This window comes from Vibrio cyclitrophicus, from assembly GCF_024347435.1.
GTDB classification, from domain to species: domain Bacteria; phylum Pseudomonadota; class Gammaproteobacteria; order Enterobacterales; family Vibrionaceae; genus Vibrio; species Vibrio cyclitrophicus.
In genome coordinates this window covers 173,014-230,684 of the sequence record NZ_AP025480.1, presented here as the reverse complement: position 1 = coordinate 230,684, position 57,671 = coordinate 173,014, and the positions used below count along the sequence as shown (strand labels likewise).

Annotated in this window: 45 protein-coding genes (2 of these 45 only partly in view); 33 read left to right on the top strand and 12 right to left on the bottom strand. The window is 45.0% G+C overall.

What is annotated here, in order from left to right:
• Both OCW38_RS01025 and OCW38_RS01020 read left to right on the top strand, forming a co-directional pair.
• Window positions 1-152 carry the 3' end of a superoxide dismutase gene (locus OCW38_RS01025; RefSeq protein ID WP_016767973.1) on the top strand. It extends 466 nt beyond the left edge of the window, so the window shows 152 of its 618 coding nt (coding positions 467-618); the start codon falls outside the window, past its left edge; the stop codon is at window positions 150-152.
• Between the two features lie 83 nt (window positions 153-235).
• On the top strand, window positions 236-715 hold the full coding sequence (locus tag OCW38_RS01020; protein WP_010435387.1) for a tRNA (cytidine(34)-2'-O)-methyltransferase: 480 nt from the start codon (window positions 236-238) through the stop codon (window positions 713-715).
• A gap of 205 nt (window positions 716-920) precedes the next feature.
• On the opposite strand, the gene OCW38_RS01015 is transcribed toward OCW38_RS01020, so the two are convergent.
• Window positions 921-1,445: an FxsA family protein gene (locus tag OCW38_RS01015; protein WP_010435390.1), complete on the bottom strand. Its 525-nt coding sequence runs from the start codon at window positions 1,443-1,445 to the stop codon at window positions 921-923.
• Between the two features lie 284 nt (window positions 1,446-1,729).
• Here OCW38_RS01015 and aspA point away from each other — a divergent pair, with 284 nt between their 5' ends.
• The 12 genes from aspA to OCW38_RS00955 all read left to right on the top strand — a co-directional run bounded on the left by aspA (window position 1,730) and on the right by OCW38_RS00955 (window position 18,048).
• The gene (aspA, locus tag OCW38_RS01010) at window positions 1,730-3,181 is read left to right on the top strand and encodes an aspartate ammonia-lyase (RefSeq protein ID WP_010435392.1); all 1,452 of its coding nucleotides are present in this window, start codon (window positions 1,730-1,732) and stop codon (window positions 3,179-3,181) included.
• Between the two features lie 180 nt (window positions 3,182-3,361).
• Complete coding sequence (locus tag OCW38_RS01005; RefSeq protein ID WP_016767972.1) at window positions 3,362-4,669, top strand: anaerobic C4-dicarboxylate transporter; 1,308 nt, start codon at window positions 3,362-3,364, stop codon at window positions 4,667-4,669.
• A gap of 544 nt (window positions 4,670-5,213) precedes the next feature.
• The gene (locus OCW38_RS01000; protein WP_016767971.1) at window positions 5,214-6,662 is read left to right on the top strand and encodes a YfcC family protein; all 1,449 of its coding nucleotides are present in this window, start codon (window positions 5,214-5,216) and stop codon (window positions 6,660-6,662) included.
• 807 nt (window positions 6,663-7,469) lie between these two features.
• Window positions 7,470-8,693 (top strand): arginine deiminase, encoded by a 1,224-nt coding sequence (arcA, locus tag OCW38_RS00995; RefSeq protein ID WP_010435401.1) that lies wholly within the window; start codon window positions 7,470-7,472, stop codon window positions 8,691-8,693.
• Window positions 8,694-8,766: 73 nt separating this feature from the next.
• A complete protein-coding gene (arcC, locus tag OCW38_RS00990; protein ID WP_010435403.1) occupies window positions 8,767-9,678 on the top strand; it encodes a carbamate kinase in 912 nt (303 codons plus the stop codon).
• A gap of 178 nt (window positions 9,679-9,856) precedes the next feature.
• Window positions 9,857-10,867, top strand: coding sequence for an ornithine carbamoyltransferase (locus OCW38_RS00985; RefSeq protein WP_261894794.1), 1,011 nt, complete (start codon window positions 9,857-9,859; stop codon window positions 10,865-10,867).
• 274 nt (window positions 10,868-11,141) lie between these two features.
• Window positions 11,142-12,548, top strand: a complete 1,407-nt coding sequence (gene tnpC, locus OCW38_RS00980; protein WP_038224876.1) for an IS66 family transposase — start codon at window positions 11,142-11,144, stop codon at window positions 12,546-12,548.
• A 367-nt stretch (window positions 12,549-12,915) separates the two neighbouring features.
• Window positions 12,916-13,845 carry an aspartate carbamoyltransferase gene (gene pyrB / locus OCW38_RS00975; protein WP_261894793.1) on the top strand — a complete coding sequence of 310 codons (930 nt, stop codon included), beginning with the start codon at window positions 12,916-12,918 and terminating at the stop codon, window positions 13,843-13,845.
• Window positions 13,846-13,860: 15 nt separating this feature from the next.
• Entirely contained in the window at window positions 13,861-14,325 is a 465-nt protein-coding gene (pyrI, locus tag OCW38_RS00970) for an aspartate carbamoyltransferase regulatory subunit (RefSeq protein ID WP_004729721.1), read from the top strand.
• A 327-nt stretch (window positions 14,326-14,652) separates the two neighbouring features.
• A complete protein-coding gene (locus tag OCW38_RS00965) occupies window positions 14,653-15,141 on the top strand; it encodes an arginine repressor (RefSeq protein WP_010435410.1) in 489 nt (162 codons plus the stop codon).
• Between the two features lie 174 nt (window positions 15,142-15,315).
• Window positions 15,316-17,166 carry a protein-disulfide reductase DsbD gene (locus OCW38_RS00960; RefSeq protein ID WP_261894792.1) on the top strand — a complete coding sequence of 617 codons (1,851 nt, stop codon included), beginning with the start codon at window positions 15,316-15,318 and terminating at the stop codon, window positions 17,164-17,166.
• Between the two features lie 252 nt (window positions 17,167-17,418).
• A complete protein-coding gene (locus OCW38_RS00955) occupies window positions 17,419-18,048 on the top strand; it encodes a response regulator (protein ID WP_016767965.1) in 630 nt (209 codons plus the stop codon).
• Here the strand turns inward: OCW38_RS00955 and OCW38_RS00950 are convergent.
• The gene (locus OCW38_RS00950; RefSeq protein WP_261894790.1) at window positions 18,045-19,796 is read right to left on the bottom strand and encodes a potassium/proton antiporter; all 1,752 of its coding nucleotides are present in this window, start codon (window positions 19,794-19,796) and stop codon (window positions 18,045-18,047) included. The genes OCW38_RS00955 and OCW38_RS00950 overlap by 4 nt on opposite strands.
• 413 nt (window positions 19,797-20,209) lie before the next feature.
• Here OCW38_RS00950 and OCW38_RS00945 point away from each other — a divergent pair, with 413 nt between their 5' ends.
• From OCW38_RS00945 to OCW38_RS00930, 4 genes are all read left to right on the top strand, one after another.
• Window positions 20,210-20,476 (top strand): DUF4212 domain-containing protein, encoded by a 267-nt coding sequence (locus OCW38_RS00945; protein WP_010435433.1) that lies wholly within the window; start codon window positions 20,210-20,212, stop codon window positions 20,474-20,476.
• A 10-nt stretch (window positions 20,477-20,486) separates the two neighbouring features.
• Window positions 20,487-22,190: a sodium:solute symporter family protein gene (locus tag OCW38_RS00940; protein WP_261894788.1), complete on the top strand. Its 1,704-nt coding sequence runs from the start codon at window positions 20,487-20,489 to the stop codon at window positions 22,188-22,190.
• A 208-nt stretch (window positions 22,191-22,398) separates the two neighbouring features.
• The gene (locus OCW38_RS00935; RefSeq protein ID WP_010435452.1) at window positions 22,399-22,782 is read left to right on the top strand and encodes a hypothetical protein; all 384 of its coding nucleotides are present in this window, start codon (window positions 22,399-22,401) and stop codon (window positions 22,780-22,782) included.
• Between the two features lie 12 nt (window positions 22,783-22,794).
• Window positions 22,795-24,180, top strand: a complete 1,386-nt coding sequence (locus OCW38_RS00930) for a class II fumarate hydratase (RefSeq protein WP_261894786.1) — start codon at window positions 22,795-22,797, stop codon at window positions 24,178-24,180.
• A 127-nt stretch (window positions 24,181-24,307) separates the two neighbouring features.
• Here OCW38_RS00930 and OCW38_RS00925 read toward each other — a convergent pair whose 3' ends face one another.
• Window positions 24,308-27,739 carry a hybrid sensor histidine kinase/response regulator gene (locus OCW38_RS00925; RefSeq protein ID WP_261894783.1) on the bottom strand — a complete coding sequence of 1,144 codons (3,432 nt, stop codon included), beginning with the start codon at window positions 27,737-27,739 and terminating at the stop codon, window positions 24,308-24,310.
• 117 nt (window positions 27,740-27,856) lie between these two features.
• Entirely contained in the window at window positions 27,857-29,053 is a 1,197-nt protein-coding gene (locus tag OCW38_RS00920) for a 3-phenylpropionate MFS transporter (RefSeq protein ID WP_261894781.1), read from the bottom strand.
• Window positions 29,054-29,283: 230 nt separating this feature from the next.
• Between OCW38_RS00920 and OCW38_RS00915 the strand changes: the two genes are divergently transcribed.
• The 9 genes from OCW38_RS00915 (at window position 29,284) to fis (ending at window position 39,096) form a co-directional block, all read left to right on the top strand.
• Window positions 29,284-31,116 carry a DUF294 nucleotidyltransferase-like domain-containing protein gene (locus OCW38_RS00915; protein WP_016787678.1) on the top strand — a complete coding sequence of 611 codons (1,833 nt, stop codon included), beginning with the start codon at window positions 29,284-29,286 and terminating at the stop codon, window positions 31,114-31,116.
• 12 nt (window positions 31,117-31,128) lie between these two features.
• The gene (locus OCW38_RS00910) at window positions 31,129-31,761 is read left to right on the top strand and encodes a 3'-5' exonuclease (protein WP_010435468.1); all 633 of its coding nucleotides are present in this window, start codon (window positions 31,129-31,131) and stop codon (window positions 31,759-31,761) included.
• A 218-nt stretch (window positions 31,762-31,979) separates the two neighbouring features.
• Window positions 31,980-33,929 (top strand): acetate--CoA ligase, encoded by a 1,950-nt coding sequence (acs, locus tag OCW38_RS00905; protein ID WP_261894777.1) that lies wholly within the window; start codon window positions 31,980-31,982, stop codon window positions 33,927-33,929.
• A gap of 323 nt (window positions 33,930-34,252) precedes the next feature.
• Window positions 34,253-34,702: a type II 3-dehydroquinate dehydratase gene (aroQ, locus tag OCW38_RS00900; RefSeq protein ID WP_010435475.1), complete on the top strand. Its 450-nt coding sequence runs from the start codon at window positions 34,253-34,255 to the stop codon at window positions 34,700-34,702.
• A 74-nt stretch (window positions 34,703-34,776) separates the two neighbouring features.
• The gene (gene accB, locus OCW38_RS00895) at window positions 34,777-35,232 is read left to right on the top strand and encodes an acetyl-CoA carboxylase biotin carboxyl carrier protein (protein ID WP_016769213.1); all 456 of its coding nucleotides are present in this window, start codon (window positions 34,777-34,779) and stop codon (window positions 35,230-35,232) included.
• Window positions 35,233-35,247: 15 nt separating this feature from the next.
• The gene (gene accC / locus OCW38_RS00890) at window positions 35,248-36,591 is read left to right on the top strand and encodes an acetyl-CoA carboxylase biotin carboxylase subunit (RefSeq protein ID WP_010435495.1); all 1,344 of its coding nucleotides are present in this window, start codon (window positions 35,248-35,250) and stop codon (window positions 36,589-36,591) included.
• A 188-nt stretch (window positions 36,592-36,779) separates the two neighbouring features.
• Window positions 36,780-37,667, top strand: coding sequence for a 50S ribosomal protein L11 methyltransferase (gene prmA / locus OCW38_RS00885; RefSeq protein ID WP_010435498.1), 888 nt, complete (start codon window positions 36,780-36,782; stop codon window positions 37,665-37,667).
• A gap of 140 nt (window positions 37,668-37,807) precedes the next feature.
• Complete coding sequence (gene dusB, locus OCW38_RS00880; RefSeq protein WP_261895625.1) at window positions 37,808-38,776, top strand: tRNA dihydrouridine synthase DusB; 969 nt, start codon at window positions 37,808-37,810, stop codon at window positions 38,774-38,776.
• Between the two features lie 23 nt (window positions 38,777-38,799).
• A complete protein-coding gene (gene fis, locus OCW38_RS00875; RefSeq protein ID WP_004729744.1) occupies window positions 38,800-39,096 on the top strand; it encodes a DNA-binding transcriptional regulator Fis in 297 nt (98 codons plus the stop codon).
• Between the two features lie 89 nt (window positions 39,097-39,185).
• On the opposite strand, the gene zntR is transcribed toward fis, so the two are convergent.
• Window positions 39,186-39,626, bottom strand: a complete 441-nt coding sequence (gene zntR / locus OCW38_RS00870; RefSeq protein WP_010435509.1) for a Zn(2+)-responsive transcriptional regulator — start codon at window positions 39,624-39,626, stop codon at window positions 39,186-39,188.
• Between the two features lie 324 nt (window positions 39,627-39,950).
• On the opposite strand from zntR, the gene purH reads away from it, so the two are divergent.
• Both purH and purD read left to right on the top strand, forming a co-directional pair.
• The gene (purH, locus tag OCW38_RS00865) at window positions 39,951-41,543 is read left to right on the top strand and encodes a bifunctional phosphoribosylaminoimidazolecarboxamide formyltransferase/IMP cyclohydrolase (RefSeq protein WP_010435512.1); all 1,593 of its coding nucleotides are present in this window, start codon (window positions 39,951-39,953) and stop codon (window positions 41,541-41,543) included.
• Between the two features lie 85 nt (window positions 41,544-41,628).
• The gene (purD, locus tag OCW38_RS00860; protein ID WP_016783684.1) at window positions 41,629-42,918 is read left to right on the top strand and encodes a phosphoribosylamine--glycine ligase; all 1,290 of its coding nucleotides are present in this window, start codon (window positions 41,629-41,631) and stop codon (window positions 42,916-42,918) included.
• A 170-nt stretch (window positions 42,919-43,088) separates the two neighbouring features.
• Here purD and OCW38_RS00855 read toward each other — a convergent pair whose 3' ends face one another.
• Window positions 43,089-43,787 carry a DUF1481 domain-containing protein gene (locus OCW38_RS00855; RefSeq protein WP_010435517.1) on the bottom strand — a complete coding sequence of 233 codons (699 nt, stop codon included), beginning with the start codon at window positions 43,785-43,787 and terminating at the stop codon, window positions 43,089-43,091.
• A gap of 46 nt (window positions 43,788-43,833) precedes the next feature.
• Complete coding sequence (gene hupA / locus OCW38_RS00850; RefSeq protein ID WP_004729753.1) at window positions 43,834-44,106, bottom strand: nucleoid-associated protein HU-alpha; 273 nt, start codon at window positions 44,104-44,106, stop codon at window positions 43,834-43,836.
• Between the two features lie 270 nt (window positions 44,107-44,376).
• Between hupA and OCW38_RS00845 the strand changes: the two genes are divergently transcribed.
• Complete coding sequence (locus OCW38_RS00845) at window positions 44,377-45,534, top strand: CNNM domain-containing protein (RefSeq protein WP_016783683.1); 1,158 nt, start codon at window positions 44,377-44,379, stop codon at window positions 45,532-45,534.
• Window positions 45,535-45,613: 79 nt separating this feature from the next.
• Here OCW38_RS00845 and OCW38_RS00840 read toward each other — a convergent pair whose 3' ends face one another.
• Window positions 45,614-46,201, bottom strand: a complete 588-nt coding sequence (locus tag OCW38_RS00840) for a YjaG family protein (protein ID WP_016769208.1) — start codon at window positions 46,199-46,201, stop codon at window positions 45,614-45,616.
• A gap of 71 nt (window positions 46,202-46,272) precedes the next feature.
• On the opposite strand from OCW38_RS00840, the gene OCW38_RS00835 reads away from it, so the two are divergent.
• Both OCW38_RS00835 and OCW38_RS00830 read left to right on the top strand, forming a co-directional pair.
• On the top strand, window positions 46,273-47,199 hold the full coding sequence (locus OCW38_RS00835; RefSeq protein WP_016783682.1) for a D-2-hydroxyacid dehydrogenase: 927 nt from the start codon (window positions 46,273-46,275) through the stop codon (window positions 47,197-47,199).
• Entirely contained in the window at window positions 47,199-47,792 is a 594-nt protein-coding gene (locus OCW38_RS00830; RefSeq protein ID WP_010435536.1) for a uracil-DNA glycosylase family protein, read from the top strand. The genes OCW38_RS00835 and OCW38_RS00830 overlap by 1 nt, the downstream gene beginning before the upstream one ends.
• A 91-nt stretch (window positions 47,793-47,883) precedes the next feature.
• Here OCW38_RS00830 and hemE read toward each other — a convergent pair whose 3' ends face one another.
• Entirely contained in the window at window positions 47,884-48,951 is a 1,068-nt protein-coding gene (gene hemE, locus OCW38_RS00825) for a uroporphyrinogen decarboxylase (RefSeq protein ID WP_010435538.1), read from the bottom strand.
• A 299-nt stretch (window positions 48,952-49,250) separates the two neighbouring features.
• The gene (gene nudC, locus OCW38_RS00820) at window positions 49,251-50,060 is read right to left on the bottom strand and encodes an NAD(+) diphosphatase (protein ID WP_261894773.1); all 810 of its coding nucleotides are present in this window, start codon (window positions 50,058-50,060) and stop codon (window positions 49,251-49,253) included.
• A gap of 165 nt (window positions 50,061-50,225) precedes the next feature.
• Between nudC and OCW38_RS00815 the strand changes: the two genes are divergently transcribed.
• Entirely contained in the window at window positions 50,226-50,723 is a 498-nt protein-coding gene (locus OCW38_RS00815; protein WP_010435542.1) for an Rsd/AlgQ family anti-sigma factor, read from the top strand.
• A gap of 388 nt (window positions 50,724-51,111) precedes the next feature.
• Here the strand turns inward: OCW38_RS00815 and rpoC are convergent, their stop codons facing one another.
• The gene (gene rpoC, locus OCW38_RS00810) at window positions 51,112-55,314 is read right to left on the bottom strand and encodes a DNA-directed RNA polymerase subunit beta' (RefSeq protein WP_010435544.1); all 4,203 of its coding nucleotides are present in this window, start codon (window positions 55,312-55,314) and stop codon (window positions 51,112-51,114) included.
• Between the two features lie 86 nt (window positions 55,315-55,400).
• Window positions 55,401-57,671, bottom strand: partial view of a DNA-directed RNA polymerase subunit beta gene (rpoB, locus tag OCW38_RS00805; RefSeq protein WP_261894771.1) — the 3' portion only. The gene runs 1,758 nt beyond the window's last position; the window shows 2,271 of its 4,029 coding nt (coding positions 1,759-4,029); its start codon lies off the right edge, out of view; it ends in the stop codon at window positions 55,401-55,403.

Sequence of the window (57,671 nt, the reverse complement as noted above, 5' to 3'; positions counted from 1 at the left end):
GAGAACCGGTTCTTGCGCTCGACGTTTGGGAGCACGCCTACTACATCAGCTACCAAAACCGTCGCCCTGATTACATCAATGCATGGTGGAACGTGGTGAATTGGAATGCGGTATCTGAAAACTACGCACAAGCACTAGCGAACCAAGCTTAAGCAAATGGTGACGGTGGCGAACTGTACTCACTCTGCTTGCCACCGTATACTCTGGCTATCTTTGATTATTCTTGTGAACCAACATGTTTGATATCGCTCTATACGAACCAGAAATTGCACCCAATACGGGTAACATCATCCGCCTATCTGCTAACTGTGGCGCGAACCTACACCTAATTGAACCGCTTGGTTTTGACTTTGAAGAGAAGAAAGTACGCCGTGCCGGTTTGGACTACCACGACCTAGCGCGAGTAAAACGCCACAAGAATCTAGAAGCCTTTCTTGAGTACTTAGAGAATGAACGTGAAGGTGACTTCCGTATCTTCGCATGTACCACAAAAACCACAGGCCACCACGTTGATGCTAAATTCCAACAAGGTGATGTATTGATGTTTGGCCCTGAGACACGCGGCCTACCTGCTGAGCTCATCGAAAGCATGCCAATGGAACAACGCATTCGTATTCCAATGATGCCAGATGCGCGCAGCCTAAACCTATCTAATGCTGTGGCAATCATTGCTTTTGAAGCATGGCGTCAAATGGGTTTCGAAGGCGCGGTATAACTGAGCGCTCAAACTTATTTGTTATCTGTTATCTGTTATCTGTTATCTGTTATCTGTTATCTGTTATCTGTTATCAATAATAAACAGTAAGTAACAACAAGCGACACGCAATAAAAAAGGCTCTTACCATTATCGCTTTCATGTGAAAGATAAAGGTAAGAGCCTTTTCTGTTTTTCCCTCTATATAAAGAAGAGAGAAAACGGATTAGTTTAGTCGGTTACGATCGTTGTCGTCGTCTTTCTTTTCAAACTCACCCTCAAAGGTGTTGCCGTCTTTTGATTGATCAGATGGATCTCGATTGAATGGGTCTTGTCCAAATGGGCTCTGCCCAAAACCACCTTGTCCACCTGCTTGGAAACCACCAGACATATTGGTAACCACCATTTTTTCCATCATTTTCTTAGCAATCATCGCTCTTGGTGCAGGCAGTAATACCAACATACCAAGTGCATCCGTCATAAAGCCCGGAGTCAGCAGCAATACGCCTGCAACCGCAAGCATCACGCCTTCAAGAATCTGTTGAGCTGGCATTTCGCCTTGTTGTAATCGGCCTTGAACAGACATTAATGTTTGAATGCCTTGGCTACGAACAAGTGATGCACCGACAAATGCAGTGATCAGAACCAACGCAATCGTTGGCCACAACCCTAAGAAGCCACCAACTTGAATAAATAGTCCAATCTCAATGATCGGTACGAAGATAAATAGTAATAATAAGATAGGAAACACACGCACTCCTTTGTTACATCCAGTTTACGCTGAAAGCCCTACCAATCTCAAATTTATCCTGTAAATAAGCGTGTTTATTGACCCGGAATAAGTTTGCTAAATATTGACGAAACAAAAACGAAAAAGGTGATCAACTTACTATTTTTATGCGCTAAGTACAGTATCATGTGCCACATAAGTCAGGACGGATTTATCAGCCCAATATTCTAGCGAACGGAGTATTTGCACACAGAATAGGCTAATAACTAACTATATAATCAGAATAATTATCTAAGGATCCTGTTATGGCTACTCTATCAGAAGCTCAAGTTGATGCTCCTCAAGCTACTCGTCTCGAAGAAGATCTTTTAGGTCAACGTCATGTTCCAGCTGATGCTTACTACGGCATCCACACCCTACGCGCAGTTGAAAACTTCAACATCTCAAATGTAACGATCTCAGATGTACCTGAATTCGTTCGCGGTATGGTGATGACTAAAAAAGCTGCGGCTTTAGCAAACAAAGAGTTAGGTGTAATTCCAAGCGAAGTGGCTAAATACATCATTCAAGCTTGTGACCTAATTCTAGATACTGGCAAGTGTATGGATCAATTCCCATCGGATGTATTCCAAGGTGGTGCAGGTACTTCTGTAAACATGAACGCAAACGAAGTGGTTGCGAACGTGGCACTTGAACTTATGGGCAAAGAAAAAGGTCAATACGAGTTCATCAACCCAAATGACCATGTAAACCGCAGCCAATCGACAAACTGCGCCTACCCAACGGGCTTCCGTATCTCTGTTTACAACAGCGTACTGAAACTGATCGATGCGATTGAATACCTAAAAGGTGCATTCGAACTTAAGAGCCAAGAATTCAACACCATCCTGAAAATGGGTCGTACTCAACTTCAGGATGCAGTTCCAATGACGGTTGGCCAAGAGTTCCACGCTTGGGCGGTAACCATCAATGAAGAAATCAAAAACCTAGAATACACTTCAAAACTACTGCTTGAAGTTAACCTAGGCGCAACAGCTATCGGTACTGGTCTGAACGCAGCACCGGGTTACCAAGGTCTAGCAGTTAAACACCTAGCTGAAGTAACTGGCCTAGAATGTGTTCCTGCGGAAGACCTAATCGAAGCAACATCTGACTGTGGTGCCTACGTAATGACGCACGGCGCACTTAAACGCTTAGCGGTTAAGCTGTCTAAAATTTGTAACGATTTGCGTCTGCTTTCTTCAGGTCCACGCACTGGTTTCAACGAGCTAAACCTACCGGAACTGCAAGCGGGTTCTTCAATCATGCCTGCTAAAGTAAACCCAGTTGTACCTGAAGTAGTGAACCAAGTTTGCTTTAAAGTTCTAGGTAACGACAACACGGTTTCTTTCGCTGCAGAAGGCGGTCAACTTCAACTGAACGTAATGGAACCCGTTATTGCACAAAGCATGTTTGAGTCTCTAGACATTCTAACTAATGCATGTGTGAACCTACGCGACAAGTGTGTAGACGGCATTACGGTCAACAAAGAAGTGTGTGAATCTCACGTATTTAACTCTATCGGTATCGTGACTTACCTAAACCCATACATTGGCCACCACGAAGGTGACATCGTTGGTAAGATCTGTGCTGAGACAGGTAAGAGCGTTCGTGACGTGGTTCTAGAGCGTGGTTTATTAACCGAAGAAGAACTTGATGACATTTTCTCTGTTGAAAATTTGATGCATCCTCAGTATAAAGCAAAACGCTACGAGTAAATCTAGCAAATAGGGCTCCAAACGGAGCCCTTTTTTAGGCTCCAATACGGTTAACCATGTTTATTTTGTGGGCTTATGTTGGTTGCACTTTTGCTCAATAGAATCTAAACAATAGAACTATTATGTGAACATTCCATCGGTGAATGTTCACATAATAAAATCTAAAATGAGGTGTTACTTATGATTGCAGTAGAACTATTTGTCGTCCTACTCTTTATCTTTTTGGGGGCTAGAATTGGCGGTATCGGTATCGGTTTTGCCGGTGGTGCTGGTGTTATTGCCCTTTCACTTATTCTTGGTGTTCCAACAAGCCAATCTTTCATTCCGATCGATGTCATCTTGATCATCATGTCGGTAATCACTGCAATTGCTGCGATGCAAGTTGCCGGTGGTATGGATTGGTTAGTACAAATTGCAGAAAACTTTTTACGTAAACATCCTGAACGCATTACCTTCTATGCGCCTATCGTTACTTTTGTAATGACATTAATGGCAGGTACAGGTCACACAGCATTCTCTACACTGCCTGTTATCGCTGAAGTAGCGAAGGGCCAAGGTGTTCGTCCTTCTCGTCCTCTTTCTATTGCAGTTGTGGCATCTCAAATTGCTATCACAGCTTCGCCAATTTCGGCAGCAGTTGTGGCTTTCGCTGCGATGCTTGCACCATTTGGTGTTGATTACCTAACGCTACTCATGGTTTGTATCCCAACAACCTTCATCGCTTGTATGGTTGGTGCGGTTGTTGCTAACTACATGGGTAGCGAACTGAAAGACGATCCAGTTTACCAAGAGCGTCTTGAGAAAGGTCTAATCAAGCTAGCAACTGAAGAGAAACGCGAAATTCTACCAACGGCAAAGAGAGCGACTTACATCTTTCTAGCAGCGATTGGTTTTGTGGTTTGCTACGCAGCGGCTATCTCTAGCTCTGTCGGCCTAATTGAAAACCCAGCTCTAGGCCGTAACGAAGCGATCATGTCTGTGATGCTGGCAGCAGCAGCGGCAATTGTTATGTTCACTAAAATTGATGCTGCGAAGATTTCTTCTGCACCAACATTCCGCTCAGGTATGACAGCATGTGTATGTGTACTGGGTGTGGCCTGGTTAGGTTCAACGTTTGTAAACGCACACGTTGCTGAGATCAAAGACGTAGCAGGCGCTCTATTGGCTGACTACCCGTGGATGCTAGCGCTTGTTCTGTTCTTCGCTTCTATGCTGCTTTATTCTCAAGGTGCAACAACGGTTGCACTGATGCCTGCCGCTCTGGCGATTGGCGTGGCACCATTAACAGCTGTCGCTTCTTTTGCTGCAGTAAGTGCGTTGTTCGTACTTCCAACTTACCCAACGCTACTGGCAGCAGTTGAGATGGACGACACAGGTTCAACGCGTATTGGTAAGTATGTATTTAACCACCCATTCTTCATTCCTGGTGTGGCAACAATCAGTACTGCGGTAGCACTCGGCTTCGCATTCGGCGGTCTGTTTATCTAACATTCGCTGATGATTAAAACTTTAAAAGGAAGCTTCGGCTTCCTTTTTTGTTTTCTACTCAATGTGTTATTTGATACACATCAAATAACTATTATAAACTTTAAAATCCGCCCAAAAATAAAATTTGAATAAAATTCCAAGATTATTCAACCCAACTAATAACAACACTTACCAAATCAATCCCCCCTCGCTTCCACCTAATCCACATCGAATATTAATCCAAGCTAACTAACCAAAAAACCTTGCTGCTTTTATGCCACTTTCAAGCCATCTTATTGGCCACTATTTTTGTGAACAGCACCAAACTTAAATGCTTACTTAAGGCATAAAATAACCGTAGTTAAATTGGATCTATATTCATTCGGACATGTAAATATATAAACATTTTTAGTTTAAATTCGGAAGTTTTATATAGTTAACTGCTTAATAATGGCAATAGTTTTATATCTTTGAATACTTTATAAATGTCACTGTGTTTACAATCTATAAATCATTAGTCGCTAATTCACATCAATTCTATTTAAGATGGTGTAAGGAGATAGCTATGACGACTCAGACGATACCAAGCGAAACAAAAAAGGGTGGCTTCTTTGCCAACTTTAAATTCCCTTCTGCCTACACCATTCTATTTATTCTAATTGCATTCGTAGCCCTGCTTACCTGGGTTGTTCCAGCAGGCCAATACGACCGAGCAATGAATGAAGAGTTAGGTCGAGAAGTACCGGTAACCGGCACCTATCAAGCAGTAGAAGGTAATCCTCAAGGTGTGATTGACGTACTACTCGCGCCTATTGACGGTTTCTACGACCACAATAGCTATGAAGCTGCAGCAATCGACGTTTCACTGTTCATCTTAATCATTGGTGGCTTCTTAGGGCTAGTAACCAAAACTGGCGCCATTGATGCCGGTATCGAACGCGTCACCGCCCGCCTAGAAGGGCGAGAAGAGTTGATGATACCGATACTGATGGCATTGTTTGCTGCTGGCGGTACCGTTTACGGCATGGCGGAAGAATCACTGCCATTCTATACATTGCTAGTGCCTGTAATGATGGCGGCGCGTTTTGACCCGCTTGTCGCCGCTGCGACCGTACTGCTTGGCGCAGGGATTGGGGTGCTAGGTTCCACCATTAACCCATTCGCAACCGTGATCGCTGCCAACGCCTCTGGTATCCCATTTACTGACGGTATCGTGCTGCGTATTGCCATGTTGATTATTGGTTGGGTTATTTGTGTCGCTTACGTCATGCGCTACGCCAGAATGGTTCAAGCAGATCCTTCGAAATCCATTGTGTTCGACAAATACGAAGAGAACAAAGCGCACTTCTTAGGTAATGCGAGCGGCGAAAAACTTGAATTCACCATGACTCGTAAACTGATTCTGACTATTTTTGGTGGCTCGTTCGCTGTGATGATTTACGGCGTATCCGTTGCTGGATGGTGGATGGCTGAAATCTCAGCGATGTTCCTAGCTGCAACTATTATCGTTGGTATTGTGGCTCGCATGAGCGAAGAAGAGTTTACCACGAGCTTCATTGACGGTGCCCGTGATCTACTGGGTGTTGCGCTTATCATAGGTATTGCACGTGGTATCGTGGTCGTAATGGACCGCGGTATGATCACCGATACAATTCTATTCTCTGCAGAACAAATGGTTACCGGACTTTCTTCAGTTATCTTTATTAACGTGATGTTCTTCTTAGAAATTCTATTGTCATTCTTAGTGCCATCGACCTCTGGCTTAGCGGTACTCACCATGCCAATCATGGCACCACTGGCTGACTTTGCAGGTGTAGGTCGAGACCTAGTGATTACCGCTTACCAATCCGCATCAGGCTTGGTAAACCTAATCACCCCAACCTCTGCGGTTGTGATGGGTGGCTTAGCGATTGCTCGCGTTCCATATGTACGCTGGGTTAAATGGGTGATGCCATTAGTCGGCATCTTAATGGTATTTTGTATTGTGGTACTGAGTATTGGTGCTCTGATCTAACTCAAAACGCTTCACTCTGTTCTCATCCAAAGCCGCTTCCCATAGCGGCTTTTTTATTAATCCCTCTCCCAATGTGACCCTCTGCTGCTAAAATAGGTCCTCAAAGCCATACACGCGACATTCAAGACACCTCCTGCTCCTACTAAGGCTCAGCGTAACCAAAAGTACTCATCACTAAAGAAACACCCTACTTATAGACATCAAATTAGCTTGATGAAATAACACTCAATTAGCAGCCATGATATTTATCCAGATAGTTAGTCACTTATTAGAGCTAATTATATTTAAAGTAATTTACAGTCTAATAAACAGACGAGGATTAACGCTCTTTTTTATCAAAAAACACACTTAAACAGACGATTTTAAAATGTGACCACAACAGCTTTATTCTAATTTATTTTGTTAAAATTTAATTAATTTCACATCCAAAATTAAATATATAAATAGAAACTCTGCATACTTCCAATCTAAGTACATTCTTATCAATAAAACTATTCTGCATATAATCCCTCATAAATTAGATTCTAGTAAGTTGAGTTAAAAAAGCATGCATAATATTCCCAAGGAGTTAACTATTTAGAAAAGGTTGGCAATAGTTGAAAGTGCATAAAGTTTGTTAAAACCCTTGATTTTAAAGGGCTGCGGGATAAAAAACGATTTGTGATAGATCTCTAAGAATACCTGACTAGCAGGCGTAATATTAATTCCAGACAAGAGACATGAATAAATAATTCATTCTTCTCAACTGAAAATAAATAATTACTCTTAGCGATAAAAGTAATTCAAATATATAAGAGAGAGACGATCATGAGTAAGTTCTATGTAGGTTCTGAAATAGGTCAATTACGCCGCGTTCTAGTTCACCGCCCAAGACGCGCACTGACTCACCTAACACCCTCTAACTGTCACGATTTGCTGTTTGATGACGTATTGGCTGTTGAGCGTGCGGGTAAAGAGCATGACGCATTTACTCAAACGCTACGTGATCAAGGTGTAGAGGTTCTTCTTCTTACAGACCTGCTAGCAGACACGCTAGCCGTGCCAGAAGCGAAAGATTGGCTACTAAACTGCCAAGTATCTGATTACCGTTTGGGTAAAACATTCGCCAATGATGTGCGCTGCTACTTGGGCGATTTACCAACCCTAGAGTTAGCAAAAATCTTAACGGGCGGTTTGTCTTACGCTGAGATGCCAATGAAATCATCTTCAATGATGCAAGGCATGCACGCACCAACCGACTTCATAATCGAGCCTTTACCAAACCACCTATTTACTCGCGACACATCTTGCTGGGTATACGGTGGCGTATCTATCAACCCAATGGCGAAACCCGCTCGTCAACGTGAAACCAACCACGTTCGTGCTATTTATCGCTGGCATCCAACATTCGCAGGTCAAGACTTCATTAAATACTTTGGCGATGAAGAAAACATCAACTACGACAACTCAACAATTGAAGGTGGTGACGTTCTTGTTATCGGTCGTGGCACGGTGCTTATCGGTATGTCTGAGCGTACAACAGCACAAGGTGTTGAGCACTTAGCATCGAACCTATTCAAACACGGTCAAGCGAAACAAGTTATCGCAATGCAGCTACCAAAACACCGCTCTTGCATGCACTTAGACACCGTTATGACGCACATGAACGAAGATACGTTCTCTGTTTACCCTGAAGTGGTGAGTAAGGATGTGCAGTGCTGGAACCTAACTGGTGATGAGTCAGGCGCTGTGAAAGTGAAAGAAGAAGGCTACTTCGTAACGGCTATCGAAAAAGCACTTGGCGTAGACAAGCTAAACCTAATCACAACGGGTGGCGACAACTTCCATGCAGAACGTGAACAGTGGAACGATGCAAACAACGTTCTAACGGTTAAACCTGGCGTCGTTATTGGCTACGAAGGCAACACATACACCAACGAAAAATACGACAAAGCAGGCATCACGGTTCTTCCGATTCCAGGAGACGAACTTGGTCGCGGTCGCGGTGGCGCACGCTGCATGAGCTGCCCAATTGAGCGTGATGGTATTTAATCACTAAGACGAAACGGCCAGGTTGAATGAATCTTAAATCACCTCAGCTTGGCCAAAATGAGAGAACACAATTATGACTAAGCAAACTGTTGTTGTTGCACTCGGCGGTAATGCCCTACTTCGTCGCGGTGAGCCGTTAGAAGCCGATGTTCAACGCCGTAATATTGAAACCGCGGTTAAAACCATCTCTGAAATCGCAAAAGTGTACAACGTGGTGTTAGTGCACGGTAATGGCCCACAAGTTGGTTTACTTGCTCTGCAAGGCTTGGAGTACAAGAAAGTAAATCCGTACCCGCTGGATGTATTGGGCAGTGAGACTCAAGGCATGATCGGCTACATGCTGATGCAAGAGTTCAAGAACTATCTTCCCAACCGCAACATCTCATGCATGTTGACGCAAATGACAGTCGATCCAAACGATCCTGCATTTGCGGATCCAACCAAACCGATTGGCCCGATCTACAAAGAAGCAGAAGCGCGTGAATTGGCAGAGAAATTCCACTGGATCGTAAAACCCGACGGCCAACATTTCCGTCGCGTAGTACCAAGCCCACGCCCTACCGGGATTGTTGAACACGACGCGATCACCCAACTTATCGATGCAGGTCATCTCGTGATTTGTACTGGCGGTGGTGGCATCCCAGTGAAAAAAGAAAATGGCAAATTAGTGGGTGTTGAAGCGGTTATCGACAAAGACATGTCAGCGGCTTTCTTAGCAAAACAATTGGATGCAGATGCACTGCTTATTCTGACTGATGCTGACGCTGTATACCTTGACTGGGGCAAACCAACTCAACACGCACTGCGCAGCACCACACCAAGCGAATTGGCGAAATTCACATTTGACGCAGGCTCTATGGGGCCAAAAATTGAAGCATCGTGCGAATTCATTCAGCAAGGCGGCAAAGTTGTAGGTATCGGTGCACTCGAAGATGGCTTGCAAATTCTGCAAGGCCAAGCGGGCACCAATATCACCAAAGGTTAACGTACTAGCGAGCTTTATCATCTTGAGAACCTTAAACCTTGAGAGCTTTTAAAGCTTGCGAAAACAGATTAAACGAAACAAACCGAACCGAACAAATTTAACTAAAAATTGAATCGCGCTTTCTTGAATTTTCTTTCCCTGTAACAGGAAAGCGCCTAAATCTAAGAAGGAATACATCATGGCTTTTAACCTACGCAATCGTAACTTCCTAAAACTACTAGATTTCACTCCACGCGAAATTCAACACTTGTTAGATCTTTCTATGGAGCTAAAAAAAGCGAAGTACAACGGTTACGAACAGCCAACACTGACTGGCAAAAACATTGCGCTTATCTTTGAGAAAACCTCAACTCGTACTCGCTGTGCATTTGAAGTTGCTGCATTCGACCAAGGTGCTCGAGTTTCTTACTTAGGCCCATCTGGCTCTCAAATTGGCCACAAAGAATCAATGAAAGACACCGCTCGCGTTCTAGGTCGTATGTACGATGGCATCGAATACCGCGGCTTCGGTCAAGAAATCGTTGAAGAACTAGGCGCTTACGCTGGCGTTCCTGTATGGAATGGTCTGACTAACGAATTCCACCCAACACAAATCCTGGCTGACTTCCTAACCATGACGGAATACAGCCGTGGTAAACAACTGCATGAAATCAGCTTTGCTTACCTAGGTGATGCTCGCAACAACATGGGCAACTCTCTGATGATTGGCGCGGCGAAAATGGGCATGGACATTCGCCTTGTTGCTCCAAAACAATTCTGGCCACAAGAAGAGCTATTGGCTCAATGTCGTGAAATTGCAGAGCACACTGGCGGCAAAATCACACTGACTGAAGATGTTCAAGAAGGCGTGCAAGGTTGCGACTTCCTATACACCGACGTTTGGGTATCCATGGGTGAAGCAAAAGAAGCATGGGCTGAGCGTATTAACCTAATGATGCCTTACCAAGTCAACATGGACATGATCAAAGCGACCGGCAACCCACATGTAAAATTCATGCACTGCCTACCCGCTTTCCACGGCGAAGACACAACAGTAGGCAAACAGCTTGCTGCTGAATACCCACAACTAAAAGACGGCGTTGAAGTAACAGATGAAGTGGTTGAGTCTGAATACTCTATCGTGTTCGATGAAGCTGAAAACCGCATGCACACCATCAAAGCAGTAATGGTTGCGACATTAGGCAGTTAATAAGCTGAACAACTAAGAATCTAGATAACTAATAATCTAAATAGTTAAGCACTCACTTGTTCGCAAGACATTAACAAGTTAAGTGTAATAGCAGGGAAATGCGGGTGGCATACTTGGGATTTAACCCTTGGATAAAGCCCGTATTTTTTTTCATTCGACTGAAGAAGTTATGTAACTATTCACCCGCGAGGCCTTGACACTAAAGTTATGTGACCGGGTTAACTTGATCCCACATTCAACTTGAGTGATCTTTTTTCGGTGGCAACCTGGAGGTATGAATAAGAAAACATTACCACCTCCGCCAGATTTCGATTCGCCTGAAGAAGCGAAAGATATCATCCATTTTTTATGGAATAAGTTGGCTGAACTTGAAGACCGACTAAATCAAAATAGTCGAAACTCTTCTGTGCCATCATCACAGCAGCCTTTGCATAATAAAGCTAAGAATACTTCACCTAATCGGAAGAAATCAGGAAAAAAGCAAGGAGCTCAACCAGGTCATAAAGGCCATCGCCGACTGCTTCACCCCGTTGAAGACAGTGCCTCGGTTGAGCAATACTTACCAAACAAGACATGCCATTGCGGTGGCTGTGTTGTTCCAAATCGACATCCCTACAAACGACATCAAATCTTCGATTTGCCTGATATTTCGTACACACTTATTGAGCATCAAGTCTTTAAAGGCGAGTGCTCATGGTGTGGTGATAAGCATCAAGCGGAGCTTCCAGAGTATGTGCCTGATGTTCAAATGGGGCCAAATCTACATAGCTTTATCGGAATCCAAGCAACCCAGCACCACCAAAGCATAGGTAAAATACAATCTATGTTGAAAGACGTCTTCCAACTTAACTTCTCAACTGGTGCAATATCAGCGGCACAAGGGCGAGTCACGGAATACTTAGCCGATACGCATGCTCAAATCCATGAAACAGTCAAAGCATCTAAACTGATTATGGCTGATGAGACTTCGCATCAGCGCAATAAGGATAAAAGCTGGATGTGGGCCGCACTAAGCAATGATGTCGCCTTTTTCCAAATTAACAGCGGAAGAAGCCAACATGCAGCCAAACGACTACTTGGTGAAGCGGTTTTACACCTTTTAGTGACGGACCAATATTCTGCCTACAAATATATCGACGAATCTAAGCGGCAATTATGCTGGGCTCACATATTAAGGAACGTCATTGCAATCGAGGAGAGCGTTTGTCCTGAAAACCAAAAAATCGGAGAAAAACTCGCTTTAATCGCTCATAGCGTATTCAGGTGTCACCACCGGTATATCGAAGGAAAAGTTACCGAAAGCCAGTATTACCGCCGACTCCGGCGGTTACGAAAGAGTTGGCTTCATTGGCTCAAATTGGGCAGTTATCAATGCTCAAAACGATATCGAGGTAGATGTCGAAACCTCATCGCTGATGACACTATGGTCTGGCGTTTTATGGATGACTCCGAGTGCCCGTTAACAAACAACGCTGCAGAGCGAGTCCTGCGTAATTATATATTGATGAGAAAGTGCTGTTACGTGACTCGCTCATATCGAGGAGATCTGTTCCGTGAGCGAATGTTCTCACTGATAGAAACCGCCAAGCTTCAGAAAATCTCAGCTTATAAGTGGCTACGTAAAATCGTCGAGCACCATATGCTTAAAGAGGACTATCAGACGCCAGTATTCTTAGCATAAACCGACGTCAATAGCTCGCGGGTGAATAGTTACGAAGTTATCACCCCAAAAAACACAAGTTTTTCTGTTTCAACAAAGGCTTAAATAGAAGTTAAAAACGGACATCATTTCGCATAAAAATCCCTTAAATGAATACTTTACAGAAAGTATTGCATGGCGTTTTTATCTGAGTATAATCCTCCGCAATTTGTCTTAAGAGAGCAAAAAATGAACCGCAATTCTGTCGCACATTATTGTCAAACTACACGCCAAAGAGTGGCGGTGGTGTCATTTTTATTTTGCTCTATTGATCGTTTCGAAGCCTCCTATTTTTAGGGGGCTTTTTTTTGTCCGCAATTTGACTGTATGCATAGAAGGAAGACCCGTTATGGCGCATTCGTTATTTAACAAGCACATCATCTCCATACCTGAGCTCACTCGTAATGAACTGGAGCTTATCGTCGACACCGCAGCAAGGCTCAAGGCAGAGCCAAACCCTGAGTTGCTGAAAAATAAAGTCGTTGCGAGCTGCTTCTTTGAGCCTTCAACTCGAACTCGCCTCTCATTCGAAACCGCGGTTCAGCGCCTTGGCGGCACCGTCATCGGTTTTGATAATGGCGGCAACACCTCACTAGCGAAGAAAGGTGAAACGCTTGCCGATTCGGTGCAGGTTATTTCATCTTATGTCGATGCCTTTGTGATGCGTCACCCACAAGAAGGCGCAGCACGTTTGGCCTCAGAATTTTCAAACGGTGTTCCGGTGGTGAATGGCGGCGACGGTGCCAACCAGCACCCAACTCAAACCTTGTTGGATCTGTTCTCGATTTACGAAACACAAGGTACGCTTGATAACCTCAATGTGGCGTTCGTCGGCGACCTAAAATATGGCCGAACTGTGCACTCATTGACGCAAGCACTATCAAAATTCAATAACGTGCGTTTCTTCTTTATCGCGCCAGAAGTGTTAGCGATGCCAGATTATATCTGTGAAGAATTAGAAGAGATGGGTATCCAATACAGCACCCACAGCAGCATTGAAGAGGTGGTGCCTGAACTGGATGTCCTGTACATGACTCGCGTACAGAAAGAGCGCTTTGATGCATCGGAATACGCACACATGAAGTCGGCTTACATCCTAACCGCCGATACATTGAAAAACGCTCGTCAAAACATGAAGGTACTTCACCCACTGCCACGCGTCGACGAAATCACCACTGACGTTGATAAAACGCCACACGCTTACTACTTCGAACAAGCTGAAAACGGTGTGTATGCACGTGAAGCTTTATTAGCCCTAGTTCTAAACGACACTTTATAAGCAGGAGATACAGTCATGGTTAAACAAACTCAGCTACAAGTAGAAGCGATCCGTAACGGCAGCGTGATTGACCACATCCCTGCTCATCTTGGGATTAAAATTCTCAAACTGTTCAAGCTGCATAAAACAGAGCAACGCATCACCATGGGGTTAAATCTGCCATCATCAGCGCTCGGCAACAAAGACCTAATCAAGATTGAGAACATCTTTCTGACCAAGGAACAAGCCAATCAATTGGCTCTGTACGCTCCACAAGCGACTGTGAATCAGATTGAAGAGTACAAAGTGGTCAACAAGCTCACACTTGTTCTGCCAGAACAAATCAACAGTGTGTTCGCCTGCCCAAATAGCAACTGTATTTCACACGGTGAACCTGTCGAAAGTAGCTTTAAAGTGCAGCTAAAACACGAAAACGTACAGCTAAAATGTCACTATTGTGAAAAAGTATTCTCTCGCGAGATCATGAGTGAAATTCGCTAACCCTTAGCGCTACTACCTCCGCAACAAAAACCATTTAAAGTTTATGGATATTTATTCCCAACACGGAATAAATATCCATTTAGTCAAAGAATAAAACCCCACAAAAAAAGCAATTAACCAGAATTTTGTTTGGTGATCACCTTCAAAAAGATAACTATTCTTTAGTGGTAGACTCAATGTATAGATGATCATACATCTCGCATACCCTTCCTTCTCTACTTCGGGATTCATCGGTAAGCCTAATTAATCATCGTACTCTACGGCTTTGGGAGTGCGCTCAGCGCTATGGACAAGCGATATCCACAGTTTGACCTTAAGGAGTTGTTCATGAACGAAATCACTGAGCACGGTTGCTTGTATTCAGCTGAAGATAAAACACTGACTGCCGCGTGCAAACGCTTACTACAACAACAAAGCTTCTCGACCCAGAACCAACTGCGCGAGAAACTGGTCGACATTGGCTATACAGGTATCAGCCAATCGACCGTCTCTCGCATTTTGTCACAGCTTGGCGTTGTCAAAATTCAGAATGCCTGTGGTAAAAAGGTTTACTGCATCACGGTTGAAAGCGCGCCTGTGCGTGTCGATGCCTCAATCTCATCACAAATCGAATTAATTACTCACAACCAAGCGATGGTGATCGTAAAAACAAACCCTGGCTGCGCACAGTTGGTCGCAAGATTAGTCGATATCGACCCACATACCGAGATTATCGGTACGGTTGGCGGCAATGACACCGTGCTAATTATCCCGAAAGACACGATGAACATTGATGCTTGTGAACAAGTAGTAAGAGCACGCTTAGGTGTTGCCTAAATGTCTTATTGGCAAGGGCTGTTACTGCAGTTGCGCAGCTAACCCTCTCTCGACAGCCTAAAAAAGTGGCTCACCCGCCCTAGCGGATATTTGCTGGTCGATGAAACTAATCACAAACTATTACGGTCTGATTGAGTTAAGATACCTTCAACTCCATTTTGATGACTAAATAGTATGCGACGACTTGCCACATTACTTTTTGTTTGTGTTTCCCTGTACACCCAGCCTGCGTGGGCGCTTTTTGGAAACAACAACGCCGAGCCAAGCTTCGGAGGCAATAACAACGGTTTTGTCCCTGTAGACCAGGCTTTCCCTTTCAATTACTACCAGCAAGACGGTAAGGTCCTTCTAGACTGGCAAGTAAAAGAGGGCTACTACCTCTATCAACACAGCCTATCGTTCACTGGCCAGAATCTCGCTATCGGCAATGTTGAAATGGAAGATGGCCAACCACACCAAGATGAATTCTTCGGTGAGGTGAGCATTTATACTCAGCCGTTATTCGTGCAAGTTCCTCTACAGAGTTACCAAGATGGCTCAAAGCTGGTCGTTAAGTATCAAGGCTGTGCGGATGCGGGTTTCTGCTATCCACCCGAAACTCGAATCATCGACATTGAGCCATTTACGGCTTCAGGTTCAAGCGACTCTCAAGCCAATGCCGTGTCGCAAGAGTCATCGGCTGTTAACAATGAGGCCGATGCTTCAATGCAACAGGCTTCTCCAAAAGCAGACGTTGCCAATAACACCACTCCACAATCAAGCGCACCCGTTTCAAAAGAAGCGAGCCTAGCCGATAAGCTCGGTGACAGTTGGTGGACGCCATTATTATTCTTAGCACTTGGTGTTGGCTTAGCCTTTACACCGTGTGTTCTGCCGATGTACCCAATTCTAACGGGTATCGTATTAGGTGGTGGCAAGCTCAGCCAAGGCCGTGCACTGATGCTGTCCTTCATCTATGTGCAAGGTATGGCGTTAACCTACACCTTATTAGGTCTAGTGGTTGCCTCTGCGGGTATGCAGTTCCAAGCTGCCATGCAACACCCCTATGTGCTAATCGCGCTAAGCGTTCTGTTCGTGGCTTTAGCGATGTCGATGTTTGGCGTTTATAACCTGCAACTGCCAAGCAGCATCCAAACCTGGCTCAACAACCAAAGTAACAAGCAACAAGGTGGTAATACCTTGGGCGTGTTCGCGATGGGTGCTATCTCTGGCTTGGTGTGTTCACCTTGTACCACGGCTCCATTGTCAGGTGCGCTGCTGTATGTCGCTCAAAGTGGTGACCTATTAACGGGTGCGATTGCTCTGTATGCCTTAGCGATGGGTATGGGTATCCCACTGATCTTGGTTGCGGTGTTTGGTAATAAGCTGCTGCCGAAAGCGGGTAGCTGGATGGACAAGGTGAAGGTAGTATTTGGCTTTATCTTGCTGGCTGCACCTATCTTCCTACTAGAGCGTATTATCCCTGAGTTGTGGGCAACCGTGCTTTGGTCTGGCCTTGGCTTCATCGCCTTTGGTTGGCTTTACCACAGCAAGAATGCACTGCCATTCGGCGACTGGAAACAGAGCGCAGTGGGCATCATCGCGATGCTCGGCCTGTTCGCTTCAGCGCAACCAGCATTGAATTACTGGTTCGCAGAAAAGAGCGTTGTGGTTGAACAACAAATCCAATTTGCACGCGTCAACACGGTTGAAGAGTTAGAAATCCAGATCATCGAAGCCAAGAAACTCGGAAAGCCAGTGATGCTCGATTTCTACGCCGATTGGTGTGTGGCATGTAAAGAGTTTGAGAAGTACACCTTCCACCGAGCTGATGTTGAGAACAAGCTTTCTGATTTCGTCCTGCTTCAGGCTGACGTGACGAGAAACATGCCTCAAGACATTGAACTGCTTAAACAATTACAAGTGCTCGGTTTGCCAACTATAGAGTTCTGGGATGGCGAGGGTAACCATGTTCCAAATGCTCGTGTCACTGGCTTTATGCCTGCAGATGTATTCTTAAAACACATGCAAGACCACCAGCTATAACCTTGCTAAAGCAGTAACGAAAGCAATAACTGACCACTTCTAAGCTATTCAGTTATATAAAGTAAACCTGAAAGCCGAGTAAACTTCTCCCTAAGTGGGATGGTTGCTCGGCTTTTTTGTTAATGAAAGCAACGGATTCCTGTTCTGGCAATAAAAGTCGATATGGTTCAGACTTTTAATGCATAAATATTGTCCACATACTCAATCAGGATGATAATAAATATTAACTAAATTGTTAAAAGTATGAACGTCATGGACTCGACCTATACCATCATCATTGCTGATGACCACCCTCTTTTTCGCAACGCCCTATTTCAGTCAGTTCATATGGCGATCAGTGGTGCGAACCTGCTTGAGGCTGATTCTCTCGATGCCTTACTGACTCTACTAAAAAAAGAAGATGAACCCGATCTGTTGCTTCTCGACCTTAAAATGCCCGGTGCGAATGGGATGTCAGGCTTGATTCAACTGCGCGCAGAATACCCCGACTTACCTATAGTCGTGATTTCAGCCAGTGAAGAAGCGAGCGTCGTCAGCCAAGTGAAGAGTCATGGTGCTTTTGGCTTTATTCCAAAATCGAGTGATATGCGCGAATTAGTGAGTGCACTCAATCAAGTGCTCAATGGCGACCCGTTCTTCCCTGAAGGACTGATCACCAATAATGCTGCCTGCACCGACCTTGCAGAAAAGATTTCCACACTGACACCTCAGCAATACAAAGTATTGGGGATGCTTTCTGACGGCTTACTTAACAAGCAAATCGCGTATGAACTAAATGTTTCGGAAGCGACCATCAAAGCACATATGACAGCCATCTTCCGTAAATTGGATGTGAAAAACCGAACTCAAGCAGTTATCTTGCTACAAGAAGTCCACAATTAAACTTCGTCAATATCCTTTCCTAAAGTCGTCTTGGGCAAACATAAACCCAACTTGACGACTTTATAATCATTTATCTCTGCCACCACCCAATTAATGCCATTCCACTTGAAGTTATCGCCCAATACAGGGTGTGCACCAAGCTCTTGAACAACCAATTGTTTTAGCGTCATTTCTCGCTCCTGCTCGGAACCCAACTCTATACCATAACAATCACTGACGGCAGCGACCGATAGCCCAACATCTAAGAAGAAGTCGCCAAAGAATCGAGCGGTATCTTCAGCCAAAGGAGCCTCACTGAACAGTTCGCTTAAGCTATCTAGGTCTTTATCTTGCCCAAGTACACATAAGATATCATTCGCCTCTAACACGGTACTGCCCGATGGGTGGAGCAAAGCATCTTTTCTAAATAACGCGGTAATTCGCGTCCCTTCAGGCATAGACAAGCGTTTAAGCGGTTCGCCAATACACCACTTGTCCTCTTTCAACTTATAGACAAACATCTCCCACTCACTGGTAGGGTAGATCTCAATGCCGGTACGAGAAATCGGTGTCGGCGTTGGCGGTAAGGTCACTTTCGCGAGTCTAGCGACTTTCATTAAGCTGCCGCCCTGAACAATCAGCGAAACCATAACCACGAAGAAGGCAATATTGAAATACAACTGAGCATTTTGCAGGCCTGCCATCATCGGGAAAACCGCCAAGATGATCGGCACTGCACCGCGTAAACCCACCCAAGAAACAAACCAGCGCTCTTTGGTGGTAAAACGTCGAAACGGCAATAAACCGAGCCAAACAGAGATTGGACGAGCAAACAAAATCATACCGAAAGCAAGCGCAAGCGCCGGTATCGCAATGTCCATTAGTGTCGATGGTGTCACCAACAAACCTAACACTAAGAACATCACGATTTGGCTAAGCCACGTCATGCCATCAAGAACATTGAGAATAGAGTGTCGAGAGCGAGTCGGACGATTTCCGATGAACAAGCCCACTAAGTAAATAGATAAAATACCGCTGCCGCCAAGCATGTTGGAGAACGCAAACAGCGCTACGCCACCACTCAGCACCAAAATAGAGTAGAGACCATCAGCCAACTTAACTCGATTGATTAGGCTCCATAAAACCCAGCCGCCACCGATACCTACAAGGGTGCCGATACCAAACTGCATTGCGAAACTTTTCAGTAGGAAATTCATTCCCATTTCAGGTTCGGGGTTACCTAACAGCGCGATTAGGGTTACCGTAAGGAAGACGGCCATTGGATCGTTGGTACCCGATTCAATCTCTAGGGTTGAGCCTACACGCTCATTGAGACTTTGCCCTTTAAGTAAAGAGAATACCGCCGCAGCATCGGTTGAGCCTACAATGGCCCCAACCAAAATCCCCTGCATCAGTGACAGCTCAAACAGCCATGCGGCCATTAAGCCCGTTAAGGTTGCAGTACATGCCACGCCTATCGTTGCTAGGGAGAGCGATGGCCAAAAAGCAACCTTGAAACTCGCCACCTTAGTTCGCATACCGCCATCTAGCAAGATCACGGCAAGAGCCAAGTTACTCACTAAGTATGTCAGAGAGTAATCATCAAAATTGATGCCACCGGGACCATCTTCACCGGCTAACATGCCAACGAAAAGGAAGATCAAAAGAATAGGTACGCCCAATCGAGAGGACACTTGCGAGAAGAGTACACTGATGGCGATGAGTACAGCACCAGTTAAGAATAAGTGGTTGATAGTTATTGCGTCCAATTCGTTCCCCCAAATAATAAACCCGAGCTTTAAGCCTGTTGATCTTCTGCCGTTTAGCAGAGCACGGTCGGTGAAAGTGCCTTAGATACTATAACAAACTTATGTTTCGCTTCGTGTCATATGCAGGACTAAATACCATTTATCGGTGATTTAGTTGTTAAATTTTATGACTCGCACTCTAATTCGCTCTATTTTGTTAGACCTTTGGCTAATTTAACAACATTGCAACATCACACTTTTCTATGGTTATGCCCTCTAGCCCCCATATTTCAGCACTTTAGTCTCAATACCGTCCAGACTAAAGTTGCACAGATCCCTTGACTTATCCTTGCTACATTCTAAATCGTAACATTACGTTAACACGGCTATTTTACAAAAACGGTTTCTACGAAAACGGAATAAAGGAGAAGGCAATGGCGTTCGAATCTACGGAACATGCTCAAGCCTACTGGAAGGAAAACTTGGGAATTATGGGAACACTGCTCGCGGTTTGGTTTGCAGTGTCTTACGGCGCTGGCATCTTATTTGTGGATGCCCTCAATACCGTTCAGTTTGGCGGGTTCAAGCTAGGCTTTTGGTTCGCTCAGCAAGGTTCGATATACACCTTCGTGGCGCTGATATTTATTTACGTTGTTCGCATGAATGCGCTCGACAAAAAATACAACGTACAGGAAGACTAGAGGCTAGAACATGGATATTCAAACTTGGACGTTTATTCTCGTCGGTATTACTTTTGCAGTATATATCGGCATCGCAATCTGGGCTCGTGCAGGGTCAACCAGTGAGTTCTACGTAGCCGGCGGCGGTGTACACCCAGTAGCCAATGGTATGGCGACAGCGGCTGACTGGATGTCGGCAGCATCATTCATCTCAATGGCAGGTATCATCTCATTTGTTGGTTACGACGGTGCAGTTTACCTAATGGGTTGGACAGGTGGTTACGTACTGCTTGCACTATGTTTAGCACCTTATCTACGTAAATTCGGTCAGTTTACGGTTCCTGATTTCATCGGCGAACGTTACTACTCGAAAACGGCACGTATGGTAGCGGTATTCTGTGCAATCTTCGTATCATTCACATACGTTGCTGGTCAAATGCGTGGGGTTGGTGTTGTATTCTCACGTTTCCTAGAAGTCGACATTAACCTCGGCATCATCATCGGTATGGGTATTGTGTTCTTCTACGCAGTACTTGGTGGCATGAAAGGCATCACTTATACGCAGGTAGCTCAATTCTGTGTCCTCATTTTCGCCTTCCTTGTTCCAGCTATTTTTACTTCGATCATGATGACAGGTAACCCGCTTCCACAGGTTGGTATGGGTTCAACTCTCTCTGGCACCGACGTTTACCTACTTGATAAACTGGATGGTCTAACCGAAGAGCTCGGGTTTACCGCCTATACCGAAGGTAACAAGAGCATGGTAGATGTATTCTTCATCTGTGCGGCTCTAATGGTAGGTACAGCAGGTCTTCCACACGTAATCATTCGTTTCTTCACTGTGCCAAGAGTACGTGATGCTCGTATTTCAGCGGGTTGGGCACTACTGTTCATCTCATTGCTATACACAACAGCACCTGGCGTTGCAGCATTCGCTCGTGTAAACATGATCGAAACCATTAACGGCCCAGACATGCAAGGTGTCGCAGCAGCAGACGCACCAAGCTGGTACAAAAACTGGGAAAGCACTGGCCTTGTAGGTTGGGAAGATAAGAACGGCGATGGCAAAATGTTCTACTCGGGCGATGAACGTAACGAGATGAAGATTAACCGTGACATCATCGTACTGACTTCTCCAGAGCTAGCAAAACTACCAAACTGGGTTGTCGCACTACTTGCAGCTGGTGGCCTAGCAGCCGCACTATCAACAGCCGCGGGTCTACTATTGGTCATCTCAACGTCGATTTCACATGACTTATTGAAGAAAGGCTTCAGACCAAACATGACCGACAAGCAGGAGCTATTAGCCGCTCGTTTAGCCGCTATGGTCGCCATTGTCGGCGCGGGTTACTTAGGTATTAATCCACCAGGCTTCGTAGCACAGGTAGTCGCGTTTGCCTTCGGCCTAGCCGCAGCATCCTTCTTCCCTGCCATCATCCTAGGTATCTTCTACAAGAAGATGAACAAGGAAGGCGCTATTGCAGGTATGTTGTCAGGTATTGCCTTCACAGCAAGCTACATCATCTACTTCAAGTTCATTAACCCAGCAGCAAGCACACCGGAAAACTGGTGGTTTGGTATCAGCCCAGAAGGCATCGGTACGCTAGGTATGTGTCTAAACTTTGTAGTATCAATTGCAGTGAACAAAGTGACCGCTGAAGTTCCTGAAGATGTACAAGAGATGGTTGAGTCTATCCGTTATCCTAAAGGTGCTGGTGAAGCTCACGACCACTAAGAAGCTCGCGACTTAGTGACTAGGATAAGAAGTACTTAGAAAATGAATCAGTGCTTACATTGTAGGGATTAGGTACTGACTCCAAGAAAGCCGATGCATTCATGTATCGGCTTTTTCTTTTCATTTTATAGAAAGATAAACAAAGGGTTGTTTTTAAAATCTCATTTGATAATAATTATCATTAACATCCAATAAAGAGATGCAGATTATGATGAAAGAACAGCAAAGTCTCTATTCGAGATTTTACAAAGCACAGGATCGCTTTGCTTCATTAGAACAAGTACAAGGCCATGAGCCTTTTGTGATTAGAGAGTATATAGAGTGTGCACTCACGCTTTCTGCTTACTATGAAAAACACGCCGCCCAAGAAAACATCTTGTTGTGCGAGCTTTACCTGCGCCAAGTTTTCTTCCATTTAATTGAAGCGATTGAGTCTCCTGAGCGCAGTTTCGCCTTTCGTCATATCTGCCTAGACTCTATTCACTCACCGCTATTTTATCTGAAACGCCACTACTGCCAGCTACCTCAAGGCCAAGCGCGTTTTTTGAATCTCAGCCAAACACTACAACAAGTCCAAGCCCCACTTGGCTAACAAGGATAGAAGATGACCCTACAATATCGAATTGAGAAAGACAGCATGGGAGAAGTGAAAGTCCCTGCCGATGCGCTATACCAAGCACAAACTCAGCGTGCAGCAGATAACTTTGCTTTTAGTTCACACAAAATGCCAATTAGCTTCATTCAAGCACTAGCATTCATTAAGCAGGCCGCCGCTGACACCAACGCTCAGTTAGGTTTATTGGAAGGTGATATTGCCAACGCGATTTCCGAAGCAAGCCAAGAGATCATTGATGGTAAATACCTCGATCAATTCCCAATCGATGTCTACCAAACCGGCTCTGGCACTAGCTCCAATATGAATGCCAATGAAGTGATTGCAACGCTCGCTTCAAGAAGTTTACAAGGTGACGTGAACCCGAATGACCACGTCAACATGGGCCAAAGCAGCAACGATGTGGTACCAACCGCCATTCAAGTGAGCGTTGCTTTGATGGCAGAAAACAAGTTGTTGCCAGCACTAACTCACCTTGCTGAAGCTCTCACTATCAAGCAACAGGAGCTTGCTGAGGTAGTGAAGACAGGCCGCACTCACCTAATGGATGCGATGCCAATTACCTTTGCTCAAGAGCTAGGTGGTTGGAAGTTTCAGATTGAGCATGCCAAGCAAGCCATTGAAAGCAGTTTGCCAGCAACCAAGGCACTTGCTCAAGGTGGCACAGCGGTAGGAACAGGGATCAATGCTGACCCGCGCTTTGCCGATAAATTTGCGAGTAACCTTTCTCAATCGACAAAGATCAGTTTTACCTCGAGTGAAAACTTCTTTTTTAACCTCAGCAGCCAAGATGCGATCGTCGCATTGTCTGGCCAGCTTAAAACTGCAGCAGTTGCGATCATGAAGATCTCAAACGATCTTCGCTGGATGAACTCCGGGCCGTTGGCGGGCTTAGGTGAGATTGAATTACAGGCGCTACAGCCAGGGTCGTCTATCATGCCTGGAAAAGTAAACCCAGTGATTCCAGAAGCCGCAGCAATGGCTGCAGCGCAAGTGATAGGAAATGACACCACCATTACGCTGGCTGGGCAATCTGGTAACTTCCAACTGAATGTGATGTTGCCGGTGATTGCTCATAACGTGTTAGAAAGTATTGAATTGTTAGCAAATAGTTCTGTCGCCTTGGCAGACAAAGCCATCGTTTCCTTCGCTGTACGCCAAGACAATCTCGATTTGGCACTGTCAAAGAATCCGATTTTAGTCACAGCGCTAAACCCTGTGATTGGTTACCTAAAAGCGGCAGATATTGCCAAGAAGGCCTATAAAGAAGGTTTACCGATCCTCGATGTTGCAGAGCGAGAAACAGACCTAAGCCGAGAAGAACTCAGCAAGCTGCTTGATCCAAGCACACTGACGCAGGGCGGCATTGCGGGCTAGCTCGTTAGCAAATTATTAAATTAGTAAATAAATAGGTATTAACGAGCCTTACTGAAACAAAAAAGGCCTCACCCGAGGCCTTTTTACATCCGTTCATTAATTAGGAATTAGAGCTTATTATTCCTAATTAACTCACCCGATTTAAGACTGCTCTGAGTTTTAGCGGTTTCACTGGCTTAGCAATAAAGCTGAAGCTGTTAGCCTTTATCGCAGCCAACATGTCATCGGTTCTATCAGCACTGATGATGACACCTTCAAAAGAGTCGCCAAGACGTAAACGACACTGTTGCAAAACTTCCAGCCCCGTTCGGCCATTATCGAGGCGATAATCAGAGAAAATTACATCCGGATGCCAATCATCATCGAGACACTTCAAGCTTTCGACTAAGTCGACGGCCGTCTTAACCTCACAGCCCCAGCGACCAATCAAGTTCTCCATCCCGACCAAAATCTCGCGCTCATTATCGACACACAATATTTTCAGGTGTTCGATGTCGCTGGTCGCCATTGGCGCTGAAACTTGTACAATTGGAGTAACGTGTTCGGCTCTAGCCAAGGTGATAGAAAAAACACTGCCTTGCCCTGGCCATGATCGCATTGATATTTGGTGACCTAAAACATGAGCGATGCCTTTAGAAATCGCGAGCCCTAACCCCAAGCCTTGATCGGCACGAACTTGGCTACCACGAGTAAACTCTTCAAAGATCTCTTGCTGCTTATCTTCGTCGATACCCGTTCCGTTATCCCACACATCAATTCGCACCTGGCCGTTAACTCGTCTCGCACCCAGTACTACTTTCCCTTCCGGGTTGTAACGAAAAGCATTGGTCAAAAAGTTCTGAATAACACGCCTTAACAATTTGGGGTCAGAATGAATAAACAGAGATGAAGGGATCATCTTGAACTGGATTTTTTGTTGTGTCGCCAAAGCACTAAATTCAGCATTCAAATGGATAAGAACATCATGCACGGCAATCGCATGAACATTGGTTTCTAACTTTCCCGACTCCAATCGAGAGATATCTAATAAATCACCAATCAAGTCCTCAGCAGCACCAAGTGCACTTTCGATATGGGATGAAAGCTGCTTCACCTCTTGTTCCTTTGCCACTTCAGAGAGTGAAGAAGCAAACAAACGAGCAGCATTCAGTGGTTGCATTAAATCATGGCTAACCGCTGCTAAAAAACGACTCTTAGATTGTGATTCTTGATCAGATATTTGCGTTGCTTTTACTAAGCGATGGTTAAGTTTTTCGAGCTCTTGGGTTCGTTCATGGACTCTTGATTCTAAACTTTCATTGGCATCTTTCAGCGCTTGCTCGGCTTGTCTAAATACCGTGATGTCAGTAAAACTCATGACGAAGCCACCACTTGGCATCGGGTTACCTTGAACTTCAATGACTCGACCATCAGGACGAATACGAGAAGATGTATGTCGAGTGCCTTGCTCAAGGTGATAAACACGACGTCGAACGTGATCCTCTGGGTCGCCTGGACCACACAAACCTTGTTCAGCATTATGACGAATGACATCAGCGATTGGTCGACCGACTTGAATCAACCCCGCAGGAAATTCAAACAATTCTAAATAGCGCTGATTCCATGCCACCAGCCTCATCTGTTTATCTACCACCGCAATACCTTGGCCAATATGCTCGATTGCACCTTGCAGTAAGCCACGACTAAAGTCATATAGCTCAGAGGCTTCATCAACGATGGTCGCCACTTCTTCAAGCTGCATATTTCTGCCTTGTAAAGCGGAAGTAAGTACTAACTTAGCTGAAGATGCACCAAACACACCCGCAAGCACGCGTTCTGCATGTCGAATCAAACTTGCAGGCGCTTGTTGATTCGGAAGTAGCGGTTGACCATGTTGTTGCCAGTAACTGTGTAAGGCACTTTTTGCCCGTTTACGACCGACAAAACGAGACGCCAACATCTCCAATTCAGCTACCGTGACACGGCTCTGATAGAGGCTTATATTTTCATTTTCAGGCAGCGGAGTGCCAACAAATGCCGCTGATTGTAAGCGCTCACTTAGGCTTGGTCTGGTCGTCATTGACACCACGGTATAACACAAAGTATTGAGCGTAATACTCAATACAATACCCCAGTTTGAGCTACTGATATCCCAGCTACTGAGCAATTCGGGTGGCGTGATTATCCATAACAATAGGTTGCTTTCGCTATCACCTGCCAACATGCTGGTTTGGCTCATCAAGGTAATAAGCCAAACGACTGACCCGACTAACAAACCGACATAGACACCTTTGCGATTACCTGGACGCCAATACAAACCACCTAATAATGCCGGTGCAAATTGCGCGATAGCAGCAAAGGAGAGAAAACCGATCGCCGACAAAGAATGGATCGTATCTAGCGCCTGATAGAACACCCAAGCGCCAAGTAAAAGCAGTAGAATTAACCCACGACGAATCACCAATAACAGGCCAGAAAAATGCTTATGGGTTCTTTGAGTCAAACGCATCCGGCGCAGCAGCAATGGCATCACTAAGTCGTTCGACACCATAATCGCTAGTGCAATAGTCGAAACAATCACCATACCACTGGCCGCTGAAGTACCGCCAAGAAAGGCTAACAAGGCAATGTGATTCGCTCCTTCAGCCATTGGTACACTGATGACATAAGTATCGGCAGGCATGTTGGTGAGTAACCCCTGACCCGCCCAAGCAATGGGCAGAACAAACAGCCCCATCAAGATTAGGTAAACCGGGAATAACCAACGAGCGGTATGTAAATCCTGTGGGCGCTCGTTCTCAACAACCATGGTATGGAACTGACGAGGTAAGCAAACAATCGCCAGCATGGTTAAAACGGTATGAATGATTAAGGTCGGAATGTTAGGTGATTTATAGGTGGAGGCTGCAACATCAAGTAGGTCGATTTTATCGCTACTCATCGCCAGATAAATAATAAACAGACCGACAATTAAAAAAGCCGCGAGCTTAACGATGGATTCAAATGCCACCGCCATCATCATGCCACGGTGATGCTCTGTGTTATCGATGTGCCGAGTACCAAACAGCATCGTAAAAATAGCCAAAGCACCAACCACAAACCAAGACACGTGATAATCTTGATAGCCGAAATCAGCCGCCAGATTTGGGGCAACAATATCTAACCCCATGGTAATACCGCGAAGTTGTAATGCGATATAAGGAAGAATACCGACCACAGCAATGATGGTCACGGCAACCGCTAGCCCTTGAGATTTGCCATAACGAGCCGCAATAAAGTCAGCAATTGAGGTGATATGTTCACGTTTCGCAATGAGTATCAGCCGCGCTAAGATCCGCCACCCAAGTGTAAATACCAAAATAGGCGCGAGATAAATGGGTAAAAAGGACCAAGGGTTATTGCTGGCCTGCCCGACCGTTCCATAGAATGTCCACGAAGTACAATACACCGCAATTGAGAGGCTATAGATCCACGGGCGCCAACTCGATAGCCAACGAACCTGCCTGTCTCCATACCAAGCGATCAGAAATAACACACCCAAGTAGGCTAAAGAGACTGGAATTACTATCCATCCTTGCATTAAAAACCCTTTTTCATCCATAAAAAAACCTCTCCATAAGGGAGAGGTTTTATTTAACTAAGGATGGGGCATTAACTCAATCGCATCGCTTAAATTCTGTGCTTCAGACTCTAATTATCAGCATTTGCTTTGAGATTCTGACTGTTCCGAATCTAATTGATTAATCTCAACCACTGAACTTCTCTCATCCAACTTAATGAATAGAGCAAGTGCACCCATAGCAGCCATACCCCAGAAAATATTGGCGCCCCAAAGCTCGTAGCCCCAACCACTAAAGGTGGTCATTAGTGCGATAAAAGCACCTAATGGAATCGCGTTATACAGAGCCTGTAGTGCGACCATCTTATTCGGTTCTTCAGACTGGATGTATTGAATCGCTGCGATGTGTGCCATCGCAAACGTCACACCGTGCAGCAGTTGCACCATAACCAGTGCAAAAATCGCTGTCGTTGATGCTGTAATACCCCAACGAGCCATCACACCGAATGCAGCAATCACAAACAGAGTGCGAAGAGTAAGACCAGAGAAAAGTCGCTTACTTAAAGCAAACACCGCAACTTCTGCGACAACACCTAAACTCCACAAATAACCAATAACCGCTTCCGAATGCCCTGCTTCTTTCCAATAAATAGCACTAAAGCTGTAATAAGCGGCGTGGCTACCTTGTAGCAGTGCCATCAAAGCCAAAAACTTAACCACAGATGATTCACGCAACAGTTCAGCTAATTTAGGTCGTTCCGCTTGTTGTTCCGATAACGTCACTGGCATCACGTTAGGATTTCTCATCGCTAAAACTAATGACAGCAGCACACCCGCAAGAGCCGTATACAGAATCATATCAGTGCCAAATTTGGCCACTAGGAAACCAACCACGGTTGAACCTGCAATAAAAGCAATCGACCCCCACAAACGAGTACGGCCGTAGTCGAGCATTTTCAAGCAGCTGTAATGGTTCGCCATCGCATCAGAAAGAGGAATGATCGGCCCACAACATAGATTGAACAATACTGTGGCTAGCAACATCAATAAGAAGCTACCACCAGTAAAGAAATGGAAACCGACAAACAATAAGGCTGCAAAGCTCAAACAACGCAGAGCTGGCATTAGATGTTCCACTTTATGGATTCGTGGAGTAATCACTAGGTTGGCAACACAACGCGTCGCAAAACCGATACCAATTAATACGCCAATATCACCAGCAGACACGCCCTGGTCTTCAAACCACAATGCCCAAAATGGCAAGTACACGCCATACGCAAAAAAGAAACCAAGAAAATACTGAGAGATCCAGCCATAAGGGGAAGGGCTAAACATAAATAACCTATAAAAATGTGCGGAAAAAGGCAGCACTAATTATGCCTATCTCGCATACGATGAAAAAGGGAATTATTACTGGGATAGTATTCCCATATTCAATTAGTTTGAATGTCGCATTTCAATGAAATATCTCACTCTCATCGATACCCATTCTCGCATTTAGACTAAAGTCGTCTGGAGCTTCGCTGGTAATTTGCCAGACTAAGTAAAGACTCCCAATTGTTTCGATGCTTATGCCTGATAAATTTAATATGCAGCACCCACCTTTCGATAGCCTGTCCGATACGGAGCAGTTAACACTGCGTTCGTCATTGGATGTGGTTTACTACCGAGCGCACGAGGTGATTTTGGAAGCTGACCAACCAAGTCGTCACCTGCATATTCTGATTAAAGGCGCAGTCGAAGAGCGGGCAAGCAGTGATGGTGAGATCTATGCTCACTATGCCAATGACGATATTTTTGATGTCCGCAGCCAATTCGACGCGCATACCAAACACCAATATATCGCGCTAGAAGATACTTTAAGCTACCTACTACCAACCGATGTCTTTCTCGAGCTGTACCACGCCAATGGCCAGTTTGCCGCATACTTTGATAACAACCTTTCGACAAGAAAAGCGCTAATTGAAGCCGCTCAACAGCAACAGAATCTTGCCGAGTTCATACTGACCAAAGTAGACGAGTCGATCTATCACCCTCCACTGATACTTGAACCAAACCAACCTATCAACCAAGTCACTCAAACCCTTAAAGAACAAGGGCTGGACTCGGCCTTGGTTCATTTAGAACATTATGATCAAAAAGCTTTTAGATCATCATGTACCTTACCGTATGGAATTGTCACAAGAACCAATTTATTACATGCTGTAATGTTAGATAACCGCCCTCTGGATACGCCTGTTGGTGACATAGCGACCTTTCCAGTGATGAATGTCAATCAAGGTGACTTCCTGTTTAATGCCATGATTACCATGACCAGAAATCGCGTAAAAAGGTTGATGGTTTGTGATGGTTTAAATGCAGTTGGTATGGTGGACATGACTCAGATTCTTAGTGCGTTTTCCACTCATTCACACGTTCTCACTTTACGTATTGCGCGAGCTACCAGCGTTGAAGAATTGGCAATGGCCTCCAACAAACAACGTCAATTGGTCGAAAGCCTGCTCGGTAATGGCATTCGCACGCGCTTTATCATGGAGCTCATTTCAGCGGTCAACGAGCAGATAATTGAGAAAGCCTTTGAACTCACGATTCCACCCGCGCTGCATAATCACTGCTGTCTAATTGTTCTGGGGTCAGAAGGCCGTGGAGAGCAGATTCTCAAAACCGATCAAGATAATGCGCTCATCATTCAAGATGGCTTGGAGTGGCATCAATGCCAAAGTGCCATGAACGAGCTCACCCACACTCTGCAACAATTAGGTTACCCACTGTGCCCAGGCAACGTAATGGTCAACAACCCTAAATGGGTGCACTCTCAGCAAGAATGGAAACAAACCCTCACGAGTTGGGTAAGAAAAGCCACGCCAGAAACCGTCATGGATATTGCTATCATGGCGGATGCACACGCCGTTGCGGGTAACAGAGAACTTTTAAAACCGGTCAAGCAGCACCTGAGTAATTTGATGTTGGGACAGGAGTTAATCCTCACTGAGTTTTGTCGCCCTGCCCTTAGCTTTTCGGTTCCCCTCACTTTGTTTGGCAATGTTAAACAGTCCAAGTCAGGGCTCGATATCAAACGAGGCGGTATTTTTCCTCTAGTCCATGGTATTCGGGCACTCAGCCTTGAGCATGGAGTCACCGTAAACAACACCTTTGAGCGTATTGAACAGCTCGTCAATAAAAATGTATTAGAACAAAGCACCGCTGACAACCTTAACGAGGCACTCAAGCAGTTCTTTAAGTGGCGGTTATCTCAGCGACTATCCCAACAGCACAGCAGCAATAAAATTAACGTTAAATTGATGGAGCGAGCAGATAGAGATCTGCTTCGCCATAGCCTGCATGTGGTCAAAAAGTTCAAGCAATGGCTCGGCTATCATTATCAGATAAGAGATTGAGGCAATTGAGCGATGAATAGATTGGTTCGTTATTTCTGGCACCACAAACTCAAAGGGTCCCCTTATCAGCCTCTGTTTGTTGCGCCTGCCCATAATGAATACGTATCTTTAGATTGTGAAACCACCAGCCTCGACCCCAATCAGGCCGAATTAGTCACCATTGCCGCCACAAAAATCATTGGCAATCGAATTATTACCAGTGAGCCTTTTGAAGTTAGGCTTCGAGCGCCACAATCGCTCGATTGCAATTCCATCAAGATTCACCGTATTCGTCACCAAGATTTAAAGCACGGTCTAGAAGAAAAACAAGCCCTGATTGAGCTACTAAACTTCATCGGAAATCGTCCTTTAGTCGGCTATCACATTCGTTATGATAAGAAAATCCTCGATCGTGCCTGTTTAAAACAGCTTGGATTTCCACTGCCTAACCGATTAGTCGAAGTGAGCCAACTCTATCAAGACAAACTCGAAAGACAGCTACCCAACGCTTATTTCGACCTCAGCATGGATGCGATTTGTCGCCAGCTCGATTTACCTATCCCGGTCAATAAACATGATGCATTACAAGACGCTATCTCCGCAGCACTGATCTTTGTCCGCCTTAAGCACGGCGACTTGCCCCGCTTCAACTCTTCTTATTCGTAATTCAACTGCAAGCTTTCCACATAGAGAGCAACATCTCAAAAATGAACTTAACTTGCTATTTTGTAAGTGAAAAGCGGCGTCTCATCCTAAAGTCTAATTGTGGAAATCGTCGTCCTAGCCGAGAGTGATAACACAACGACAGTCCTGTAATAGACTTAAAAACTGAACACAAAGGAAGTTGCCAGTTCATTTAGAATGTAGGCACAAGGAGAGATGCAATGAGTGAAGCCCACGTTTATCCGGTAAAAGAAAATATTAAATCAACCACACACGCGGATAATGACACTTACCTAGCCATGTACCAGCAATCTGTTTCTGACCCTGAAGGCTTTTGGGGTGAACACGGAAAAATCGTTGATTGGATCAAGCCTTTCACACAGGTAAAAAATACTTCTTTCGACCCTGGCCACATTGATATTCGATGGTTTGAAGATGGCACGCTTAACGTTTCGGCTAACTGTATCGACCGTCACCTTGCTGAACGAGGTGATGAGGTTGCTATCATCTGGGAAGGCGATGACCCTACTGATGATAAAACCCTAACCTTCAACGAACTGCACAAAGAAGTGTGCCTGTTTTCTAATGCTTTAAAAGAGCAAGGCGTACGCAAAGGGGATGTGGTTTGTTTATACATGCCAATGGTTCCAGAAGCTGCAGTTGCCATGCTGGCATGTACCCGTATCGGTGCGGTTCACACAGTGGTATTTGGCGGTTTCTCACCAGAAGCACTGTCCGGTCGTATTATCGATTCCAACTCTAAAGTCGTTATCACTGCCGATGAAGGCGTGCGTGGCGGCCGTGCGGTTCCACTGAAGAAGAATGTCGACGAAGCACTGACTAACCCTGAAGTGAAAAACATCGAGAAGGTTGTTGTATTCAAACGCACTGGCGGTGATGTTGCATGGCACGAACACCGCGATGTGTGGTGGCACGATGCTATTGCTAATGTATCTACAGATTGCCCACCAGAAGAGATGAACGCAGAAGATCCACTATTCATTCTTTATACGTCAGGCTCAACAGGTAAACCTAAAGGCGTTATGCACACTACAGGTGGCTACCTTGTTTATGCAGCAATGACCTTCAAATACGTATTCGACTATCAAGAAGGCGAGACTTTCTGGTGTACTGCCGATGTGGGTTGGATTACCGGTCACACATACCTTGTTTACGGACCACTAGCCAATGGTGCAAAAACAATCCTATTCGAAGGTGTGCCTAATTACCCTAATACCAGTCGTATGAGCGAAGTGGTTGATAAGCACCAAGTCAATATTCTTTATACTGCGCCAACCGCGATTCGTGCATTAATGGCGAAAGGTAATGAAGCCGTTGAAGGCACCTCTCGTGACAGTTTACGAATCATGGGGTCAGTGGGTGAACCTATTAACCCTGAAGCGTGGGAGTGGTACTACAAAACAATCGGTGATGAGCAATCGCCAATTGTTGATACATGGTGGCAAACAGAAACGGGCGGTATCTTGATTGCACCACTGCCGGGCGCAACAGACTTAAAACCAGGCTCTGCAACTCGTCCATTCTTCGGTGTGCAACCGGCGTTGGTTGACAACATGGGTAATATCATTGAGGGTGCAACCGACGGCAACCTAGTTATTCTGGACTCTTGGCCAGGTCAAATGCGTACCGTTCATGGCGATCATGACCGTTTTGAACAGACTTACTTCTCTACTTTTAAAGGGATGTACTTCACCAGTGACGGTGCTCGTCGTGATGAAGACGGCTACTACTGGATTACTGGTCGTGTCGATGATGTACTTAACGTATCAGGTCACCGTATGGGTACCGCTGAGATTGAATCGGCTCTAGTGGCATTCGATAAGATCGCTGAGGCTGCGATTGTGGGTATCCCTCATGATATTAAAGGCCAAGCAATTTATGCTTACATCACACTGAATGATGGCGAGTTCCCAACCGCAGAGCTTCATAAAGAAGTGAAAGACTGGGTACGAAAAGAAATTGGCCCAATCGCAACACCCGATGTCCTGCACTGGACCGACTCGTTACCGAAAACGCGTTCAGGCAAAATTATGCGCCGTATCTTGCGTAAGATTGCCACTGGCGACACGGGGAACTTAGGTGATACTTCGACACTAGCAGATCCAAGTGTGGTCGATAAGCTCATCGCAGAGAAAGCCGAACTGGCATAATCAACCAGCAACACGAGCTAATTACCGTTTAAAACAGGCTCATCCTAAACCGTCACCTATGTGGCGGTTTTTTTATGGCTGATCTTGATCTCAAATATCTCCCACAAAATTAAGGATACAACGGTTTTTTGTTAAGTTGGTAACAATTCCATGTTGTATCAATAGGAGATTAGACCAGTAAATTGCTGCGATTTGCGCTGAATTAGCTATAATCTGGTTCTAATTTTTAATTTTGGGTTTTTCTCACTGGAAATTAACCCCAAATTTTCAATAAAATGGCAACATTCACGTTCGTAAACACGATAAAGGAAGATAGCCCCACGATGTCTACAAAGTTTCGCATTCTAGTTTTAAATGGCCCAAACCTTAACCTGTTAGGCCTTAGAGAGCCTGCACACTACGGTTCTCAAACACTTGACCAGATTATTAGCTCATTGACAGAGCAAGCGAAAGCACACGATGTTGAGCTATCTCACTTACAGTCAAATCGTGAGTATGAGCTGATTGAGGCTATCCATAGTGCTTATCAAAATGTTGATTTCATTATTATCAACCCAGCAGCCTTTACACATACCAGTGTGGCACTGCGTGATGCACTACTTGGTGTAGCTATCCCATTTATTGAGGTTCATCTATCGAATGTTCACGCACGTGAACCATTCCGTCACCACTCATACCTATCTGATAAAGCAGAAGGTGTGATTTGTGGCTTAGGTGCTCAAGGTTATCAATTTGCTTTGACCGCTGCGCTCAGCAAGCTCAACTCAAAGTAAACATAAACAACGAACTATTACTAACCTACTCAGTCATAGAGTAAGTTCAATTAACAGATAAAGAGAAAGAAACAATGGATATTCGCAAAATCAAAAAGCTAATCGAATTGGTTGAAGAGTCTGGTATTTCTGAGCTAGAAATCTCTGAAGGTGAAGAGTCAGTACGAATCAGTCGTAACAGTACTGCACCTGTTGCACCGATTCAATATGCAGCAGCTCCAGCTCCTGTAGCAGCGGCAGCAGCTCCTGCGGCGGCACCTGTAGCAGCAGAAGCAGCGGCTCCTGCAGTTCCAACTGGTCACCAAGTTCTTTCTCCAATGGTTGGTACTTTCTACGGCGCTCCAAGCCCAGATGCAAAACCATTCGTTAAGGTTGGTCAATCTGTAACTGCTGGCGAAACGCTATGTATCGTTGAAGCAATGAAAATGATGAACCAAATCGAAGCTGATAAATCTGGTGTGGTAACCGCAATCCTTGTTGAAGACGGTCAGCCAGTAGAATTCGACCAAGCTCTAGTAATTATCGAATAATAGAGAGCACTCATTATGTTAGATAAATTAGTAATCGCGAACCGTGGTGAAATTGCACTACGTATTCTGCGTGCATGTAAAGAACTTGGTATTAAAACGGTAGCGGTTCACTCAACTGCTGACCGTGATCTTAAGCATGTACTACTTGCAGACGAAACCATTTGTATCGGTCCAGCTCGTGGTATCGATAGCTACCTGAACATTCCTCGTATCATCAGCGCAGCTGAAGTAACGGGTGCAGTCGCTGTCCACCCAGGCTACGGCTTCCTATCTGAAAATGCAGACTTTGCAGAACAGGTAGAACGCAGTGGTTTTATCTTCGTTGGCCCTAAAGCTGAAACCATTCGCATGATGGGTGACAAAGTGTCAGCTATCACGTCAATGAAGAAAGCTGGCGTACCTTGTGTACCCGGTTCTGATGGCCCTCTTGATGATGACGATGCAAAAAACAAAGCGCACGCTAAGCGCATTGGTTTCCCAGTTATCATCAAAGCATCTGGCGGTGGCGGCGGTCGTGGTATGCGTGTTGTTCGTTCTGAAGCAGAACTAACAGAAGCTATCGCAATGACTCGTGCAGAAGCAAAAGCTTGTTTCAACAACGATATGGTTTACATGGAGAAATTCCTAGAAAACCCACGTCACATTGAAGTACAAGTACTTGCAGATGGCCAAGGCAATGCTATCCACCTAGGTGAACGTGACTGTTCTATGCAGCGTCGTCACCAGAAAGTTGTGGAAGAAGCACCAGCCCCAGGTATCACTGAAGAGATGCGTAAATACATCGGCGAACGCTGTACTCGTGCATGTCTTGAGATTGGTTACCGTGGCGCAGGTACATTTGAATTCCTATACGAGAACGGTGAGTTCTACTTCATCGAAATGAACACTCGTATCCAGGTTGAGCACACGATTACTGAAATGGTAACAGGTATAGACCTAGTGAAAGAGCAACTGCGTATTGCTGCAGGTCAGCCTCTATCATTTACACAGGATGATATTAAGCTGCGTGGTCACTCAATCGAATGTCGCATCAACGCGGAAGATCCTGTTCGTTTCCTACCTTCACCAGGTAAGATTCAACGCTTCCACGCTCCAGGCGGCATGGGTGTACGTTGGGAATCTCATATCTATACGGGTTACACAGTACCACCACACTACGATTCAATGATTGGTAAGCTGATCACTTACGGTGAGAACCGTGATGTTGCTATCGCTCGTATGAAGAACGCATTGGGTGAGATGATTATTGAAGGCATTAACGTTAATACTGAGCTTCAATTGGCTATTATGAACGACGAAAACTTCCAACATGGTGGTGCAAATATCCACTACCTTGAGAAGAAGCTTGGTCTCCAATAGAAGCTAGCCTCTATCATTCGTTCTTTTAAGAACAGGTAAAATGCTCACTTCGGTGGGCATTTTTTGTTTTTAGAGCACTCGAAAAAATCAATCGATAATCCCTTTTATATTCCATGGGGTTTTGGTGAATTTGCTCATATTTTCTGCTAGACTCGCCATCCAATTTTTCTCATATAGAAGATGCAGCCATGCCTTGGATTCAAATCAAGCTTAATGCTACCAATGAAAATGCCGAACAGATCGGCGACATGTTAATGGAAGAGACTGGTGCTCTTTCCGTAACTTTCCTTGATGCACAAGATACCCCTGTATTTGAGCCTCTGCCGGGTGAAACTCGCCTTTGGGGTGATACTGACATTCTCGCGCTTTATGACGCTGAGACTGATACAGGTGTCGTCCTAGCACAGATTAAAGCTAGCAACATGTTCCCTACTGACTTTGCTCATAAAGTAGAGCAAATCGAAGACAAAGACTGGGAACGTGAATGGATGGATAACTTCCACCCAATGAAGTTTGGTGAGCGTCTTTGGATTTGCCCTAGCTGGCGTGATATCCCAGAACCAGACGCAGTAAACGTCATGCTGGACCCTGGTCTAGCGTTTGGTACGGGTACTCACCCAACCACCGCATTGTGTCTTGAGTGGCTTGAAGGCCTAGATCTAACGGGAAAAACCGTAATCGACTTCGGTTGTGGCTCTGGCATCCTTGCGATCGCTGCAATCAAACTTGGCGCAGCAAGAGTTATCGGGATCGACATTGATCCTCAAGCTCTGCTGGCTTCAAAAGACAACGCACAGCGCAACGGCGTGGCAGACCAATTAGACGTATTCTTACCACAAGATCAACCTGAAGGTTTGCTAGCTGACGTTGTGGTTGCCAACATTCTTGCAGGTCCATTACGTGACCTTTCAAGCATCATCAAAGGCCTAGTTAAGCCAAATGGTGTACTAGCGATGTCGGGTGTTTTAGATACACAAGCGGAAGATGTAGCGACTTATTATCGTGATGAACTTCACATTGATCCGATCATTGAACAACAAGAATGGTGTCGCATCTCAGGTCGCAAGCAAGGCTAGACAAGACTTTGGGCGCTAATTGACTGAAATTTAAGCGAATTACAAAAACAAATTGTAAATGCTCAAATATTAGTCTTTTCACGCAGCGAAAAAATGCGTAAAATGCGCGCCCTTGCTGGTACAGAACTGTGATGACATTTTTGAAAATCGGAAATTATCAACTTAAGAACAATCTAATCGTCGCTCCTATGGCTGGCGTAACGGATAGACCATTCCGTGAGTTGTGTCTTCGCTACGGTGCGGGGATGGCAGTCAGTGAAATGATGTCCTCCAATCCGAAAGTTTGGAAAACGTCAAAGTCTCAGCAGCGTATGGTACATGAAGGCGAATCGGGCATTCGTTCAGTACAAATCGCTGGTGCAGATCCACAGCTTATGGCCGAGGCTGCTCAATTTAATGTGGATAACGGTGCGCAAATCATCGATATCAACATGGGATGTCCAGCCAAAAAAGTGAATAAGAAGCTTGCGGGCTCAGCCCTACTTCAGCATCCAGAACTCATTGAAGAAATTCTGAAAGCTGTGGTAAATGCTGTCGACGTTCCAGTAACGTTGAAAACGCGAACAGGCTGGGATACAGACAATAGAAACTGTGTCCAAATTGCTAAAATAGCCGAAGACTGCGGCATACAAGCTCTTGCCCTCCATGGAAGAACACGCGCTTGTATGTACAAAGGTGAGGCAGAATACAAACACATTAAAGCAGCGAAACAAGCAGTATCTATTCCGGTCATCGCTAACGGTGATATCGATAGTCCGGAAAAAGCGAAGTTTGTGCTGGAGTACACTGGCGCTGATGCTTTAATGATAGGTCGACCTGCCCAAGGACGTCCTTGGATTTTTAACGAAATCCTACACTATTTGGAAAACGGTACCACGATGGACACACTCCCGATTTCGGAAGTGAAAGACATCATGCTTGGTCATGTGCATGCTCTACATGAATTTTATGGAGAGTTTTTAGGCCCTCGCATCGCTCGTAAGCATGTGGGTTGGTACCTAAAAGAACATGAACAAGCGAGTGAGTTTCGCCGTACCTTCAACGCATTCGAAGCAGGTGATCTGCAGCTTGAGGCGCTAGAAGGTTTTTTTGATAACGTTGCACCATAATTACGAGAAGAGCTAGACCGAATATGTTCGAACAAAATCTGACTTCAGAAGCATTGACAGTAACTACAGTTACATCACAAGACCAAATCACGCAGAAGCCACTACGTGACTCAGTTAAAGCATCATTGAAAAATTACCTTGCTCAATTAAACGGTCAAGAAGTCAGCGAGTTATACGAATTAGTATTAGCTGAAGTTGAACAGCCACTACTAGACACTATCATGCAATACACTCGCGGTAATCAAACTCGCGCAGCAACCATGATGGGTATTAACCGCGGTACTCTTCGCAAGAAACTTAAAAAATACGGCATGAACTAATCGTTCTTTCGTAATTTTTTGAATGAAAGCCAAGCTCATTTTTTGAGTTTGGCTTTTTTTTGGCTTATGGTTCTTCAATTAGCCGCAGGTTAGTCTCCAGAGCGACAACAGCGTCCTTTATCAATGTTTGCAGAGTCCAAGGCGGCTAAAATAGAACAATGGCTTGCGTTGTCGTCTATGTGGCCACAGCACGCATCGTTAATCTTCCTCAGAGCAGTGCGAATCTTAGTGAGCTCTGTAATTTTCTCATCAATCATCTCCAACTTGGCTGTTGTAATCGATTTAACTTCGGCACAACTGTGCTGCGTCGCTTCCAAGCGAATCTCGAGTAATTCTTTGATCTCATCCAAACTCAACCCTAACTCTTTAGATTTTAGAATAAAGGTCACCTGTTTCTGATTATTTTCATCATATAGTCGATAACCTGATTCACTGCGACTGGCAGGTGCGATCAGGTTATTTTTTTCATAAAACCGTAAGGTATCGGCTGTCACACCGCATCGTTTCGCTAATTCACCGATCTGAAACATGTTTTTCCTATTCCTTCGTCCATTCCATAATTAACCTTATCGTTACTTTTCAGGTTGAAATGACACTTTTCATAATTAATTTTGAGATGCCAAACGATTGCGCGAGCTTTTTTGTAATAAATTAGTTAGAATCTGCGCCATCAAATTTGGAGTTGGTTATCTTATAGCTTAATCATAAGACGACCCCAAAAGGTCTTTACCAAAACTGGCCAATATTTTATCTCTTACCGGTATCTAAGATAACCCATGTTAAGAAGGTAGAAACAAGTTCTTTTTTGGCAAATATCTTTATTTTAACCCCATGAATTTGAGGAAGATGGAAGCATGAATAACGCTCGTCCAATTCGCCGCGCTCTAATCAGCGTATCAGACAAAACTGGTATCGTTGAATTTGCACAAGCTCTTGCTAACCGTGGTGTAGATATCCTATCTACCGGTGGCACTGCTCGCCTGCTTGCTGAAAAAGGCATCTCTGTTACAGAAGTATCTGACTACACTGGTTTCCCAGAAATGATGGATGGCCGTGTTAAGACTCTGCACCCAAAAGTTCATGGTGGTGTTCTAGGCCGTCGTGGCCAAGATGATGACGTGATGGAAACTCACGGTATCAACCCTATCGATATGGTTGTTGTAAACCTATACCCATTCGCAGAAACCGTTGCTAAAGAAGGTTGTACCCTTGCTGATGCAGTTGAGAACATCGACATCGGTGGTCCAACAATGGTTCGCTCCGCAGCGAAAAACCACAAAGACGTGACTATCGTTGTAAACGCACACGACTACGAGCGCGTTGTCGCTGAAATGGACGCGAACGAGAAATCTCTAACGCTAGAGACTCGCTTCGACCTAGCTATCGCAGCATTCGAACACACGGCTTCTTACGACGGTATGATCGCAAACTACTTCGGCACTATGGTTCCTAGCTACGGCGAGAACAAAGAAGGCGACGAAGAGTCTAAATTCCCTCGCACGTTCAACCAACAGTTCGAGAAAAAACAAGACATGCGCTACGGTGAGAACAGCCACCAAGCAGCCGCATTCTACGTTGAAGCAAACCCTGAAGAAGCGTCAGTGTCTACTGCTCGCCAAATTCAAGGCAAAGCCCTTTCTTACAACAACATCGCTGATACTGACGCAGCACTTGAGTGTGTGAAAGAGTTCGACCAGCCAGCATGTGTGATTGTTAAGCACGCTAACCCATGTGGTGTAGCACTAGGTGAAGACATCCTAGAAGCTTACGACCGTGCATTCAAAACAGACCCAACGTCTGCATTTGGCGGCATCATCGCTTTCAACCGTGAACTAGATGCTGCAACAGCAACGGCTATCACAGAGCGTCAATTCGTTGAAGTTATCATTGCACCATCAGTTTCTGCTGAAGCAGTAGAAATCGTAGCGGCTAAGAAAAACCTTCGCCTACTTGAGTGTGGTGAGTGGACAACGAAGACAACCGGCTTTGACGTTAAACGCGTTAACGGTGGTTTGCTAGTTCAAGACCGCGACCAAGGCATGGTGTCTGAAGATGACCTTAAAGTGGTTTCTAAGCGCCAACCTACAGCTGAAGAGCTAAAAGATGCCCTATTCTGCTGGAAAGTAGCGAAATACGTTAAATCTAACGCTATCGTTTACTCGAAAGGCGACATGACAATTGGTGTCGGCGCTGGCCAAATGAGCCGCGTTTACTCTGCGAAAATCGCAGGCATCAAAGCGGCAGACGAAGGTCTACAGGTTGAAGGCTGTGTAATGGCATCGGACGCGTTCTTCCCATTCCGTGACGGTATCGACGCGGCAGCAGAAGCTGGCATCAAGTGTGTTATCCAACCAGGCGGCTCTATGCGTGATGACGAAGTTATCGCAGCAGCAGACGAACACGGCATGGCGATGATCTTTACGGGCATGCGTCACTTCCGCCACTAATATTTAGTTTATCTAAACGATTAGTAGCTATCGAGCCTCTCAATTTTGAGGGGCTTTTAAGAATTAAAGACTTAAGGATTGAAACATGAACGTATTAATCATCGGTGCTGGCGGTAGAGAACATGCTTTGGGTTGGAAAGCGGCACAAAACCCAAATGTCGAAACGGTATTCATCGCTCCAGGTAACGCAGGTACTGCACTTGAGCCGAAACTTGAGAACGTAAACATCGGCGTTGAAGACATCGCTGGTTTAGTCTCGTTTGCTCAAGAGAAAAAAATCGAACTGACCATCGTTGGCCCTGAAGCGCCATTAGTTATTGGGGTCGTTGACGCATTCCGCGAAGTAGGTCTTCCTATCTTTGGTCCAACTCAAGCGGCAGCACAGCTTGAAGGCTCTAAAGCATTCACTAAAGATTTCCTAGCTCGTCATGACATCCCAACAGGTTACTACGCAAACTTCACTGAGATTGAGCCAGCTCTCGCTTACGTACGTGAGCAAGGCGCTCCAATCGTAGTAAAAGCGGACGGCCTTGCAGCAGGTAAAGGCGTTATCGTTGCGATGACCCTTGAAGAAGCAGAAGACGCAATCAAAGACATGCTAGCAGGCAACGCATTTGGCGAAGCGGGCAGCCGCGTGGTTATCGAAGAGTTTCTTGAAGGCGAAGAAGCAAGCTTCATCGTAATGGTTGACGGTTCTAGCGTCCTTCCTATGGCCACCAGCCAAGATCACAAACGTGTTGGCGACAAAGACACAGGCCCTAACACAGGTGGCATGGGTGCTTACTCTCCAGCCCCAGTGGTAACGCCTGAAATCCACAACCGTATCCTTGAGGAAGTTATCTACCCTACGGTACGTGGTATGGACGCAGAAGGTGCACCTTACACTGGTTTCCTTTACGCTGGACTAATGATCGATGCTGACGGCACACCTAAGGTTATCGAATACAACTGCCGCTTCGGCGACCCAGAGACGCAACCTATCATGATGCGTATGGAATCGGATCTTGTTGAGCTTTGCCTAATGGCTATCGACGAGAAACTCGACGAAGCAGAGTCTAAGTGGGATCCACGCGCGTCTATTGGTGTCGTTCTTGCAGCTGGCGGTTACCCTGCTGACTACGCAAAAGGTGACGTTATTTCACTACCAACAAGCGAAGTTGAAGGCCAAAAGGTTTTCCATGCAGGTACGACAAATAACCAAGCTGGCGATGTGGTGACAAACGGTGGTCGTGTACTTTGTGCGACTGCACTCGGTAACACGGTTTCTGAGGCTCAGGAACGCGCTTACGCGTTGACTAAGCAAGTTAGCTGGAATGGTATGTTTCACCGCAATGACATCGGTTATCGTGCGATTGCGCGCGAACAAGAGCAGTAATCAACATCATCATTCGGCTAGATTCGAATATCAGCAAATGAATAACTGCAATTGAATAAAAGAAAAGGCGCCTCAACAGGCGCCTTTTTTACCGATTAGTGGTACTTGTACTGACTAATCAGCACTTGGCCTATAGTAGGCCAAATACTCTTATATCTTTTCAATATTCTTTACTCTTTCAGTAAAGATGGTCTTGCGATGCACTGATGGTTATCATCTGCCAACATCAAGAATTCAGCGACTGATAATTTTCTAAGAGATCCCTTGCCGACAAAAGCACCATAGCTTTCTACAGACGACAAACGGTTAATCACAAAATTAGGCAATGTTTGGTTGAACTCAATGTCAGTAAATTGCTGACCAGAACAAGTCTGAAACACTTTACCATTCCAGTAACCCTGTAAAAGCTCTAACCCTGCATCATTTTGCTTCTCAGTAACGTCGAGAGCAGATGTCGCTTCCTGTTTAAATCTGTCCAGTTGAACCGACTGTAGCGGTAGGACTTTTCCATCAAGGCGATATTGCTGGTATACCGCTTCACCAGATTGATTGAAACGCACATGCACACGATACGGAACTAATGAGAGTGAGTCATCGCGTAGCTCGCCTTCACGGACAAATTCACGAAGCACATCTTCTGACCAAGCATAGTCAGTTTTGTACCAGCCGTAATCGCCCATAGTGACATAGTCAGCAGAGGTATGAGGTTGCGTTAGCTTGTTAGTGACCCAGTAGAAACTCGTCGCATCGCCCATAACTTGGCCGCCGGTGTGGGTTTCAAATTGCTCTAGGTTGGTGCGAGGACTGGTTGAAGAACAGCCAATGAGAAATGTAGATAACAGTGAAACGAGAAGAAATGCTTTTTTCATAAAACCTGTACCGAGGTGGAATACGACTACCTCGGTACAGTTTAGATTATTTCACTGAATCTTTCAGCGCTTTACCTGCAACAAATGCTGGAACATTTGCCGCAGCGATTTGGATCTCATCACCAGTTTTTGGGTTACGACCAGTGCGAGCTGCACGGTGGTTTACTTTAAAAGTACCAAAACCAATTAGCTGAACTTGATCGCCGTCTTTAAGAGCATCTGTAACACCACCAAGAGTCGCTTCTAGAGCAGCTTTAGCTTGTGCTTTAGAAAGGTCCGCTTTTTCAGCAATAAAGTCGATTAATTGAGTCTTGTTCATTTTAGGTTTCCCTTCTTTGTATTTTTGAATTCAATTCACTCTAAAACATAAATGCCCCATCTGGCAAAGGTTTGTCGTCGATCTTTAGCTCTAATGACGGAGTTTTAGCCATAATATGAGTAATAACTCACAATTTGTTACTGAATTTCGATGGCAAGCCCTTGTTTAAAAGGGGCTGAGAGCAAAATTAATGATGACCTAACCACTACTTTATCTCTATAATCCACGCTGAATCGCTGCTAAAGCGTACAATTTAATTTAAGGGCAAACATGCTGCTGCTAACTATTTACGTCTCCATTGCCATTGGAGTTTCTTTTATTTGTTCTGTTTTGGAAGCTGTACTTTTGAGTATTAGTCCGAGCTATATTGCTCAACTAAAACAAAATGGGCACCCTGCAGCAGAGTCATTAGACAAACTGAAAACAGATATTGACCGCCCGCTTGCGTCAATTTTAACGCTCAACACCATCGCGCATACTATCGGTGCTGCGACAGCAGGTGCACAAGCGGCTGTTGTTTTTGGTAGCCAATGGTTAGGTGTCTTCTCAGCCGTGCTAACGCTAGGTATTTTGGTGTTGTCTGAGATTGTTCCAAAAACCATTGGTGCAACCTACTGGCGTCAACTTGCTCCTGCTTCGGCAAGCGTGCTGCGCTGGATGGTATTCTTCCTAACACCGTTTGTATGGTTCTCAGAACAGATCACCAAACGTCTTGCTCGTGGCCACCAAGCACCAAAAATGCGTGATGAGTTATCTGCAATGGCGATTTTGGCAAAAGAGAGCGGCGAGTTTGCAGAAGGTGAGTCAAAAATTCTGAGCAACCTACTGGGTATTCAAGATGTACCCGTGACTCAGGTAATGACACCACGTCCAGTGGTATTCCGTGTTGATGCGGAAATGAGTGTCAATACGTTCCTAGAACAACATAAAGACACGCCATTCTCACGTCCGTTGATTTACAGCGAGCAGAGTGACAACATCATTGGTTTTGTACACCGCTTAGAGCTATTTAGATTGCAGCAAGCAGGTTGTGGCGAAAAAGCTCTGGGTGAAGTTATGCGCCCTATCCACGTGTTGCTGAACAATATGGGTTTGGCTAAAGCCTTTGACCAGATGATGGCAAACCGCCTTCAACTATCTTTAGTGGTTGATGAATACGGTACGATTCAAGGCATCATTACCCTAGAAGATATCTTTGAACACTTAGTTGGTGAAGAGATCGTCGATGAAGCGGACAAAACCACCGATATGCAAGAACTGGCGTTCCAACGCTGGGAAACGTGGAAAGAGACACACGGTGTTATCGAAAACCGCGATGAAGAGGACGAGCCAGAGGAAACTCTAGTAGACGACAACTCATCAGATTCAAAATCAGATAACGGCTCATCAAAGGACAAAGCGCAGAACGAAGATAAAAAAGATTCTTAATCCACGCTTCATACCATCAGATAAAACAAAGGCTCCCTAGGGAGCCTTTGTTTTATTCATACTTTGACGCAAAAGCGAATTACAACGCAACACCAATGTTACTCACAGGGTCTTCACGCAGTTCGTGGCGTAAGTCTTTAATCAATTCTAGGTCGCGCTCTGCCGTTTCACGTAATGGTCGGAAGATCGCCCACTGAACATCCCACTCTTCACACACCGCTTCATTTTCTTTCTGGTTTTCGTTCGTCACTTCGTCAGCGCCTTGAGCAAACTCAAGCTCAGCAACCGTCTTCACCGATTGTTGACTCACTTTAATTACAGCTTCCAACATATGCTCACGATCAAGTAGACCATGAATTAATGTTGCTAAGCCTTGGCATGCATCCATGGCTGGGTAAACACCATAAAAATCAAAATCATCACCGCTAGGGAATAGCTCTTCAACTTTCTCAAGTTGACGCTCAAAATTCACCTTTGCAGTTTTAACCGTTAAGATTTCCCAGATGCTATCCAACACGTCACGATAGATTCGAGCTTCCGCAAATTCTGTATTCTCACAAAACATGGCATAGTTAGGATACATACGCTCACATAGACACGCCATAAAAGTAATTTGTTGCCAAGGTTCTAACTTTTCAAGACGAACCTGCAGTGGATTCTGAAGCATAGTCACTCAATAATTGCAGAAAAAGACAGCGAAAGTGTACTTGATAAACCCTAGGGGGAAAAGGTAAGCCGATGAACAATTTTACGAATAAGCTCTATATTCTTACTGAGCATGACGATACCTATACGCAACTAATTCTAAACCAGGATTTACCCGACCTAGAAATCACTCAAAACCCCGAGTTAGCCGAGGTTGTCTTGGCATCGCCTCCACTCATAGCTGAACGCCTTGATGAGTTTAAACAACTCGACTGGGTTCAAAGCACCTATGCTGGAATTAACAAGCTCACCCAACCAGATCTTCGCCAAGACTATACACTCACCAATGTGAAAGGTATTTTCGGCCCGGCGATCGCTGAATACGTGTTGGGTTACACGATCAGTCACTTCAGACACTTCCCTCATTACCACCAGCAACAGGCCGAGAAGAATTGGCATCCACAGCTTTATACTAGCCTAGCTGGCAAAACTATGGTGATTTTAGGGACAGGTTCAATTGGAAGTCATTTAGCGAAAACTGCCGCTGCGTTTGGTATTTATACCATTGGAGTCAACCGTACGGGTATCCCATCAAAGCAAGAGACCTTTAAACAAACTTTCCACATCAATGAGATAGAAGCCGCCCTTAAACAAGCGGATATTGTGGTCAACACCTTGCCATCAACTGCTGAAACCTATCAACTGTTGGATGAAACTACCCTAGGCTATTGCTCTAATGTACTGCTGTTTAATGTTGGCAGGGGGGAAAGCCTAGATAACAAAGCCTTACTGTTAGCGATTAAAAATAAGTGGGTGGAGCACGCATTTCTAGATGTGTTTGAAAATGAGCCTCTACCCAAAGATCACCCTTTCTGGAAACTGCCGCAAGTGACCATCACTCCACACATTGCAGCACTGAGCGAGCCAAGGCAAGTAGTAGAAATCTTCGCCGAGAATTACCAACAGTGGCGAGATGGCTTTAAACTGAACCACACTATCGACTTCGACAAAGGTTACTGATGTTCTCATCACTGCTCACCGAGATACGACAATGCACCGCTTGTGAGCCTCATCTATCACATGGGGCTAATCCTGTGATTCAAGCACACCCAAACGCGCGCTTGCTGATCATAGGTCAAGCGCCGGGCATCAAGGTGCATGAGTCATCCATCCCTTGGAACGATGCCAGTGGTGAACGATTGAGAGAATGGTTAGGGATAGACAGCGATACCTTTTATGACGAGCAAAAAGTGGCGATTGTGCCTATGGGGTTTTGTTACCCGGGGAAAGGAAAAAGTGGCGACCTCCCTCCAAGACCAGAATGTGCTGAGTTGTGGCATCAGAAAGTGCTGCAATCCCTACCCAACATTCAAATGACACTGCTGATTGGTCAGTATGCGCAAAACTATTATTTAAAGGAAAAGACAACTAAAACACTGACAGAGACAGTCAAGAACTGGCAGGCTTGGGCACCAGAGTTTTTACCACTTCCCCACCCTTCACCACGCAATAATATCTGGCTCAAGAAGAACCCTTGGTTCGAAAGTGAAGTCATTCCTTATATCAGGAAACACATTTCAGAGCATTTGGCCTACCATGTTCCAAACGCCTAATTAACTGCACACAACGAATTTCAACAAATCTTCAGGCAATAAAAATGCGCTGTAGGTTGCCCAGCAGCGCTTTCAATCGTCTTACACAGGATTACTTGTGGTAAGGCTTAGACAGTTCGTGAACAGCGTCAACGAATACACCAGCGTTTTCTGGCGGCACATCTAAATGGATACCGTGACCTAGGTTAAATACATGGCCTGTACCTGCGTCGCCAAAGCCTTCCAGAATACTGCCCACTTCTTCACGAATACGTTCTGGTTGAGCGTAAAGCATAGAAGGGTCCATGTTACCTTGCAGTGCCACTTTGTCGCCGATGCGAGCTTTTGCATCTGCGATGTTGATTGTCCAATCTAGACCTACCGCATCACAACCTGTTGCTGCGATAGACTCAAGCCACATGCCCCCGTTCTTAGTGAACAGAGTAACCGGTACTCGACGACCTTCGTTTTCACGGATTAGGCCATCAACGATCTTGTGCATGTATTGCAGTGAGAATAGGTTGTAGTCACGAGGAGTCAGCACACCACCCCATGTATCAAATACCATTACCGATTGAGCACCCGCTTTAATTTGCGCGTTCAGGTATTCGATAACACTGTCAGCCAGCTTGTCTAGAAGCAAGTGCAGCGTTTGTGGTTCTGCGTACATCATCTTCTTGATCTTAGTGAATGCCTTAGAACTTCCACCTTCAACCATGTAGGTCGCTAGAGTCCATGGGCTACCAGAGAAACCAATCAATGGCACTTCGCCTTTCAGATCTTTACGGATCTGACGAACAGCATTCATTACGTATTGAAGCTCGCCTTCGGGATCCGGTAGGCCAATCTTCTCTACGTCAGCTTTACATGTGATAGGGCGTTCAAATTTAGGACCTTCACCAGTTTCAAAGTACAAGCCTAAGCCCATTGCGTCAGGGATAGTTAGGATGTCAGAGAACAAGATTGCCGCATCAAGCGGGAAACGACGTAAAGGTTGAAGTGTTACTTCTGATGCTAGTTCAGCGTTTTTGCACAAAGACATGAAATCGCCCGCTTCAGCACGCGTTGCTTTGTACTCTGGAAGATAGCGGCCAGCTTGGCGCATCATCCATACTGGTGTGTAATCAACAGGCTGTTTTAAAAGTGCGCGTAAATAGCGATCGTTTTTTAATTCGGTCATTCCGTTAAATTCCAATTCAATCTTGTCTAGTTTTGATGGCAAGTATTCTAACACTGATTGAAGGGTAAAAGCTGTGTGCTTTGCAACCTAGATCAAGTTATTAACTTTTAAATCAATGCTTAATTTGCACCCAATTGCAGGAGCATGTTAAAAATTTGTTCGCTAGCGAAAATTACAATTATAACATCTGAGTAGTCACTACTCAGCATCTCATAACGACATCTTACTTACCCCCTCCACTTGTGGAGGGTTTTTTTTAGCTTTTGACCACCTATAGACCAAATACTATCATAGGTAAATTAGTACTCTATCGTCTGCTCTGCCACACCATTTTTCATCACGTCACCCACAGTTTTCTCAATCAATTGTCTCGCAATCGTTCCTACTGGAGCTATATCAGGCAGGCTTGTTACATCAAACCATTGGGCATCCGACAGTTCACTGTAATCTGGCTTGAGCGTACCGCCAGCGTAGTCAGCGAGAAAGGCCATCATCATACTCGATGGAAAAGCCCATGGTTGACTGCCAAAGTAACGAATATCATCCACATCAACGCCCGTTTCTTCTTTAACCTCTCTTGCAACACACTGCTCTAGGGTTTCTCCAACTTCTAGGAAGCCCGCTATCACGGTATACATACCAGTTTTATGCCTAGGGTGCTGTGCAAGCAATATCTTGTTGTCGTTACGTACAGCAACAATGATGCACGGGAAGATACGAGGATAATGAAGTGTTCGACAGTCTCCGCATTGCATCGCCACCTGATTATGGTTGAGGTGATTACGACCACCACATTGCGGGCAGAAACGCATACTTTGTGTCATGTGCCCATATTGGATAGCTTTACTTGCGGTAAGGAAACTAGATTCAGGCCAATGAAGTAACTCCCTCAGGTTAACCATGGTTAGTTCACTCTCAACATCACAGTCGTTGAGCCAATACACTTTACGACCTTGATGCTGACCGATACAGATCGCGTGTTCAACACTCAGCCCTAACTCATCAGCAGACCCATAAGGAAACTGATCATTATTAACCCAAATATCACTACCTGAAACGACGCACCAATAAGCTTGCTCTGTCATTTTGTTATCACTTTTTTTTAACATCCCTATACCTCATTGCTTGCAGTTCGTTCATTTTACTGGCAATCTAATTTCATACTAGAGTTGTAGCAGAGAATAATTCAAACTATTACTTTTAGTAGCTACCAATAAAATGGACCCTGCTTAGGCAATTACTTGATCACAAGGTTGTGATCAGATCATGAGGACATGGTCATGCTAAATAAATTCAAACAAGTACAAGAACAATGGGGTGGCTCTAATGAGGTCATCGATCATTGGCTCGAAACTCGACAGTCTCTAATCGTTGAGTATTGTAAGCTTGCCGCTCTAAAGCCTTCATCGTCAAAAACACCTGCTATCACTGAACTACCATCTCCAGAAGCGCTCCAAAAATTCAGCCAACATCTTGTTGATTACATCTCTGAAGGTCATTTCAAAATATATGACATGGTGATGGATAAATGGCAGTCTACTGGCTTCAAAGCAACAGACGAAATTAACCAGTCTTATGGTCATATCGTTCTTACCACTGAGCCACTACTTAACTTTACCGATAAGTACGCTGCAATTGAAGCGAGTGATGCGCTAGAAAGTTTTGATAGTGATTTGTCTCTAATTGGTGAGATTATTGAGGCAAGGTTTGAAGTGGAAGATCAACTGATACAACAAATTGCCGATAGCTTAGCCGTTCCACCAGGGGCATAATTGGCTTAACATCTTCTAAGCTTGCCTCTGTGCAAGCTTTTCGTTTTGTCTATAGATTATATAACCCACCCTACACGTTCAGTGGAAGATTTTAAGATCCCCCAGTACCTTAATGTTCGATACTGGACAAAACTACATTCCAAAATCAGCATCCACCAGCCAACGCTCGATAACTGAGTTAGAGTTTTTGATTGTAAAATAACTACTTATCAAAAAAATTCGCCTTGTTCTCAAATCTTTTTCCTGCGCTATTTCTGATCATTTACTTACTGTGATTGGTATTAAAGAGTTAAGACTGCTCGCAGTCGCCATGATTCACTTATATTTCAGATACAAAAAAGGCACCCGAAGGTGCCTTTTTTTATCTCTTAGAGACTACTCGTAGAGCTTACTCTTCTGAAGAGAAACCAGCATTTAGAAGTGCTGCTAGATTGTCAGTAGCTTGTTCAGCTGAAGGACCTTCTTGCTCTTCTTCACGTTGCTTTTGACGCTCTTGGTGGTATGCGAAACCAGTACCAGCTGGGATCAGACGACCAACAATTACGTTCTCTTTCAGGCCGCGAAGGTCATCACGCTTACCAGAAACCGCAGCTTCTGTTAGTACGCGAGTCGTTTCTTGGAACGATGCAGCTGAGATGAATGACTCAGTTGCAAGAGATGCTTTAGTAATACCTAGTAGATCACGTTCGAAACGTACTAGTTCTTTACCTTCAGCTTCTAGTTTACGGTTAGCAATCTTAACATTGTGGTACTCAACTTGTTCGCCAGGTAGGAACTGAGAGTCACCAGAATGGGTGATTGTACACTTACGTAGCATTTGACGAACGATAGTCTCAATGTGCTTATCGTTAATCTTAACGCCTTGTAAACGGTAAACTTCTTGAACTTCGTTCGCGATGTACTGAGTCACAGCGTGGATACCACGTAGACGCAGGATATCGTGTGGAGTTTCAGGACCGTCGGCGATTACATCACCACGTTCAATCTTCTCACCTTCAAACACGTTCAATTGACGATGCTTAGGAATCATCTCTTCGTAAGCGTCACCGCCTTCACGAGTGATCACTAGACGACGCTTACCTTTCGTTTCTTTACCGAAAGACACAGTACCTGTGTGCTCAGCAAGAATCGCAGGCTCTTTAGGCTTACGAGCTTCGAATAGGTCAGCTACGCGTGGTAGACCACCAGTGATATCTTTGTTTCCGCTCGATTTTTGAGGGATACGAGATAGTGTGTCACCAATGCCAACTTCAGCGCCATCTTCGATGTTTACAATCGCTTTGCCAGGTAGGAAGTAGTGAGCTGGCATATCTGTACCAGGGATCATTACGTCGTTACCTTGCTCATCAACAAGTTTGATAGCTGGACGCATATCTTTACCCGCTGCTGGGCGAGCTGCTGCGTCTGTTACTTCACTTGAAGAAAGACCCGTTAGATCGTCAGTTTGACGAGAAACTGTAATACCATCGATCATATCTACGAATTGGATACGACCTGCCACTTCAGTGATGATTGGCATAGTATGCGCTTCCCAGTTAGCTACAACTTCACCAGCAGTAACTGCTGCGTTGTCGCCTTTGGTTAGCATCGAACCGTAAGGAAGTTTGTGCTTCTCTTTAGTACGGCCGAATTCATCAATAATCGTCATCTCAGATGCACGAGAAGTGATAACCAGTTTCTTATCTTTGTTCACTACGAACTTAGCATTGTGAAGTTTCACAGTACCAGTTGTCTTAGCTTGGATGCTGTTCTCTGCCGCAGCAGTAGATGCCGCACCACCGATGTGGAACGTACGCATCGTTAGCTGTGTACCCGGTTCACCGATAGATTGTGCAGCGATAACACCGACTGCTTCACCTTGGTTTACTAGGTGGCCACGTGCTAGGTCACGACCGTAACACTGTGCACAACAACCGAAGTCTGCATCACAGGTAACAACTGAGCGCACTTTCATGCTATCTACAGAGTTGTCTTCCATGATTTGACACCACTTCTCATCAATCAGAGTATTACGTGGAATCAGTACATCTTCAGTACCAGGCTTAAGAACATCTTCAGCAACTACACGACCAAGAGCAAGCTCAGAAAGTGCAACTTTAACGTCACCACCTTCGATGTGAGGCATCATGTCGATACCTTCATGCGTGCCACAGTCATGTTCGTGTACTACAACGTCTTGTGCTACGTCTACTAGACGACGAGTTAGGTAACCCGAGTTAGCTGTTTTCAGTGCTGTATCCGCAAGACCCTTACGAGCACCGTGCGTTGAGATAAAGTACTGAAGGACGTTTAGACCTTCTTTAAAGTTCGCTGTGATCGGCGTTTCGATGATTGAACCATCTGGACGCGCCATCAGACCACGCATACCTGCAAGCTGACGAATCTGAGCTGCAGAACCACGTGCGCCCGAGTCGGCCATCATGTAGATGCTGTTAAACGATTCTTGCTGTTCTTCTTCGCCATCACGGTTGATAACTGTTTCAGAAGATAGGTTATCCATCATTGCTTTCGCAACGCGGTCATTCGTAGATGCCCAGATATCGATAACTTTGTTGTAACGCTCACCCGCAGTAACAAGACCAGATTGGAATTGCTCTTGGATTTCACGAACTTCTTCTTCAGCAGATTCAATTTCATCGTATTTCGCTTGAGGTACAACCATATCGTCGATACCAACAGAAACACCTGAAAGTGCAGCGTATGCAAAACCTGCGTACATGATTTGGTCAGCGAATACTACTGTATCTTTAAGACCAAGCTTACGGTAACACTCGTTTAGTAGGTTAGAAATTTGCTTCTTACCTAGCTTCTGGTTAACGATGCTGTACGGTAGGCCAGCTGGAACGATTTGCCATAGCATTGCACGGCCGACAGTTGTATCAACCATCTTCGTTTCAGTAGTGCTGTTACCATCTTCATCTACTACAGTCTCAGTGATACGTACTTTAACACGAGCGTGTAGCTCAGCAGTCTTAGTACGGTATGCCTTTTCAGCCTCAGCAGGGCCAGCAAGGTACATACCTTCACCTTTCACGTTGATCTTGTCACGTGTCATGTAGTAAAGACCCAATACAACGTCCTGAGAAGGTACGATGATAGGATCACCTGACGCTGGCGACAGAATGTTATTCGTCGACATCATCAGAGTACGAGCTTCAAGCTGTGCTTCTAGAGTTAGAGGCACGTGTACCGCCATTTGGTCACCATCGAAGTCGGCGTTGTATGCCGCACACACTAGTGGGTGAAGCTGAATCGCTTTACCTTCGATTAGTACTGGTTCAAACGCTTGGATACCTAGACGGTGAAGTGTAGGTGCACGGTTAAGCAGTACTGGGTGTTCGCGGATTACTTCGTCTAGGATATCCCAAACGATAGCTTCTTCGCGCTCTACCATCTTCTTAGCAGCTTTAATTGTCGTAGCCATACCACGAGTTTCTAGCTTGCTGTAGATGAACGGCTTAAATAGCTCAAGTGCCATCTTCTTAGGAAGACCACACTGATGTAGACGAAGGTATGGACCTACTGTGATTACAGAACGGCCAGAGTAGTCTACACGTTTACCAAGAAGGTTCTGACGGAAACGACCTTGTTTACCCTTGATCATATCAGCAAGAGATTTCAGAGGACGCTTGTTAGAACCCGTGATCGCACGACCGCGACGACCGTTATCTAGAAGGGCATCAACAGACTCTTGCAGCATACGTTTTTCGTTACGTACGATGATGTCTGGAGCCGCTAGCTCTAGAAGACGCTTCAAACGGTTGTTACGGTTAATCACACGACGGTAAAGGTCGTTAAGATCTGAAGTCGCAAAACGACCGCCATCTAGAGGTACTAGAGGACGTAGATCTGGTGGTAGCACTGGAAGCACAGTTAGGATCATCCACTCAGGCTTGTTACCTGATGAGATGAACGCTTCAACTAGCTTCAAACGCTTAGTAACTTTCTTACGCTTAGTTTCAGAGTTAGTCGTTTCTAACTCTTCGCGCATTTCTTCCACTTCTTGATGAAGGTCCATTGTTGAAAGCAGATCTTTGATCGCTTCAGCACCCATCTTAGCAGTGAATTCGTCACCCCACTCTTCTAGACGATCTAGATACTCTTCTTCAGTAAGCATCTGAGATTTTTCTAGATCAGTCATACCCGGTTCAGTTACTACGTACATTTCGAAGTAAAGAACACGTTCGATATCACGTAGAGGGATATCCATTAGTAGACCGATACGAGACGGTAGTGATTTTAGGAACCAGATGTGAGCAACTGGTGAAGCTAGTTCGATGTGGCCCATGCGGTCACGACGAACTTTAGTTTGTGTAACTTCAACGCCACACTTCTCACAGATAACACCACGGTGCTTCAGGCGCTTGTATTTGCCACAAAGACATTCGTAGTCTTTAACTGGACCAAAAATACGTGCACAGAACAGACCATCACGTTCAGGTTTGAACGTACGATAGTTAATTGTTTCTGGCTTTTTAACTTCACCAAAAGACCACGAACGAATCGTGTCTGGTGAAGATAGACCGATTTTGATTGCATCAAATTCTTCGGTCTTATGCTGTGCTTTTAGAAAGTTTAATAAGTCTTTCACGTTCAGCTCCTGTAAGGAGTTAAAGGAGCTCACCGACTAAAGTGAGCCCCCTTTACCAAGTAATCCAATCTTTTTAAAAAGAGGGATTACTCTTCGTCTTCTAGCTCGATGTTGATACCTAGCGAGCGAATCTCTTTCAACAGTACGTTGAACGACTCTGGCATACCAGGTTCCATGCTATGGTTACCGTCTACGATGTTCTTATACATCTTAGTACGGCCGTTAACGTCATCCGACTTAACTGTTAGCATTTCTTGTAGAGTATATGCAGCACCGTATGCTTCTAGTGCCCATACTTCCATCTCACCGAAACGCTGACCACCGAACTGAGCTTTACCACCAAGTGGTTGCTGAGTTACTAGGCTGTAAGAACCAGTTGAACGAGCATGCATCTTGTCATCAACCAAGTGGTTCAGTTTCAGCATGTACATGTAACCAACAGTTACAGGACGCTCAAACGAATCACCAGTACGACCATCAAACAGTTTAAGCTGACCAGATTCTGGCAGATCACCCAGTTTTAATAGCTCTTTGATTAGAGACTCAGAAGCACCGTCGAACACAGGGGTAGCAATCGGTAGACCGCCACGTAAGTTCTTAATCAGTGTACGAACTTGATCATCAGACAGTTCAGCAATATCAACTTTCTGACGAGTATCACCAAGATCATAAACCTTCTGTAGGAACTCACGGAACTTATGCAGCTCTTGTTGTTCCTTAACCATTTGGTTGATCTTGTCACCGATACCTTTCGCAGCCAAACCTAAGTGTACTTCTAGGATCTGACCGATGCTCATACGCGATGGTACACCCAGTGGGTTAAGTACGATGTCTACAGGCTGACCTTTCTCATCGTATGGCATGTCTTCAACAGGGTTAATCTTAGAGATTACACCTTTGTTACCGTGACGACCGGCCATCTTATCACCAGGCTGGATACGACGTTTAACCGCTAGGTAAACTTTCACAATCTTAAGAACGCCAGGCGCTAGATCATCACCTTGAGTGATTTTACGACGCTTAGTTTCAAACTTCTTATCGAAGTCAGCTTTTAGCTCATCCCACTGCTCAGCAAGTTGCTCAAGCTGTGTTTGTAGCGCATCGTCTTCTAGAACTTGCTCTAGCCATTGCTTACGACCGATAGTATCAAGCTTAGCTTCAGAGTAACCACCAGACAGAAGTACAGCTTTAACACGGTTAAGAAGGCCGCCCTCGAGAATTTGGAACTCTTCAGTTAGGTCTTTCTTAGCTTCTTTAAGCTGCATCTGTTCGATTTCAAGTGCACGTTTGTCTTTCTCTACGCCATCGCGAGTGAAGACTTGTACATCGATGATAGTACCTGAAACAGAGTTTGGTACACGTAGAGAAGTATCTTTAACATCAGATGCTTTCTCACCGAAGATAGCACGTAGTAGCTTCTCTTCAGGAGTCAGTTGAGTTTCACCTTTAGGGGTTACTTTACCAACTAGGATGTCGCCACCCTTAACTTCAGCACCAATGTAAACGATACCTGACTCGTCTAGTTTAGACAGAGCAGACTCACCTACGTTTGGAATATCAGCTGTGATCTCTTCAGAACCCAGCTTAGTATCACGAGCCACACAAGATAGTTCTTGAATGTGGATTGTCGTGAAACGGTCTTCTTGAACTACGCGCTCAGATACTAAGATCGAGTCTTCGAAGTTGTAACCGTTCCAAGGCATAAATGCGATACGCATGTTTTGGCCAAGAGCAAGTTCACCAAGGTCAGTTGAAGGACCATCAGCAAGAACATCGCCGCGTGCAACTGGTTCACCAGGAAGTACAGTTGGACGTTGGTTAATACATGTGTTTTGGTTCGAACGCGTGTACTTAGTTAGGTTGTAGATATCGATACCAGCTTCGCCAGGTACCAATTCATCTTCGTTAACTTTAACTACGATACGAGAAGCGTCAACAGACTGAACTTGACCACCACGTTTAGCAACCGCTGTAACACCAGAGTCAACTGCGATGTTACGTTCGATACCAGTACCTACTAGAGGCTTATCAGCCTTAAGTGTTGGTACCGCTTGGCGTTGCATGTTGGCACCCATCAATGCACGGTTCGCATCATCGTGTTCTAGGAACGGGATAAGCGAAGCAGCGATAGATACTACTTGGTTTGTCGCAACGTCCATGTAGTCAACGTGATCGCGTGGGTGAAGACCAGATTCACCTTTTTGACGAGCAGTGATTAGCTCATCTGCAAACGTAGATTCTTCAGTAAGAACCGTGTTCGCCTGTGCGATAACGAATTGACCTTCCTGGATTGCAGACAGGTAATCAACTTCTTCTGTTACAACACCATCTACTACACGACGGTACGGAGTTTCTAG

What these genes read in the sequence shown, in the direction of transcription:
- tnpC (WP_038224876.1), top strand. Translation starts at nt 11,142, where the DNA reads ATGAATAAGAAAACATTACCACCTCCGCCAGATTTCGATTCGCCTGAA.
- OCW38_RS00845 (WP_016783683.1), top strand. Translation starts at nt 44,377, where the DNA reads ATGCTGCTGCTAACTATTTACGTCTCCATTGCCATTGGAGTTTCTTTT.
- OCW38_RS00925 (WP_261894783.1), bottom strand. Translation starts at nt 27,739, where the DNA reads ATGCAAGGATGGATAGTAATTCCAGTCTCTTTAGCCTACTTGGGTGTG.
- hupA (WP_004729753.1), bottom strand. Translation starts at nt 44,106, where the DNA reads ATGAACAAGACTCAATTAATCGACTTTATTGCTGAAAAAGCGGACCTT.
- fis (WP_004729744.1), top strand. Translation starts at nt 38,800, where the DNA reads ATGTTCGAACAAAATCTGACTTCAGAAGCATTGACAGTAACTACAGTT.
- aspA (WP_010435392.1), top strand. Translation starts at nt 1,730, where the DNA reads ATGGCTACTCTATCAGAAGCTCAAGTTGATGCTCCTCAAGCTACTCGT.
- OCW38_RS00940 (WP_261894788.1), top strand. Translation starts at nt 20,487, where the DNA reads ATGGATATTCAAACTTGGACGTTTATTCTCGTCGGTATTACTTTTGCA.
- pyrI (WP_004729721.1), top strand. Translation starts at nt 13,861, where the DNA reads ATGGTTAAACAAACTCAGCTACAAGTAGAAGCGATCCGTAACGGCAGC.
- accC (WP_010435495.1), top strand. Translation starts at nt 35,248, where the DNA reads ATGTTAGATAAATTAGTAATCGCGAACCGTGGTGAAATTGCACTACGT.
- arcC (WP_010435403.1), top strand. Translation starts at nt 8,767, where the DNA reads ATGACTAAGCAAACTGTTGTTGTTGCACTCGGCGGTAATGCCCTACTT.
- pyrB (WP_261894793.1), top strand. Translation starts at nt 12,916, where the DNA reads ATGGCGCATTCGTTATTTAACAAGCACATCATCTCCATACCTGAGCTC.
- OCW38_RS00830 (WP_010435536.1), top strand. Translation starts at nt 47,199, where the DNA reads ATGTTCTCATCACTGCTCACCGAGATACGACAATGCACCGCTTGTGAG.
- nudC (WP_261894773.1), bottom strand. Translation starts at nt 50,060, where the DNA reads ATGTTAAAAAAAAGTGATAACAAAATGACAGAGCAAGCTTATTGGTGC.
- purH (WP_010435512.1), top strand. Translation starts at nt 39,951, where the DNA reads ATGAATAACGCTCGTCCAATTCGCCGCGCTCTAATCAGCGTATCAGAC.
- OCW38_RS00945 (WP_010435433.1), top strand. Translation starts at nt 20,210, where the DNA reads ATGGCGTTCGAATCTACGGAACATGCTCAAGCCTACTGGAAGGAAAAC.
- aroQ (WP_010435475.1), top strand. Translation starts at nt 34,253, where the DNA reads ATGTCTACAAAGTTTCGCATTCTAGTTTTAAATGGCCCAAACCTTAAC.
- OCW38_RS00920 (WP_261894781.1), bottom strand. Translation starts at nt 29,053, where the DNA reads ATGTTTAGCCCTTCCCCTTATGGCTGGATCTCTCAGTATTTTCTTGGT.
- OCW38_RS01005 (WP_016767972.1), top strand. Translation starts at nt 3,362, where the DNA reads ATGATTGCAGTAGAACTATTTGTCGTCCTACTCTTTATCTTTTTGGGG.
- OCW38_RS00835 (WP_016783682.1), top strand. Translation starts at nt 46,273, where the DNA reads ATGAACAATTTTACGAATAAGCTCTATATTCTTACTGAGCATGACGAT.
- accB (WP_016769213.1), top strand. Translation starts at nt 34,777, where the DNA reads ATGGATATTCGCAAAATCAAAAAGCTAATCGAATTGGTTGAAGAGTCT.
- prmA (WP_010435498.1), top strand. Translation starts at nt 36,780, where the DNA reads ATGCCTTGGATTCAAATCAAGCTTAATGCTACCAATGAAAATGCCGAA.
- purD (WP_016783684.1), top strand. Translation starts at nt 41,629, where the DNA reads ATGAACGTATTAATCATCGGTGCTGGCGGTAGAGAACATGCTTTGGGT.
- OCW38_RS00815 (WP_010435542.1), top strand. Translation starts at nt 50,226, where the DNA reads ATGGTCATGCTAAATAAATTCAAACAAGTACAAGAACAATGGGGTGGC.
- OCW38_RS01020 (WP_010435387.1), top strand. Translation starts at nt 236, where the DNA reads ATGTTTGATATCGCTCTATACGAACCAGAAATTGCACCCAATACGGGT.
- OCW38_RS01000 (WP_016767971.1), top strand. Translation starts at nt 5,214, where the DNA reads ATGACGACTCAGACGATACCAAGCGAAACAAAAAAGGGTGGCTTCTTT.
- OCW38_RS00855 (WP_010435517.1), bottom strand. Translation starts at nt 43,787, where the DNA reads ATGAAAAAAGCATTTCTTCTCGTTTCACTGTTATCTACATTTCTCATT.
- OCW38_RS00955 (WP_016767965.1), top strand. Translation starts at nt 17,419, where the DNA reads ATGGACTCGACCTATACCATCATCATTGCTGATGACCACCCTCTTTTT.
- OCW38_RS00930 (WP_261894786.1), top strand. Translation starts at nt 22,795, where the DNA reads ATGACCCTACAATATCGAATTGAGAAAGACAGCATGGGAGAAGTGAAA.
- zntR (WP_010435509.1), bottom strand. Translation starts at nt 39,626, where the DNA reads ATGTTTCAGATCGGTGAATTAGCGAAACGATGCGGTGTGACAGCCGAT.
- OCW38_RS00960 (WP_261894792.1), top strand. Translation starts at nt 15,316, where the DNA reads ATGCGACGACTTGCCACATTACTTTTTGTTTGTGTTTCCCTGTACACC.
- OCW38_RS00910 (WP_010435468.1), top strand. Translation starts at nt 31,129, where the DNA reads ATGAATAGATTGGTTCGTTATTTCTGGCACCACAAACTCAAAGGGTCC.
- OCW38_RS00985 (WP_261894794.1), top strand. Translation starts at nt 9,857, where the DNA reads ATGGCTTTTAACCTACGCAATCGTAACTTCCTAAAACTACTAGATTTC.
- OCW38_RS00935 (WP_010435452.1), top strand. Translation starts at nt 22,399, where the DNA reads ATGATGAAAGAACAGCAAAGTCTCTATTCGAGATTTTACAAAGCACAG.
- hemE (WP_010435538.1), bottom strand. Translation starts at nt 48,951, where the DNA reads ATGACCGAATTAAAAAACGATCGCTATTTACGCGCACTTTTAAAACAG.
- OCW38_RS00915 (WP_016787678.1), top strand. Translation starts at nt 29,284, where the DNA reads ATGCTTATGCCTGATAAATTTAATATGCAGCACCCACCTTTCGATAGC.
- OCW38_RS00840 (WP_016769208.1), bottom strand. Translation starts at nt 46,201, where the DNA reads ATGCTTCAGAATCCACTGCAGGTTCGTCTTGAAAAGTTAGAACCTTGG.
- OCW38_RS00965 (WP_010435410.1), top strand. Translation starts at nt 14,653, where the DNA reads ATGAACGAAATCACTGAGCACGGTTGCTTGTATTCAGCTGAAGATAAA.
- arcA (WP_010435401.1), top strand. Translation starts at nt 7,470, where the DNA reads ATGAGTAAGTTCTATGTAGGTTCTGAAATAGGTCAATTACGCCGCGTT.
- acs (WP_261894777.1), top strand. Translation starts at nt 31,980, where the DNA reads ATGAGTGAAGCCCACGTTTATCCGGTAAAAGAAAATATTAAATCAACC.